This window comes from Demequina sp. NBRC 110057, from assembly GCF_002090175.1.
Classification (GTDB): Bacteria; Actinomycetota; Actinomycetes; order Actinomycetales; family Demequinaceae; genus Demequina.
This window is the reverse complement of sequence record NZ_BBRN01000005.1, coordinates 337,264-394,072: the sequence shown is the minus strand read 5'-3', so window position 1 is coordinate 394,072 and position 56,809 is coordinate 337,264. Positions and strand designations below refer to the sequence as shown.

Here is a 56,809-nt window from a genome sequence, read left to right as displayed (position 1 = left end):
ACCTGTGGAACGAGGTCAAGGACCGCCTTGACCGTCCCGGCTCGTCGCTCTCGGGTGGACAGCAGCAGCGTCTGTGCATCGCCCGCGCCATCGCGATCAAGCCGGACGTCCTGCTGATGGACGAGCCCTGCTCGGCCCTCGACCCCATCTCGACCCTCGCGATCGAGGACCTGATGGCGGAGCTGAAGGACCAGTACACGATCGTCATCGTGACCCACAACATGCAGCAGGCCGCGCGCGTGTCCGACCGCACCGCGTTCTTCAACATCGCGGGTACCGGCAAGCCGGGCAAGCTCATCGAGATGAACGACACGCCCACCATGTTCTCCACGCCGTCGGAGAAGGCCACCGAGGACTACATCTCGGGCCGCTTCGGTTGATTCACGGCTGACCCGTCACGGGGCGTCGGTGCTGCGGCATCGGCGCCCTGTGTCGTTCCGGGGCTCTCTACCCCCCGCACTGTGAACCAACCTGGCCCGCGACACGCCGTTCCCGGGCGGCCGATGGTCCCGTCGCCCGACGTGTCGGGCGCGGCACTGGTGCGTAATGCCGGGGTTCGGTGCGTGCCGCTCAACACACGGGAGTGACAGGAGTGAGCGCTGGGGCGCACGGGGAAGCGCACGAGTCGCACCCGTCACATGAGCCCCAGGTGTGTGTTGAGAGGTACGCGACCACGACACCCGAACGCGCATCGGCCCCGCGTCCCTGGTGGGAGGCGGGGCCGATGCGGTGGTTCAGCGGCGCGTGGCGCGTCAGCCGATCGCGGCGAGCGTCTCCGCGTACTCGGGAAGCGTGCCGTCGAGGACCGGGACCTCGACCGACTCGACGTCGGTGGTGTTGGCGACGAACGCGACATCCACGATGTGCCCGGGGGCCGCGGTCGCGGTGCCGGAGACCTCGGTGTCGTCGCCCTCGGGGCCCAGCTTCACCGTCGAGTCGGCCTCGAGGGTCACCGAGGTGGTGGTCTCGCCGTCGATCGAGATGTCGAGAGCGATGTCCTCGTCGGTGTCGTTGACGAGCGTGCCGATGAGCGTCGCGGGCGATCCGGAGTCCTCGGTGATGAGGATGAGGTTCAGCGCGGAGACATCGCCCACGACCAGCTGCGTGCCATCGGACGCGGAGTAGTTCTTGTGGGTCGTGATCGGGTTCACGTAGGAGCATCCGGCAAGCGCGACGGCGGCCAGCGACGCGGCGGCGAGGCGGGCGGGGACGGTGAGCTTCACTGCGGGTTCCTTCCGGGGGGACAACGACTCCGACCAGGATAGTGGCCCGCGCGGCGGCCGCGCACCGCGGACGTTACGCGCGCGCACCTGACGCGCATGCATCCGCGCGTTCTCGCGCGCGCGAGCGGCACCTGTCACCTACCAGCGAAATAACGCCCCTGTTATTCATAGGGGCGGAATGTTAGACTATGGATCTCTACGAAGGGGCACACAGCACCATGAACTTTGCCGTCGGCGAGACCGTCGTCTACCCGCACCACGGTGCGGCGCAGATCCAGGACATCAAGAAGCGCGTTATCCGGGGCGAGGAGAAGACGTACCTCAAGCTCAAGGTCGCGCAGGGAGACCTCACCATCGAGGTTCCCGCGGAGAACGTCGACCTCGTCGGCGTGAGGGATGTCGTCGACAAGGAAGGCCTCGAGAAGGTCTTCGATGTGCTGCGTGAGCCCTACATCGAGGAGCCCACCAACTGGTCGCGTCGCTACAAGGCCAACGTCGAGAAGCTCGCCTCCGGCGATGTGATCCGCGTGGCCGAGGTGGTCCGTGACCTGTCCCGCCGCGACACCGACAAGGGTCTGTCCGCCGGCGAGAAGCGCATGCTGCACAAGGCGCGCCAGATCCTCGTGAGCGAGCTCGCGCTGGCCGAGAAGTGCACCGAGGAAGCCGCCGAGACCCGCCTGGACGAGGTCCTCGCCTCGTGACCGTCGCGGCGGTCGTCACGGCCGCCGGTTCCGGTTCTCGACTCGGCGCCAGCCTCCCCAAGGCTCTCGTCCGCGTTCACGGGCGACCCCTGGTCGCCTGGGCGGTGGACGCCGTCTTGGGTGTGGCCGATGCCGTGGTCGTCACGGCCCCCTCGTCTCACCTTGACGACTTTCGCGCGGCGGTGCCGCGCGCGATCGTCGTCGAGGGCGGCGCCGAGCGCCAGCAGTCCGTGGCGCTGGGGCTCACGGCGCTTCCCGCCGAGGCCAGCATCGTCCTCATTCACGATGCCGCGCGCGCCTTCCAGCCCGTCGCCGTGATGCGCACCCTGGTGGACGCCATCGAGGCGGGCGCCGACGGCGCCGTGCCCGTCGTTCCCGTCGTCGACACCCTCGTCGCTGCAGCAACTGAGGGGGTGCTGGGCGCCACCGTCGATCGGGACGGGTTGCGCGCCGTCCAGACCCCCCAGGTCTTCACCGTGGCCGCCGCCCGCGCCGCCCACGCCATGGGGGCCCAGGCCTCCGCCACCGACGACGCCCAACTCGCCCGCGCCGCCGGCTTCCGCGTGCTCGAGCTGCCGGGAGACGAGCGCGGGTTCAAGGTGACCCGACCGCTCGACCTGGCCCTCGCATCGGCCGTCGCCGCGACCCTCAAGGAGAGCGCATGACCATCCCCCGCATCGGCCAGGGAGTCGACGTCCACGCGTTTGGCGAGCCGGGAGACGGCGACCTCGCGCTTGCGGGCCTCACGTGGCCCGGCGAGACGCCGCTGACCGGCCACTCGGACGGCGACTGCGCGTCGCACGCCGCGTGCGATGCCCTCCTGAGCGCCGCCGGACTCGGCGACCTGGGGTCGAACTACGGCACCGACCGTCCCGAGTGGGCGGGCGCCAGCGGCGTCGCGCTGCTCGAGGAGACGGCGCGACGCGTGCGCGCGGCCGGATACGAGATCGGCAACGTCGCGGTGCAGGTGCTGGGCAACCGTCCCAAGGTGTTGCCGCGGCGCACGGAGGCCGAGGGCGTCATGGCATCGGCCCTGGGAGCCGCCGTCAGCCTGTCGGCGACCACCACCGACGGCCTGGGACTCACGGGCCGCGGCGAGGGGATCGCCGCGATCGCGACGGCACTCGTCTTCCCCCAGTCCGACCGGTAGCCTGGCTCGCGTGACTCTGACGCTGTTCGACACCGCGACCCGTACCGAGCGTGCCTTCCAGCCGCTCGAGCCCGGGAAGGTGGGCATCTACCTGTGTGGACCCACCGTGCAGAGCTCGCCGCACGTGGGTCACCTGCGCAGCGCCGTCGCGTTCGACGTGCTGCAGCGCTGGCTCGAGCGCACGGGCCACGAGGTCACCATGGTGCGCAACGTCACCGACATCGACGACAAGACGCTGTCCAAGGCCGCCGAGGCTGGGGTTCCCTGGTGGCAGTGGGCGCTGACCTACGAGCGGGAGTTCCAGGCCGCGTATGACGCGGTCGGGGTCAAGCCTCCGGCCGCGGAGCCGCGCGCCACGGGACACATCCCGGAGATCATCGCGCTGGTCGCCCGCCTCATCGAGCGTGGCCACGCCTACGAGCTGTCCGGCTCGGTGTACTTCGACGTGCGTTCGTTCGCCGACTACGGGTCGCTCACGCGCCAGGCGCTCGACGACCTCACGCCGGCGCCCGATGCCCCCGCCGACGACAAGCACGACCCGCGCGACTTCGCGCTGTGGAAGGCCCGCAAGCCCTCCGAGCCAGAGACCGCCTCGTGGGACTCCCCCTGGGGACCCGGCCGGCCCGGCTGGCACATCGAGTGCTCGGCGATGGCGCGCCGCTTCTTGGGCGACGCCTTCGACATTCACGGCGGCGGCCTCGACCTGCGCTTCCCGCACCACGAGAACGAGCAGGCCCAGTCCCGCGGTGCCGGTTACGCGTTCGCTGGCCTGTGGATGCACTCCGCGTGGGTGACCCAGTCGGGCGCCAAGATGTCGAAGTCCCTGGGTAACGGCCTGCTGGTGTCCGAGGTGCTGTCCCGCTATCCCGCGGCCGCGCTGCGCCTCGCGCTTGCTGGAGTCCACTACCGGTCGATGCTCGAGTACTCGGACCAGACCATGGAGGACGCCACCGCGACGTGGAACCGCCTGGCCGGCTTCGTGCAGCGCGCCTCCGACCGGGTGGGGGAGTTGACCCTCGCCCAGGTGCGTGCAGCGGACCTTCCCGAGGCGTTCGTCGAGGCGATGGACGACGACCTGTCGGTGCCGCGCGCGCTCGCGCACGTGCATGAGACGGTGCGCTCGGGCAACGCCGCGCTGACGGGGGGCGACGAGGCGGCTGTCGCCGAGGCGCTGCTGTCGGTGCGCGCCATGCTCGACGCGCTGGGCCTCGACCCGGCGGGCGAGACCTGGGCCTCCTCCGAGTCCGGCGACGGCGCCGCCATGGGCGCGCTCGACTCGCTGGTCCAGGCGGACATCCAGGCGCGGGCCGATGCTCGCGCCGCCAAGGACTGGGGTACCGCCGATGCGATCCGCGACCGCCTTGCCGAGGCCGGCATCGTGATCGAGGACGCCGCCGACGGCGCCAGGTGGTCGCTGCAGGGTTAGCCCGCGCTCCCTCACTTTGAACCACTCCGGGCCGCGACACCCCGAGGCGACCCCGGCATCGGCCGTGTGCACCGGCGTGTCGAGGCCGATACTGGTTCAAACTGTCGGGGGAGTGGACCACGAATCGAGGGTCCCGGCCCGCGCCGACTACCCTTGTCCCCATGGCAGGTAACTCGAAGCGCCGCGGCGCGACTCGCAACGCTGGCTCGAAGAAGGGTGCCCAGGTCGGCACCGGTGGCCACGGGCGCAAGGCGCTCGAGGGCAAGGGGCCCACCCCGAGGGCCGAGGACCGGCCCTATCACAAGGCTTACAAGGCAAAGAAGCGTGCCGAGGCCGACGCCGCGAAGAAGCCCCAGGGCAAGGGCCGCGTGACCCCGCGCGACCGCACGTCGACGTCGGCGGAGCTCGCGATCGGCCGCAACAGCGTCCTCGAGGCGCTGCGCATGGGCGTGCCCTCGACGGGGCTGAGCATCTTCAACCGCATCGACGCCGACGACCGCATCACCGAGATCGTGTCGCTCGCCGTGGAGCACGGCGTCCACGTCCGCGAGGTGACGAAGGCGACGCTCGACGCGATGGCCGGCGGCTCTCCGCACCAGGGCGTCGCGCTCGAGGTTCCCGCATACGAGTACGCCGATGCCGAGGACCTGCTCGAGTCCGGCGCCCCCATCGCGGTGCTCGACGGCATCCAGGACCCGCGCAACCTTGGCGCGATCATGCGGTCCGCCGCGGCGTTCGGCGCCGCGGGGATCGTGGTGCCCGAGCGCCGCGCGGCGGGCGTGACGGTGGCCGCGTGGAAGGTGTCCGCCGGCGCTGCCGCCCGCATCCCCGTGGCCCGCGCCACCAACCTCACCCGCACCCTCGAGACCTACAAGAAGGCCGGACGCTTCGTCATCGGCCTCGATGCCGGGGGAGAGGTGGACCTTCACGAGTCCGCCCTGCTCAACGAGCCGCTCGTCATCGTGGTGGGCTCGGAGGGCGAGGGCATTTCGCGCCTGGTGCGCGAGACGTGCGACCAGATCGTGTCGATCCCGATCGGCGAGGTCGAGAGCCTCAACGCCTCGGTCGCTGCCTCGATCGCCCTGTACGAGGCCGGCAGGGCACAGAAGGCCTGACAGACGGCCGATGCCGGGGCTGCCTCCGGCATCGGCCCACCTCGCGTGTCAGTCCAGCTGACCCGTCCTGGGCAGGCTCTGCCACGCGTGGATCATGGTCGTGACCGTGGGTGCCTCCCGCGGCGTGCCCGACTCGTCGTCGCCCACCGAGATCTCCTGGCCCAGCACCGACTGCTCGTCGGGGCGGGCCGGCAGCACGTTCTTGACGTACGACGCGACCGCGGCTGGCATCGTCACGGCGGGGTCCTTCTCCGCGAGGAACCAACGGTGGTCGAGGATCTCGTGGAACACCTGGGCGGGCTCGAGCTTGCGCCGGAACTCGCGCGGCACGGCACGCACGGTGGGCTCGAAGACGTCGGCGAGCCACTCGTGCGCGGCGAGCACCTCGTCCTCCTCGTTGCCCATGAGCGCCCGGTACTCGTCCATGTCGTTGAGCAGGCGTCGCGCCTGGTTCTCCTGGACGTCGAGGCCGGTGAGGCGCAGCAGGCGGCGTGAGTGGTGGCCGGCGTCGACCACCTTGGGCCGGATGGTGAGCTCGGAGCCGTCGGAGGTCTGGGTCATGTCCAGCTCGGCGACGTCGAAGCCCAACTCGTTGAGGGCCTGGACGCGCTCGGCGACGTGCATGCGCACGTTCTCGCGGTACGTCTGCTTGGCGGTGAGGGTCTCCCACAGCTCCTTGTAGCGCTCCTCGATGCGGTCGCCCACGGCGAGGGGGTCCACGGTCTCGTCGAGCTCGGCGGCGGCCTGCAGGTCGAACATCTCGCCGATGATGTTGGTGCGCGCCAGGTCGATGTCGTAGTGGCGCTGGCCGGGGGTGAGGCCGTGGTGCAGGTCGCCGGTCTCGGCGTCCACGAGGTAGGCGGAGAACGCCTCGGCGTCGCGGCGGAACAGCGCGTTCGACAGCGACACATCACCCCAGTAGAAGCCCAGCAGGTGCAGGCGCACGAGGAGCACGGCGAGCGCGTCGATGAGCCTGCCGAGGGTGTCGTCGCGCAGCGCCTGGCTGAACAGCGCGCGGTAGGGAAGCGAAAACTGCAGGTGCTCGGTGACCAGCGCGGCGGGGAGCTCCTCGCCCTTCTTGTCCACGCGGCCGTCGACCACGGCGAACGGCACCACGCACGGGGCGCCCATGCGGCCCAACTCCTTGAGCATGTCGAACTCGCGCTGCGCGATGGGCGCGACCGTCTCCTTCACGGCGAGCACGCGCCCGCGGAAACGCACGAACCGCACCACGTGCCGGGAGATGCCGCGCGGCAGGGCCGCGAGGGTGTCCTTGGGCCACGTCTCGAGCGGGACCGACCACGGCAGGTCAAGAAGTTCGGGGTCGACGGCGCCGGTGATCTTCAAGGGCATGCCACCACTCTAGGGCTCGGCCATGTCGCCTGGCCGATGCCGTGGCGGGATCCGTACGTGGCCCGGCCGCCGCATCGGCCCCGCGTCCGCTCCTGGTGGCCCACTTTGCGGCACCAACCGGCCTGACGCGCCGCACATGCGGCCAATTGCGCCATGAGGGTGGGTGGGAGTGGACGGGCAAACGCCGAAGGGGCGGCCAGGGTTTCCCCCTGACCGCCCCTTCGGCGTGAAAAGCGGTGCGACTTAGACGGTCGCCGACTTGTCGGTGGTCACCGCGTCGGACAGACGGTCCGAGGTGGCCGACGAGAAGACGTGCTGCTCGCCCTGGCGGATCTTGACCCACACGTTCTCGCCCTTCTTGGGGACGTCGCGGGGGTCAACGCGGACGATGACCTGGCCGTCGTTCGAGACGGCGGCACCCTCGGCCGCGAGGACCTGGGGGAGCTGGCCGTAGACGAACGCGTCGGAGCCGAGCTCCTCCACGACGACGACCTCGACCGGGAACGCGCCCTCGGTGTTGGGGGCGACGCGGTCGAGCGACTCGGGGCGGAAGCCCAGGATGAGCTGGCCGTTGTCGGCGTCCGACATGCGGCCGATGACGTCGCGCTCGAGGGCAATCTTGTTGCCGCCGATGTTGGCGAAGCCACCCTCGATGTTGAACGTCGAGATGTTCATGGCGGGCGAGCCGATGAAGCCGGCGACGAACACGTTGGCGGGGGCGTCGTACATCTCGCGGGGCGTACCGACCTGCTGGAGGAGGCCGTCCTTGAGGACCGCGATGCGGTCACCCATGGTGAGGGCCTCGACCTGGTCGTGCGTCACGTAGACGGTGGTGGTGCCCAGGCGACGCTGGAGCGCGGCGATCTGGGTACGGGTCTGGACACGGAGCTTGGCGTCGAGGTTCGACAGCGGCTCGTCCATGAGGAACACCTGCGGCTGGCGGACGATGGCGCGGCCCATGGCGACACGCTGACGCTGACCACCCGAGAGGGCCTTGGGCTTGCGGTCCAGGTACTCGGTGAGGTCCAGGATCTTGGCGGCGGCCTCGACACGCTGGCGGATCTCCGCCTTGTCGACCTTGGCGATCTTGAGCGCGAAGCCCATGTTGTCGGCAACGGTCATGTGCGGGTACAGCGCGTAGGACTGGAACACCATCGCGATGTCGCGGTCCTTGGGCTGGACGTGGGTGACGTCGCGGTCTCCAACCCAGATGGAGCCCTTGTCAACGTCCTCGAGGCCGGCGAGCATGCGCAGCGACGTGGACTTTCCACAACCGGAGGGGCCGACGAGGACGAGGAACTCGCCGTCAGCGATGTCGAGCTCGAGCGAGTCGACGGCAGGACGCTCGGTGCCGGGGTAAATCCTCGACGCCTTGTCAAAGGTAACGGTGGCCATGGTGATGCTTCCCTTCACTGGCAGGTACGTGCCAGACGATCCGTGGTGAAGAGTGCCGTGTGTGGTGTCCACAGTGACACTGGCCGCCGCAACCATTGCGACGGTTGCGCATATCTTCGCATACCGCTTCGCCATGTCCAACTGCCCTGCATGTAGCGTTGTTCGCATGGCAGCAGCAGCGCGCGAGCCCGGCGACGAGATCGGGGGATACCGCATCGTCGACCAGCTCGGCAGGGGCGGCTCCGGCGCGGTGTACAAGGTCGTGGACGGTGGGGGCGCGGAGGCCGCGCTGAAGCTTGTCGATGCCCGCGCCGACGAGGTGGCGGCGCTGCGCCTCGAGCGTGAGGTGCACGCGCTGCAGTCGCTCAAGCATCCCGCGCTGCCGTCGATCCTTGACGCGGAGCTCGACGGCGACGAGACCTTCGTGGTGTTCGAGTACATCCCCGGCAAGAGCCTGTGGGATCACGTTCAGGATGAGGGGCCGATGCGCGGCGACGCGCTCGCGGACGTCGCCGACCGTACGGCGTCGGCCCTGGAGGCGGTGCACGCCTCCGGCGTGATCCACCGCGACGTGACGCCGTCCAACATCATGATGGGGCCCGACGGTCCCGTGCTCATCGACTTTGGCCTCTCCCACCGGGCGACTGACGACCGCCTCACCCGCGACGGCCTGGTGTCCGGCACCGCCGGCTACGTGGCCCCCGAAGTGATCGACGGCGAGGAGCCTGGCGCCGTCGCGGACCAGTGGTCGTGGGCCGCGACCATCGCGTACGCCGCGCTGGGACGGGCGCCGTTCGGCTCGGGCACCGGCGCCATCTCCAAGACCCTCGAGGCGAAGGTCGAGCTGCCAGCCTTTCCGGGCTCCGAGGCGCTGACGGCGGCGCTGGGCCGCGACATCGGCGCCCGCCCGGGCCCGAGGGACGTCGTCGCAGCCCTCAGGGGCGCCACCACGGTGCTGCCCCGCAGCGGAGACCTCGAGCCCACCATGGTGGCGGGCATGGCCCCGACAGCCGTGATGGGCGCCACCCGGGGAGACGATGCCGTCGACACCTTCATCACGGGCAGCGAGGCCGACCCCACGGAGCAGCTGTCGTGGACCGGGGACGACCTCGACGAGGCCGGCCATCACGGCGATGGGCAGGACGACGACGCCGCCTTCGACGACGTCCTGACCTCGGACGAGGTCGAGGTGGTCCTCCCCCCGGCCCCGCGCCGCAAGCTCGTGATCGCCACGCTCGCGGTGGCCACGGGATCGGCCGCCGCCTTCGCGCCGTTCATCGCGTTCCTGTTCATGGTGGTGTGCGCCGTGATCGTGCGCGGAGTGCAGCGCCGCGCCCTGGGCCTCGCGACAGCGCGCGCCCGTCGCGGACAGCGCAGGGGCGACGCCGCGCTGCAGACGATCGGCCTGCCGTGGCACATCCTGCGCGCGGCCGGGGAGGCGCTGCCGTCCATCCTGCTTGCAGCCGTGGTGGGCGTCGGCGTGGGCGCTCTCGGCTGGTGGCTCGTGAGCTCCGAGACGGTCGCGCCGGGCACCGTCGAGGGGCAGAGCTGGGGCCACGCCGTCGTGCTGGTGCTCGCCGCGCTCGCCGCGGAGGCGACGCTGTGGTGGGGGCCCTGGGCGGCCCTCACCCGCGAGGGCGCGCACCGCGTGACAGCGGCCGTCTCGCCCAGCCGCGGCCCGTCGACAGTGTGGGTGATCGTCGGCGTCGCCGCGATCGCCGTGATGACGCTCGTCATCCTGCTGCTTGTCGACCCCCTGTGGTGGCCGCTGCCCGACCTTCCAGCCTGACCCCCGCATCGGCCCTCCGTACGGGACCAGAGGTCCTGGGAACCGCTCCCCGCTGCGGTACGTTGAGCCGACAAGTTCCGTCCCCGGAGCCGCTGAAACCATGCCCTGAGGAGGCTGATCGATGACCGTCGCTCAACGATGGAGCGTCCTTCAGCCGTGGCTGTCCACCGTGGTGCGCCTCGCCATGGCCGGCATCCTCATCGCGGCAGCGGTCCCGAAGATGCTGGACATCCCGCAGTCGATCATCGCCGTGCGCGCGTACCGGCTGCTTCCCGAGGCCATCGTGCCGTTCGTGGGCACCATGCTGCCGTTCTTCGAGCTGGCGCTCGCGGTCATCCTCATCGTGGGCCTGTTCACCCGGTGGGCCGCCGTGGCGTGGCTCGTGATGATGGCCGGCTTCACCATCGGCGTGATCTGGGCGTGGAGCCAGGGCCTGTCCATCGACTGCGGCTGCTTCGGCGGCGGCGGCGACGTGGCCGAGGGCACCACCAACTATCCGCTTCACCTGCTCGAGCGCGCCGGCTTCATTGTGCTCGGCGTGTACCTGGCCATCTGGCCCGCATCCAAGTTCTCGCTGGACTCCTGGATGTCACCCAAGGCTCTCTAGACTCACTGCTCAACGACCCCTTCCCCGGAGGAAATCCGCCGACATGGCCAACAAGAAGCCGCAGAAGAACGACCGCGCCGCGCAGGCCCGCAAGGCCGCGCAGGCGCAGATGAAGGCGCAGGAGCGCCGGACGGCCGCGATCATCGGAGTGTCGGCGATCGCCGTGGTCCTGCTGTTCGCCGGCATCGTCTACTTCATCGTGCGCTCCGCCGACATCCCGACGCTCGACTCCGACGACGTCGTGGCCCCCGCGGCCGCCGACACGTCCGGCGGTATCCCTGTCGGCACCGGTGGAGTGGCCGGTGCCGACGTCCCCGAGGACGCCGCCCGCCTGGACATCTACCAGGACTTCATGTGCCCCATCTGCAACCAGTTCGAGCAGATCAACGCCGAGGACCTCAACACGCTGCGTGAGGCGGGAGAGGTCGCGATCTACTACCACCCGATCTCGATCCTCGACCGCTACTCCTCCGGCACCGAGTACTCGACCCGCTCGGCCAACGCCGCCGCGACCATCGCCGACCAGGCCCCCGAGTACTTCCTCGCCTTCCAGGCCGCGATGTACGAGAACCAGCCGGCGGAGAACACCGAGGGCCTCACCGACGCCCAGATCTCGGACATCGCCGTGAGCGTCGGTGTTCCGCAGGAGGTCGCCGACACCTTCGTCGACGGTACCTTCACCAAGTGGGTCATCGCCGCGACCGACCAGTCCAACCAGGACGGCATCTCCGGCACTCCGATGCTGCGTATGGCCGATGCCGGCGACAGTTTCTCCGAGGGCAAGGTGCTCGACCAGACCACCGACGTGTCCTACTTCGAGGAGGGCGCGCTGCTCGCCTACGGCCAGTCCGTGGGCGCCGGCGAGCTCGAGGTGACGTCCGCGACCTCGCCGTCGCCGGGCGCCTCCGAGTAAGCCACTCGATTCGACGAGGACCCCGTCGCCCCTGGGAGGGCGGCGGGGTCCTTGCGTTGGTGGCAGGCGGCCGATGCGGTGGCTCGCCCTCGGTATCCTGTTGCGACGGCGCGTGGTTTCCGCGCCGCTGCTGGCATGGCGCAATTGGTAGCGCACCGTACTTGTAATACGGGGGTTGCGGGTTCGAGTCCCGCTGTCAGCTCCGCTCGCCTTCCCGTGCCGTGCGCACGGTGAGGCTTCCCGTTCTCGCGTAGGCGGCATCGGCCCGCCGCGATCCCTCTCTATCGCTCGTTCGGTACCGCATCGTCCCGGCCGCCCCTTCCCTCGTCGTGTCCGGTTTGTCCCGTTGTGAACAGCGCCACACATCACAGTCGAGTATCGATCGGCGACGTTCCACGCTTGGCGTGTGAAAAATCTCACGAAACCTGCGTCATGATCCGATACACCACATGTCTCTATGTGAGGTAAGTCACCATCCGACCGCCGGTCGGTACCGGGGCCTACCAGAGACGGCCACGTCACCACTGAGGGATGGCGTGCGCCTCGACAAGACGAGGAAAAGTGATGGCTGAGAAGAACAACAAGAACAAGCGCAAGTTCGCGGCGGTCCTGCTGGGCATCGTGGGCGTCGCTGGGCTGTCGGTCGCGTCGGCGTCGACGCTGACGGTCAACCCGGAGAGTGAGGTGGCCGTGGGAACGTCTGCGACCGCCTTCGCCTCGTGCGATGCGGATGGGCAGGTCGGCGTGGGGTACAACTACGGCAAGAACGCGTCCGGGCAGTACGTCATCACGGACGTGTACGTCACCGATGTGTCGCCTGCGTGCGCCGGCAAGAAGGTCGTCGTCGAGCTCGAGGATGCTGCTGCGACCCCCGCGGTCATCGGCACCGCCTCGCAGAGCAACGTGACCGTCACGGGTGGCAAGGTCTCGGTCGGATCTCTCTCGAGCACGGTTCTCGTGTCCACCGATCTCGGCAAGGCTACGGTCGTCATCGGCTAACTCGGCCACGACGAGACCGGACTCGGCCGCATGCCGCACCGCCCCGATGCAGCCTTCTCAGGAAGGCTGCATCGGGGTGCCCGAGGGGCGGTCAACGTGTGCGGTTGGATGGTCCTGGCTCTCGTGGCCTGGCTTGCATGGCCAGCGAATCTCGGCGGCCTGACGTCGTATGTGCTCGTCTCTGGCGAGTCGATGCTCCCGACGTTCGAGCCGAAGGACATGGTCATCGCGCGTGATGTCCTGCCCCAGGTCGGCGACGTCATCGTGTACGCCCCGACCGACCTCGGCGGATCACAAATCGTCCACCGCATCACCGGCGGTAACGCCGATTCTGGTTGGGTGATGCAAGGCGACAACAACGACTTCATCGACCCCTTCGAGCCGTCGGGAGACGAGGTGAAAGGCGTCGTCGTCGCCCATCTTCCGTTCGTGGGGCACCTCACGGCCTGGGTGCTGAATCCGTTGATGTGGATCTTCGTCCTCATCATCGCGGCGGCGGTGGTGGTCTGGCCCTCGCGCGACGCGCCTGGAGACGATGGCCCGTCAGACGACGGCGGCGATGCTGCGACAGGTCGTGGAGACGGCGTCAATGCGGCCGGGGCCGGCAGATCCGCTCGCAGGTACGGCGCAGCGATGTCGACATTCGCCGCGGCTGCGGTGTTGGGTGTCCTCGCTGGCGTGAGCCCAGCCAGTGCCTCGCAGCTTTCCGTGCTGCCGAGCAGCGAGGCCTCCTCGACGCCCGTGTACCGCTGCGGTGTTCAGGGCACGAGCGCGACCACTCTCGCGTCGACCAGCACCGGCTCAGTGACGAGCGGCAATTACGGTGCCGTGAAGGTGAGCGGCCTGCCGAGCGCCTGTCGGGGAAAGCCCGCGGCTATCGCGCTGTACGACGGCAGCGGCGGGTTGCTGTGGAGCGCCTCGGGATCGACCTCGACCTCGGGGACGTCGTTCGACCTCTCGCATGCCTCTGCCACGTATCGACCCGCCTCCGTCAAGGTGGCGATCGTGACTATTGGTGGGTGGCTCTTCGTCTCCTCCTGGGACCCGGGGTCGACCGGTCCGTCTTCATGGTTCACGAGTTGTTCCGCGACGCTGTCCACTGGGGCAACGGTGCCGTGCGGCGTCAACCCGACCGACGTGACGGTGGGGCCGCGCACGGCATGGAGTTATGGGGCTCAGGCGAGCGGCGAGTATCAGCGGGTCGCTTTCACCGTGAGCCCCACGGCTGCCATGCCCAGCGGCGCTCGGGCCGTGAACTGGACGGCGACGATCGACGTGTCGCAGCTTCCGGGTTTGGTCATCGCTCCTGTACGCACCCAGCTGACGTGGCAGTCCGTCACGTTGATCTCGCCACCCGGCTGCGCGAACTACCCGGTGATGACAGTGCGCTCTGAGGACTCGCAGTTCTCGCAGACATGGTTCGTCGGCACTCCGTCCGCTACGGAGTCGGTGTATCTCTGCGGTGCGCGCTAGTCTCGCGATCCCCATCGCACAGGCGTTGCGCCCTGCTCGACCAGCAGGTGATTCACCTGTGAAAACGGGTGCGATCCAAAGAACCCGCGCCGTGCCGACAACGGGCTCGGGTGCGAGGAGGCGACGATGGGAACGTCTCCCAGCAGCGGCGCGAGCGTCTGCGCGGGCTTGCCCCACAGCACCGCCACGAGTGGCCCGCCGCGCGCGGCAAGGCCCTCGATCGCTCGCGACGTGACCTCCTCCCAGCCTCGCCGACGGTGCGAACCGGCCTCGCCCGGCCTCACCGTGAGCACACAGTTCAGGAGCATGACGCCCTGGTCGGCCCAGTGGCTCAGGTCGCCGGATCCAAGCGTCTCGCCCGTGTCATCGGCCAACTCCTGGGCGATGTTGCGTAGCGACCGCGGCATGGGATGACCGGGTGCGACCGAGAAGCTGAGCCCGACCGCGTCGCCGGGAGTCGGGTACGGGTCTTGGCCGACGATCAGCACCCTGACGTCGCACAGGGGTATGCGAAACGCGCGCAGCACCGCATCGGCCGCGGGCAGGTACCCGTGTCCCGCCGCGATCTCGTCGCGGAGGAAAGCTCCGACGGACTCGAATGCCGGAGCCGCCGGCGCAAGCGCATCGGCCCATCCCGGCCCCACCTGATCTCGCCACCCGCTCACCATGGCGGCCACCCTACCCACGGGACACCTGGCCGATGCTGGCGCCGCCTGCACTGTTGTGCCCGTTTTCGGCCTTAGGCTGACGCCAGTACGGGAGACCCAGGGGAGGTGGCGCATGACCGAAGCCGCGGTAGATGAGCCCATCTCCGGCGACCTGTCCGAGCGCGACGCAGCCATCCTGCGCTTCGAGCGCCAGTGGTGGAAGTACGCGGGCGCCAAGGAGGACGCGATCCGCGAGTTGTTCCACATGTCGAGCACGCAGTACTACCAAGTGCTTGGCTCGCTTATCGACAACCCCGCTGCCCTCGAGGCCGACCCCATGCTGGTGAAGCGACTGCGGCGCATGCGTGCGGCGCGCCAGCGCGGACGCTCCACGCGTGCGTGGGGTTCGGCGTCTGTTCGTTAGGCTGACCTCCGTGCCACATGATGACGAGCGCGACGAGTTCGACGACATTGCTGACCAGGGAGGCCCGGTCGGTGTCCACCGTCGCCCCATCCCGTGGTGGTCGCGAGTTCTTCCGCCGATCCTGGCGTTCATCGCCGCTGGCCTTGTGGCCTACCTCATCGCTGTGCTGGTGTGGAACTCTGGGCAGTCGGACGACGAGTCCGAGCCTGCGGTCACGGTGACGTCTTCGCCGGACCCGTCCGCGGAGACGACCACGTCTCCGTCGGCATCGGCTTCCCCCTCGGTGTCGGCCTCGCCTTCCGCGTCGCCCTCGGCGAGCCCGTCAGTGTCGGCGACGCCCGAGCCGGAGATCGAGTACGACGTCCAGATCCACGTCCGCAACGGCGCTGGTATCCAGGGCCTCGCCGGAGAGCAGCAGGTGGCCCTCGAGGACGCCGGCTTCACCAACATCGAGGCAAACAACATCGCTCCCGGGCTGATCCCGAACGGCGTCAACACCGTTGCTTATGGCGACGAGCGTCTCGCCGACACCGCGCAGGCCGTGGCCGACGCGCTGGGCATCGAGGCGATCGACGACTCCGGCACACCTGGCGGTGCGGAGATCGAGGTCCTTCTCGCCACCAACCCCGGCAACTAGCAGGTCTGCCCTGGCGGTGGGGTGCCCCCAGTACTCCCCATATGGATCGGACCGCACAAGGGATCCAGGCCTCCCCCTTTCCATGGGTGCGGGTGCGGCGCCATTGCGTGCGGGTCTCTGCGTCCCGTCACGCCCTGGGTGAACGACGCGTGAAGGGTTTGCACTCGGCAGGGGAGAGTGCCAGAATCGGCGTTAGCACTCACACCCTGAGAGTGCTAAAGAAGTTCGGCTAGCAGTCGAGGCGCCAGGCCCCGTCGTGACGTGAACGGCAGGAGCGGGCGTCGTCCGTCGCGGGCGACTCGCCAGCCACCGTCATCGAAAGAGGACTCACACCCATGGCAAAGCAGATTGCCTTCGATGAGGAGGCCCGTCGCGGCATGGAGCGGGGCATGAACGCCCTCGCCGACGCCGTCAAGGTCACCCTCGGCCCCAAGGGCCGCAACGTTGTGCTCGAGAAGAAGTGGGGCGCCCCCACGATCACCAACGATGGAGTCTCCATCGCCAAGGAGATCGAGCTTTCGGAGCCTTACGAGAAGATCGGCGCCGAGCTGGTCAAGGAGGTCGCCAAGAAGACGGACGACGTCGCTGGCGACGGCACCACCACCGCCACCGTGCTCGCCCAGGCGCTCGTGCGCGAGGGCCTGCGCAACGTCTCGGCTGGCGCCAACCCGATCGCCCTGAAGAAGGGTATCGAGAAGGCCGTCGCCGCCGTGACCGAGCAGCTCCTCGCCTCCGCCAAGGAGGTCGAGACCAAGGAGCAGATCGCCGCGACCGCCGCCATCTCCGCCGGTGAGCAGGAGATCGGCGACAAGATTGCCGAGGCGATGGACAAGGTCGGCAAGGAAGGTGTCATCACCGTCGAGGAGGCCTACCAGCTCGGTATCGAGCTGGAGCTGACCGAGGGTATGCGCTTCGACAAGGGCTACCTGAACCCCTACTTCGTCACCGACGGAGAGCGCCAGGAGGCCGTGCTCGAGGACGCCTACGTGCTCCTTCTCGAGTCGAAGATCTCGTCGCTCAAGGACCTGCTGCCCATCCTCGAGAAGATCATGCAGGCGGGTAAGCCCCTCGCGATCATCGCCGAGGACGTCGACGGCGAGGCCCTCGCGGCCCTGGTCGTTAACAAGCTGCGTGGCAACCTCAAGGTCGTCGCCGTCAAGGCGCCCGGCTTCGGTGACCGCCGTAAGGCGATGCTGCAGGACATGGCCATCCTCACCGGTGGTCAGGTCATCTCGGAGTCGGTGGGCCTCTCGCTCGAGAGCGCGACGCTCGACCTGCTGGGCCAGGCCCGCAAGGTCGTCGTCACCAAGGACGACACCACGATCGTCGACGGCGCCGGCTCGGACGAGCAGGTTGCCGGCCGCGTGAACCAGATCCGCGCCGAGATCGAGAACTCGGACTCGGACTACGACCGCGAGAAGCTCCAGGAGCGCCTCGCCAAGCTCGCTGGCGGCGTCGCCGTTATCAAGGCGGGCGCGGCGACCGAGGTCGAGCTCAAGGAGCGCAAGCACCGCATCGAGGACGCCGTCCGCAACGCGAAGGCTGCCGTCGAGGAGGGCATCGTCGCCGGTGGTGGCGTGGCCCTCATCCAGGCCGGCGCCGCCGCCCTGGGCTCGCTCGAGCTCGAGGGTGACGAGGCCACTGGTGCTCGCATCGTCGAGGCCGCCATCTCCGCGCCCCTGCGCCAGATCGCGATCAACGCCGGCCTTGAGGGTGGCGTCGTCGTCGAGAAGGTCAAGGGTCTCGAGACCGGCTTCGGCCTGAACGCTGCGACCGGCGTGTACGAGGACCTCCTCGCCGCCGGCGTCAACGACCCGGTGAAGGTCACCCGCTCGGCGCTGCAGAACGCTGCGTCGATCGCGGCCCTGTTCCTCACCACCGAGGCCGTCGTCGCGGACATCCCCGAGCCCGAGCCGGCCATGCCGGCCGGCGGTGGCGACATGGGCGGCATGGGCTTCTAAGCCCTCCCGCTCAGCGTCCGCGCTGCAACGCAACGAAGGCCCCAGGGTTCGCCCTGGGGCCTTCGTCGTGTCAGGAGCCGGTGCGACGCTCGGCGCCCGTGACGCGCAGCCCGGAGGCTCGCAGCCGGCGCACCAGTTCTCGGCTGTCGACGGCGACCGCTCCGAGCTCCACGAGACGCGGGTACAGCTCCACGGGGACGTCGTAGTGGTCGCGATCGAAGGCCCGCTCCGGAATCCCTGCCGCACGCGCCAGCGCGTGAAGCTCCTCGAGGGAGGCGTCGGAGACCATGTGGCCCCAGACGCGGCCGTGGCGGGGCCACAGCGGAGGGTCGATGAGGACGGTCACGCAGGCGACCCTACGCCGGCATCGGACCTACCCGAACATTCGCGTGGCCTGCTGCTCCGCGTCCTCGTAAGTTGTCGCGGCGTGGGCGAGCGCCGTCGAGAGGGCATCGAGCGCCTGCTCCACCTGGGCCTGCGCCGCATGCCACTGGTCGAGGACGCCGGCGAAGGCGGTCGCGGCGCCACCCTGCCACGAGCCCTCCAGGGCCGTGAGTTGGGACACCATCGTGGCGACCTCCGTCCGGATGGTCTCGCCTGAGGCTGCGGCGCGCGCGGAGGCATCGGCCACCTGGGCCGAGTCGACGTTGAAGCGGGTCATGAGAACTCCTGTCGTGAGGGGGTGATGACCCTCAGGACGTTAGGAGCGGCCGCGGCCCTGCGTCGTCACGGCGACGGCGAGCGGGGAGGAGCGGTGTTCGGCGCCGGTTCTGGGGACGACGCTCAGGAGGCCGAGGACGATGCCCGCAGCGGGCCGTCATGCGTCAGCGTCGACAGGGCGGCGGTGTCGAGGCGAAACTCCTGATCCTCGCGAGACAGCCATGCGAGCTCGGCCTGCAGGTTCTGCCGCGCCTGCGCCTCCCAGCCCTGACCCAGCGGCGTCGTGTAGATGCGCTCGCGGGAGAGGATCTTCGTCACGATCGCGCGGCGCGCGACAAGGAAACGGTCCGTGGGGATGTGGGCGTACTCCTGGCGCACCGACTTCACGTAGTGCTTGTAGCGCTGGGGGTCGCTCGCGAGGACGGCGAGGTCGGCATCGGACAGGACGGCGGCGTCGCCCAGCCCCGTCGCGTGACGCGCGAGCCCGGCGACGAGCCCCGCGACCTTGTCGATGGCCGGCTGCGGCAGGCCCAGGCTTGCGAGCTCGTCGCGCGCGTACTGAGCGCTGGCAACCTCGTCCTCGCCGCCGCGCTTCTCGTAGGCCGCGCGCTCGGCGGCGTCGAAGATCGCGCCGTGATACCAGGCGGCAAGCCGCACGATGTTGGGGTGCTGGGTCTCCTGCTGGAGCTCGTCCACGTACTGCAGGAGGTCGACGAGGTGGCCCACGCCGTGGAAGAAGCGTCCCGGCTCGGCCCACCGGTTGAGGAGCCTGTCGCCGGCCGCCTGTACCTCGCGCGGTTCAGCAGTCGCGCCCGCGCCACACGCGGCCCGCGCGTACGCCGGGACCAGCCATCCAGGGATGACGGTCGTGCCCATGTTTCACCTCAGAGATCGCGAGCGCCGGTTGTGCGCGGTTCCAGTGTGCGTCGTGGCGGCGTGCGGAGGCAAACCCGCGCGCCGCGCCCGGGCGACGCTAGCACCGGCGCGTCACCCGCGCGCCGCCCGCACGGTCGTGTCGGGGTGGGCGGCTAGACTGATGCGGGTGCCGAATCCGCGGCACCCTGATGAGACCAGCGAGGTAGATGTGCCTACCGGCCGTGTGAAGTTCTTCGACTCTGACAAGGGGTTCGGCTTCATCGCCAGCGACGATGGCGACGAGGTCTTCCTCCATGCCTCCGCGCTGCCCGCGGGCACGCCCTCGCCGAAGCCCGGCACGCGCGTGGACTTCTCTATCGTGGATGGCCGGCGCGGCCCGTCGGCGCTGTCGGTGACGCTGCTGGAGCCCGTCAAGACCGTGTCCCAGGGCCTTCGCAAGAAGCCCGAGGAGATGACGGTCATCGTCGAGGACCTCATCAAGATGCTCGATGGCGTGTCGAACTCCCTGCGTCGGGGCCGCTACCCCGACGGCGACCGCGGCCAGAAGGTCGCGTCCGTGCTCCGCGCCGTCGCTGACCAACTGGAGGCGTAGCCGCCGTCATGGATGCAGTGCTGGACAAGGCCGTCGACCTGGCCCGCGCGAGCGCGGTCGAACTCGCGGGCGAGGCTCAGTGGGTAGGTGAGCACCTCGGTGCCCACACCGAGGAAGACCGCCTCGTCACCCACCTCTTCGGCTGCTCCCTTCCCGGATACCGAGGTTGGGTGTGGTCGGTGACGCTGTCCCGCGCCCCGCGGCTGCGCAACGCGCTCGTGTGCGAGGCCAACCTCGTCGCAGCGGACGATGCCCTGCTGTCGCCCTCGTGGGTTCCGTGGGCCGAGCGGGTCGAGCCGGGCGACATCAAGCCCGGCATGGCTGTCCCGCGCTTCGACCCTGACCCGCGTCTGACGCCCGGGTACACCGTCACCGGCGACGACGAGGCCGATGAGGTCGCCATCTGGGAGTTCGGGCTGGGGCGCGAGCGTGTGCTCGGACCCGTGGGACGCGACGAGGCCGCCGAGCGCTGGATGGCTCGCACGCAGGAGGCGGGCGCCGCCGTCCACGGAGGACCTGGACCCGAGGGCGCCGTGGGTGAGTTCGTCATCCCGCTGTCGGGCTCGCTGCGCCTTCACTTCGGCGTGTGCGCCAACAAGTGGTGCCCCTTCGACGGCACCGTGGTGCCCGTCGATCACACGTGCGGCGGGCAGGCCCCGTCCGCCACAGAGCGCACGAGCTCCCTGTGGCCCGCCAACCACCCTGTTTTCGACACCGAGGCCTTCGTCGAGATGGAGCTCGCCCCCGAGCAGGTCGCGCCTGCCGAGCAGCCCGCGGATGCTGAGCAGCCTGCGGAGGCCGAGCAGCCTGCGGAGGCCGAGCCCGTCGCCGGCGCGACCGACGCATCAGGCGACGAGACTCCCGAGCCAGCCGCGGCATCGGTCGGCGACGCGGTTGCCTCCGCCGAGGTAGGCACCTCGGCTGAGGCTGGCGAGACTGCGAAGGCCGACTAGCGCCCAAAGGCGCGCACGGCCCTCGCCGCGTCAGCGGTAGTTAGCGGTGGTGTACCAGGTAGTGCCGTCTGACGTTTTGGCGGTTCCCGCGCCCATCTGCGTGTACGCGGGATTCATCAGGTTGAGGCAGTGACCGTTGGAGTACATCCAGCCGGAATGGGCTCGCGAGACCGCCGAGCCCTCGCCCATGCCGCCGCTCGCGTGGCTGACCGCGACGTTTTCGGCGCCGGGCCGGTTCGGATTGTGGGCGAGCGCGTCCATCGGAGCTGAGGTACCGCTGTCCTTCTGCGCCATCGATGTCGACCACGACGTCGCGGCCGAGGCAAGCGATCCGTTCCAACTGAGGGGAGCAATGCCCAGGCGGGCGCGTTCCTTGTTCGCGGCCGCCATCAGCCCCTTCGCACCACCCGAGGCGGCTGCAGGGCTCTGGGGCGAACTGCAGTACTGCTGAAATGTCTTGCCGCTCCCGGACGACGAAGTCTTCTGTGCCGCCTCTGTCGACTGCGACGACTTCTGCGGTGACGAGGGCTTCTTGGTGGTGGCCTTCTTGGTCGTCGCCTCGTTGCCCGCACGCGCCTTCTTGTCCGGCGTGGCCGTTGCGGCCTTCGTCGTCTGCTGGGCAGTAACGGTGACCGCCGGCTTCGTCTCGACGGGCTCGGGGACCGTGACCTTGATGGCCTGCACGGAAGCAGCGAGGTCCACATCCTTGAGACTGCCAGGGGCGACAAGCGCGCTGGTGATGTCGGGCGCCGGCGTGCCGTCGAGGTGGTCCGTCTTGGAGACCACGACCGGGCCGGGCTGCTCGCCCGGGAGCCACGTGGCTGCCGCGACACCGGCGGTGCCGGCCACGGCCAGGGGAATCATGCCGAGCAGGACGATCGCTGCTGCGCTGCGACGGGGTCGCGTCGGGGCGAGGACGTCCTGCGTTTCGGTCATGTCAGAGATCTCTCCAGAATCCAGTCGATCGAGGCGGTGAGCGCGGAGACGTCGTCGGGATCGACGGACGGGAACATCCCGACCCTGATCTGATTGCGTCCGAGCTTGCGGTAGGGGTCAATGTCGACGACTCCCGCACCACGAAGAATCGACCGCAACTGGGTCGAGTCCACCGGCGGGAGCAGGTCGACGGTAGCCACGACGTGTGAGCGGTATGAAGGGTCTGTGACAAAAGTCACGGTGTATGGAGACTCGTCCGCCCATGTGTAAAGGCGGCGTGATGACTCTGCTGTACGCGCCGTCACAAAGTCGAGACCGCCGTTCCCATTCATCCACGCGAGTTGTTCGCGCATCATGATGAGGGGCGTCAGGGCCGGCGTGTTGAGCGTCTGGTCGAGGCGGCTGTTGTCCAGGGCGTTCTTCAGCGCGAGTGTCTCCGGAATGTAGCGACCTGAGGCGGCGATGCGCTCGATTCGCTCGATCGCTGCGGGCGAGACGAGGGCAAACCACAAGCCGCCATCGGACCCAAAGCTCTTCTGCGGCGCGAAGTAATAGACGTCGGCCTGGGTGGGGTCGAGGCGGAGACCGCCGGCAGCGGAGGTGCCGTCGATCACCGTCAACGCGTCGCCGATGCCTTCGGGACGCGCGACCGGGGCCATCGCGCCGGTGGACGTCTCGTTGTGCGGCCACGCGTAGACGTCGATTCCGTCGCGCGCCACAGGTAGCGCGACGTCGCCGGGAGACGCCTCGACCACGTCAGAGGCCTCGAGGTGCGGTGCCGTCGTGGTGGCCTTGGCGAACTTGGATCCGAACTCGCCGAAAGAGCAGTGTTGTGCACGGCGCTCCACGAGGGAGAACGTGGCGGCATCCCAGAAGGACGTCGAGCCACCGTTGCCAAGGAGCACTTCGTAGCCGTCGGGAAGCGAGTAGAGCTGGGCGAGCCCCTCACGCACGTCGCGTACGAGCGCACGCACCGGGGCCTGGCGGTGAGACGTCCCGAGCAGGTCCGGCTGCGCCGCGACAATCGCCTGTACCTGGGCGTCACGCACCCGCGAGGGGCCCGAACCGAAGCGGCCATCGCGCGGGAGCAGATCGGCGGGGAGGGTGAGTTCGCTCGACATGGCGCCAGCGTAGTGTGCGCACGGGGTGGCAGACTGTCGCGCGTGCAGCGACTCAGCCCGACCCTCCGCCACTACGACTGGGGTACGACTGACGACATTCCGCGGTTGCTGGGGTTCGAGCCGGACGGTTCTCCGTATGCGGAGGCGTGGTGGGGTGCGCATGATTCGGCGCCGTCGTGGCTGTCGGACCCGTCGGGAAACGCCGCTCTCGATGAGCTCATCGCGCGCAGCCCGATCGATTTTTTGGGGCCGGATGCGGCCCGTCGGTGGGGCGCACGGCTCCCCTTCTTGCTGAAGATTCTCGCGATCGCCAAGCCGCTGTCGATCCAGGTGCACCCCACGCTGCGCCAGGCACAGGAAGGTTTCGCCCGTGAACAACGGGGCACGGGAGGCAACGTCCACGCATTCCTCGACCCCTTCCACAAGCCGGAAATGGTGGTCGCCATCTCGCCCATGCGCGTCCTCGTCGGTGTACGAGACCTTGCCAATACCGCGCAGGACCTGCATGCATTGGATACCCCACGGGCGCATGCGCTCGCCGACGACCTTGAACGCGCGGACGATGCCGCGAGCTTCCTCGCCGATGTCCTCTCGGCTGGCGTTGACGACGAGACCTTTTCTTCACTGCGCCGCATGGGCGCCGAGGCCGAGCCATCGAGTGCCTTGCGTGCGGCTGCCGACGCCCTCGCGGCGTTCCCGGGAGACCCGGGAGCGATCGTGGCACTTGCTCTCAACGTCGTCGAGTTGGAGCCGGGGGAGGCAGTCTTCACGGGGGCAGGCATCCTGCACTCCTATCAGTCCGGTGTGGGACTCGAGATCATGTCGAACTCGGACAATGTGGTGCGCGGCGGGTTGACCTCGAAGCACGTCGACGTCAGCTTGCTTCTGTCCCTCGCCGACACGCGACCCGCGCCGCCGGTGCGCCCGCTGGAGGTCATCGCGGGGCACGCCCGCCACCTCACTGTCCCCGCCGATGAGTTCGCCCTCACGTTGGTGAGGAAGGGGGAGGCCGTGGTGGAGAGCGGCCCGCGCATCGTCCTGTGCCACGAGGGAGAGGCGACGGTCACCGCGCATGGCACGACGAAGTCCCTGACTCGCGGGCAGGCCGTCTTCGTGCGCGCGTCGCTGGGAGAGGTGACGATCGGCACGAGCGGCCTGGTGGTGGTGGCGCGTGCTCCTTCGTTGCACGAGGGGGACGTCATCGCCGACCGCTAGTGTTCGGGTATGGCTGAGCGTGTTTCTGTCCTTGGCACCGGTTATCTGGGCGCGACGCATGCCGCGGGGATGGCCGAGCTCGGCCACGAGGTGATCGGCGTCGACATCGACCCCGACAAAGTCGCGCGTCTGTCAGCGGGCGAGGCTCCGTTCTTTGAGCCTGGGCTGCCGGAACTCCTGCGCAAGCATCTCGATTCGGGGCGGCTGCGGTTCACGACCGAGGTGGCCGAGGCCGCCGACTTTGCCGACGTGCACTTCATCGGTGTCGGGACCCCGCAGCGCAAGGGTGAATACGCGGCCGACTTGACCTTCGTCGACGGCGTGATCGAGACGCTCGCCCCACTGTTGACCCGTCCTGCCACGATCCTCGGCAAGTCGACGGTTCCGGTGGGCACCGCTGCTCGTTTGGCCGCGCGGGTGCGCGAACTCGCCCCGGTAGGTGACGAGGCGCAGCTGGGCTGGAATCCCGAGTTTCTGCGCGAGGGCTTCGCGGTCGAGGACACGCTGCGTCCCGACCGCATCGTGGTGGGTGTGGACACTGCCGGTCCCGGTGCAGTCGAGGACGTCGCGCGCCGCGTGTACGCCGACGCGATTGGTCGGGACACCCCGTTCCTCGTGACGGACCTGGCGACTTCGGAGCTGATCAAGGTGTCGGCCAACGCATTCCTCGCGACCAAGATTTCCTTCATCAACGCGATCGCGGAGGTGTGTGAGGCAACCGGTGCAGACGTGGTGGACTTGGCCGATGCGATCGGCCACGACGCCCGTATTGGTCGTAAGTTCTTGGGGGCGGGCCTGGGCTTCGGCGGCGGCTGCCTCCCGAAGGACATTCGCGCATTCATGGCTCGCGCGGGGGAGCTCGGTGTGGATCAGGCGCTGACCTTTCTGCGCGAGGTCGACAATGTCAACATGCGTCGCCGCGACCAAGCGGTGGGCATGGCAGAGGACATGGTGGGAGTTCTGCCCGGCGCTCGGATCGCGGTGCTGGGCGCGGCGTTTAAGCCCGATAGCGACGATATCCGTGACTCGCCCGCGCTCGATGTGGCCGGCAAGCTGCACCTGCACGGCGCACTCGTCACCGTGCACGATCCCGAGGCGAACGCCAACGCCTCCAAGGTGTGGCCCACGCTGACGTACGTCGACGACGCTATCTCCGCGTGCCAGGGCGCCGACCTCGTCGTCGTTGCGACGGAGTGGAAGCAATTCCGAGAACTCGACCCCGTGGCCCTCAAGGGCATCGTCGCGCACGCGCGCGTGATCGATGGGCGCAACTGCCTCCCTGTACAGGACTGGATCGACGCCGGCTGGCACTACCGCGGCGTGGGAAGGTACGCGTCATGAGCGATTTGATCGACACCACGGAGATGTACCTCCGTACCATCTGGGAACTCATCGAGGATGGCGTGGTGCCGATGCGCGCGCGGATCGCGGAGCAGCTGGAGCACTCCGGCCCCACGGTTTCGCAGACGATCGCCCGGATGGAGCGCGACGGGCTGGTCGTGGTCAACCCCGACCGCACTCTGCAGCTGACGGAGGCGGGTGAGCGGACAGCGATGCGAGTGATGCGCAAGCACCGCCTCGCCGAGCGTCTCCTGGTGGACGTCATCGGGCTCGACCTTCCCTACGTTCATGAGGAGGCGTGCCGCTGGGAACACGTCATGAGCGACCGCGTGGAGCGGCGCCTCGTGACGATGCTCGGCGAGCCACGCACATCGCCGTACGGCAACCCCATTCCCGGCCTCGACGAGCTAGGCCTTGGGACGGCCGAGGAGGCCGCCTCCGGCCCCCAGATGTCCCTCGATCAGGCTGTCGCGCAAGGAATTTCTCAGGTGGTCGTGACCCGCATCGGGGAGAACCCCCAGGCGGCCGTCGGTTTTCTCGAGGATGTGCTGACGGTCGGGGTCGTACCTGGGGAGACGGTCTGTATCAACGCTGCCGACGGCGGCGTCAGGGTGGTCGCGGAGTCCGGCGAGATCACCATCGTGCCGGAGGCCGCGAGGCACGTCTTCTGCATCCCGGACTTGGGTTTTCATCACGATTAGGTAACATGGTCGCTTATTGACGAGAGAGGACACGACCTCGTCGGGCACCTGAGATGGCTCCAGAGACCCCCCTCTGGGACAGGTGCGCCGGGAACATCGACGCGCAGATGGCTGCGCGGAAGGAACGCAAGGACTTTGAGGTACGGATACATGCGCGCCAGGACGCGTGCGGTGGCGGCTACGGCCGGTGCAGCGCTCGTCGTGGTGCCCCTCACGGGAGCCGCCGCGGCCGCTCTCGTCTCCCAGGACGTGACTGCGGACACCGGTACGAGCGAGCTGGCCCTTGAGGCCGACGCCGCATCGGCTGACCTCGGCTCCGTCTCCGCATCGGTGACCGCCTCCGACAAGCTCGACTACGACGTCGAGACGCCGGACATCGACGTCTCCGAGGACCCCGAGCCGGTCATCACCCCCGAGCCTGTGCAGACGCAGTCGTCGAACTCGTCGACCACGTCTGGGAACTCGGCGTCCGAGTCGAGCGACAGCGCGTCGTCCGGATCGTCGGCGACCGCTTCGCGACCTGTGTCGAACTCGGCGTCGGTGTCCGCTGCGATCTCTGGCTCCGCCGTGATTGCCGAGGCGTCGAAGTACGTCGGCACCCCGTACGTGAGCGGCGGCAAGTCGCCGGGCGGCTTCGACTGCTCGGGCTTCGTCTCGTACGTGTACGGCCAGCTCGGTATCTCGCTGCCGTCGTCCTCGGGCGCCTATTACGGCGTCGGCACCCGCGTGTCGACCCCGCAGCCCGGCGACATCATCGTGACCCCGGGCCACGTCGGCATCTACGCGGGTCCCAACCTGCAGATCGACGCGCCGCGCCCGGGCAAGACCATCCAGTTCCGCCCGATCTGGCAGTCGAACCCCACGTACGTCCGCGTCACCTGACCCGGAACACCACTGTCACGACGGCCGCCGCCCCCTCGGGGACGACGGCCGTCGTCGTCTGCCCGGGCGGGGCACCGTAGGCTGGGTGGATGCAGACGAACTGGGTGCCGCGGCTCGGCCGCGAGGTTTCCGTCATCGGCCAGGGCTGCTGGCAGCTGGGCGCGGACTGGGCGGACGTCGAGGACGACACCGCGCAGGACATCCTGAACGCGGCCGCCGACGCCGGTGTCACCTTCTTCGACACCGCCGACGTCTACGGCGACGGCCGCTCCGAGCGCGCGGTGGGTCGGTTCATCGCCGAGCGCGGTGACGCCGCCATCACCGTGGCGACCAAGATGGGCCGCCGCGCCAACCCCCACGTCGCGGGCGAGTACACGCTCGACAACTACCGTCACTGGACCGACCGCTCGCGCGAGAACCTCGGCGTCGACACCCTCGACCTGGTGCAGCTGCACTGCCCGCCCAGCGAGGTTCTCGACGATCCGCGCACGTACGACGACCTGCGCACCCTCCAGGAGGAGGGGCGGGTGGCGCGCTGGGGCGTGTCGGTCGAGACCTGTGATGAGGCACTTGCCGCGCTACGCGAGCCGGACCTCGCCTCGATCCAGATCATCCTCAATATCTTCCGCCGCAAGCCGCTCGAGCACGTCGTGACCGAGGCGCGCGAGGCAGGGGTGGGGATCATCGCCCGCGTGCCTCTCGCCTCCGGCCTACTGTCGGGCAAGTACGACGAGCACACCACGTTCGGCGAGGGTGACCACCGCAATTTCAACCGCGAGGGCAAGGCCTTCGACATTGGCGAGACCTTCTCCGGCGTGCCCTACGAGGTCGGCGTGAGGGCCGCGCGCGACGTTGCCGCGCTCACCCCCGAGGGTTGGACCACCGCGCAGCTCGCGCTCGCGTGGATCGCCCAGGCCGGCGTGGCGACCATCATCCCCGGCGCCTCCCGCCCCGATCAGGCACGGGCCAACGCCGCGGCCGGGAGCCTCGAGGGCCTCGACGAGGAAACCCTCGCCGCCCTCGCGCGGATCTATCACGACCAGATCCGCGAGCATGTCCACACGAAGTGGTGACCGGGGTGTGGGCCGTGGCCGCGGCTCACACCGGGTACCCTCATAGGTGCCCCACGCGCCTGTAGCTCAGGGGATAGAGCACCGCTCTCCTAAAGCGGGTGTCGGCAGTTCGAATCTGCCCAGGCGCACTGTTCAGGTGGTGCGCTATGCGCGCGCCAGCCCCGCGCGGTGACGCGCCGTTCCCTCGGACTGCCGCCCGAGTGTCCCTCCCGCCGCCACCGCTCCTTCGACGTAGGAACGTCAGTCCTCATGTCGTCGCGCCCGAGCCCCCTTGTAGGAACGCGAGTCCTCACCGTCGAGGGGTGCCGCGCGGCGATGAGTTCTCACGTTCCTACAACGGGCCCGATGCTGGCCGCATGAGTACTGGCGTTCCTACGCAGGGTCTGAGCCGGGCGCGTCGACGCCGGACTGGGACCGGTGACAGCCGGCCGCACGGCCGGTTTGACGAAAGGGTGCGCGAGGCTCACAATCTCTCCAACGGTGCACGTCGGCTGAACAAGCGGGCGTGCACTGTCTGGCGTTCGGGGGCCCGCCGCAAGCGGATGCAGGCCCGCTCGCGGCGTGGGAATCACAGGAGCCTGAGCCGCGAGCGGATACCGTAGGGGAGTGGTGGACTACATCGGCCGAGCACTCGTCGCGGACGCCCTTCAGGAGTGGCGAGAGCAGCTCCAGACGCAGGCGACCGTGTCGCCCCTGCGCGACCTCGTCTCGACCAGTGCGAACGTCATCGACCTGCGGCACTCGCACCCCTCGGGGCTTGCTCAGCTCTTCGCCGGACGCGCCACCGCGCTCACGTCGCTGCTGCGCGACGAGGCCACCCAGGACACCGTGTTGCACCGCGGCCGCGTCATCCTCGAGGAGGCCGAGCGGGTTAAGGCAGCCACCGGTGCCTGGACCGCCGCGATCGCGATCGGCACCCTCGCATGGCGCGAGGCGGAGCATGACGTCGAGATGCCGCTGCTGCTGCGCGCCGTCGAGCTCGAGCGGTACCGGGAGCGCGACCTTCACTTGACGCTGCGCGATGAGAACTGGGTCAACCCCATCGTGGTCGCGATGCTCCGCGAGCGCGCCGCCCGCAACGGCGACGAGCAGCCTCCTCACCTTCCCGCGGTCACCCCCGGCCGCGACTTCGATCCGCGCCCCCTGTGGGACGCCGTGCGCGAGCGCACCGACCTGCTGGGCGAGTCCGTGACGGTGCGCGACCGCCTCGTGCTGGGCGCCTACGACGACCCCGAGCAGCGTCTGCTGGACGACCTCGACGACCTCGACACGGTGCTGCCGGCCTCGTCGATCATCGCCGCCGCCGCGGGGGACCGCGACGCCGTCGCGGCGCTGTCGGAGCCGCTTCCCGCCTTCCCCAAGGGCGACCGCGACCCCTTCGCCGAGCGCGGCGCGGGCGACCTCGACGACATGCAGTTTGCCGCCCTCGACCTCATCGCGACGGGCCGCGACGTCTTCCTCCAGACCCCGCCGGGGGCCGATGCGGTGGGCACCGCGGCAGCGATCGGCGCCGATGGAGCGGCCTCGGGACGCACGGTCATGGTCGTGGGCGGCGAGGACGCCTCGCTGCGCGCCGTGGCGCGCCGCCTGGGTGCGATCGGCGCCGGCGACCTGGTGATCGACGGCACCGTCCAGACGTGGAACATTGGCGCGCGCACGCGCCTTCTCGAGGCCATCACCATGGGCACGCCGCATGTCGACGATGCCGCGATGCGCCGCGCGGGCGAGGACCTGCTGCGCGCCCGCGCCGGCCTGCACCGCCGCTTCGACGCCCTGCACCGCTCGCACCGACCGTGGGGAGTGAGCGCGTTCGAGGCCGTCCAGGCCATCGTCCGCGTGACCACGGCGACGCCGGCTCCGGAGACGACCGCACGCTTGGGGGCCGATGCCGCCGCCACTGTCGCCGAGCACGGCTTCGCGTCCGTGGCCGCCGCGCTCGCGCGCGCACTCGCCCCCGAGGACGCTTCCATGCAGGACGACATCGCGACGGCCGCCGCGACCTCGGGCGCCCTCGACCTGTCGGGCATCGACCCGTGGTGGACGGGCCATGCCGAGGCCGAGCAGGCGCCGCGGCTCGACGAGGCGCTGTCCGCGTTCCTTGGACGGTCGCTTCCCAAGATGCGCTCCGAGGCGGCCATCGCCGCCCACGAGACCGGGGTCGACGAGGCGGAGTCGTTCTCGCAGTGGACCCAGCAGGTCGACATGTTCGCCGACCTGCGCGAGATCCTCGAGATCTTCTCTCCCGCCGTGTTCCACCGCTCACTCAACGACCTGGTGGCGGCGACGGCCCCGCACGGCTCGTCGCGATATGTCGACCTTCCCCGCCGCGACCGCCGCGCCCTCGTGCGTCGCGCCGTCGAGCTGCTGCGCCCCGGGCGCGGCAAGGAGCGCCTGCACGAGGACCTGGTGCGCGCGCACGACCTCGCGGTGACGTGGCGCTCGCACTGCTCCGCCGGCGGCTGGCCCGTGGTCCCCGACGACTACGACGTGTTCGTGGAGCGCGTGGGTCGCGCCCGCGCCGAGTGGGACGTGATCGATGACACGGTCGCCTCCGTCACCGGGGTCGACGACCTTCCCGAGCAGCCGTGGGACGACATGATCGAGCGCCTCGACCGCCTTGCGCTCGGCGTGCCGGGTTCGCTCGAGTCCTCCGAGGTGGCGGACGTCGACATCGACGTGGAGACCGGCGGCTTCGAGGCGCTCGTCGCGGACCTGCGCGAGCGTGGCGCCGGCCCCGAGCAGATCCGGCGCGACCTCGAGTTCGCGTGGTGGGCAGCGGCCTTCGACGCGATCGTCACGGCCGACCCGAGCCTCACCGAGTTCGGCGCCCTGGGGGCCGCCATGGAGGAGTTCAGGACGCGGGACGATGCGTTCGCCGGCGCCCGCGTGGGACCCCTCATGCGCGCCGCGGCGGAGCGCCGCCGCAGCGCCATCGCGCGCCACCCCGACCTCGCGCGCGACCTGTTCTCTGCGCTGGTGGAGGGCGTCGACGCCTCGTTCAAGGAGCTGTGGCGCGACTTCGCCCCGCTCGTCACGAGCCTCAGGCCCGTCATCCTCGCCAAGGCCGAGCAGGTCTCGCGCCTGGCGCCCGCCTCGCGCTGCGTGGACCTCGCGGTCATCGTGGGAGGCGAGTCGCTCGCTCTCGCCGAGCTGGTGCCTGCCCTCGCGCGCGCCAAGCAGGTGGTCGTCGTGGGAGACGCCCATTCGGCGACCCGCTCCGCCGTCGCCGCGATGGCGGCCATGCTCCCGCGCGTCACCATGCACGCCGCACCGCAGCCGCGCGACCCGCGTGTGAGCGCGCTGCTCGCCGAGGTCGCCTACGGCAGGGCCCTCCCGACCCAGCCCGCCGCGCGCGGACAGGGGCGCCTCACGGTCTCCGTCCTCGACGCCACCGGCACCCCCGTCGCGGGCACCGCGACTGTCGAGTCCACTCCCGCCGAGGTGCAGGCCGTCGTGGACCACGTGGCCCGCGCCTTCGACTCCGTTCCTCGCACCGACCTCCTGGTGGCGGCCGGCAACGAGCTCCACGCCGCGCGCGTCCGAGACGCCCTCACCGAGCGCGACGAGCGCCTGGCCGAGGTCGACGTCGAGGTGCTCGGCGAGGGAGGCGGCCACCACGTTCACGAGGTGGTGCTGTCGCTCGGCTATGCGCCCGACGCCACCGGCAGCGTCCCTGACCACCTTGGCGCGCTGTCCCAGCCCTGGGGCCGCGAGGCCCTGGTCCAGGCGCTGACGTCTGCCAGCCACGATGTGACAGTGGTGAGCGCGCTCGGCTTCGGCGCCCTCGAGGGCATCGGCGGCGAGGACGCGGCGGGGGTCGAGGACCTCCGCGAGCTGCTGCGCGCCGCCCAGAACGCCCCCGTGGCCCCCGAGCGGCCCGAGCCCGCACCCTCCGACTGGCTGCTGGCCGACGTCGCGCAGCGCCTGCGCCGCGACGGCTACGCCGTCCACGTGCGCTACGGCACCGGCGCCGACGCCATCCCCATGGTGGTCGGCGGCCGTCACGACCGCGACTACACGGTCGCCGTGGTGACCGACGAGGCCACCGCCGCGGGTTCGGTGTCGCTGCGCGACCGCATCCGGCGTCAGCGCACCGGGCTCGAGCGCCTCGGCTGGCGCGTGGTGCCGCTGTGGACGCTCGACGTCTTCATGGACCCCGATGCCGCGGCCGCGCAGGTGCTCGCCGCGCTTCCCGAGAACGCGACCGAGCCCGAGTCGGTCCAGGAGTCGCTCGACCTCGGCCTTCCCGAGCCGGAGCAGGGCCTGCCCCTGCCCGACCTCACCGAGCCCGAGCCGGAGGCGCCGGCCGAGCCGGAGCCGCTGACGATAGGCCTGTCGACCCTCGCGGTGGCCGATGCGGTGGCCACGTCCGTGGCGCCGCCCGTCGCTGACGCGACGACCACCGAGGAGGACGACGTGGAAGACGATTCCCAGGTGGACGAGCCTCAGCACGAGGAGCCTCAGGACAAGACGCACCAGGATGAGGCGACTGCCGAGGACGAGCCGGCCGAGGCATCGGCCCTGCGCCCGGCGACGCCGGGCACCGCGACTCCCGCCTCACAGGGACGCGGCGCCGACCGGCCGCTGATCCCCACCAAGGCGTGGGAGGACTCCGACGAGGCGTGGGGCGGCCGCGAGGGTCGCACGCGCGACGAGGAGATCCTGAGGGAGAAGCCCCCGCACTGGTGAGCGGGGGCGGGGCGTCAGGCGGAGGCGCCCTTCTTGGAGCCCTCACGCGAGTCGTTGCGGTAGAAGCCCGAGCCCTTGAAGGTCACGCCGACGTTGCCGAACACGCGTCGCAGCGCACCGCCGCATTCGGGGCAGGTCTCGAGGGCGGCGTCGTGGATCGACTGCACCGTGTCGAAGCGGTGGGCGCACTCGCGGCAGGCATACGTGTACGTGGGCATGGTGCGTATTCTACGCGGGCACGGGCGTGACGCCCTCAGGGGTCACCACCATCGTCACGGGCAGGTCGTGATCCTCGCGCGGCAGGAGCGATTCGCCGGGCCCGTGGAACTCGGCGGTGAACGTCAGCGCGATCACGGGCGCCTCTGGCCGAGCGAGCTCGAGCGCCCTGTCGTACCAGCCGCCGCCCTGGCCCAGGCGGGTGCCCAGGGCATCGGCCGCGAGGGCCGGAACCACGACGACGTCCGCGTCGGCGAGCGCCTCGGAGGGGAGGAACTCTCCCGACGGCTCCGGCGGACGGCCGGGGGCGCGCTCGATGAGGTCGTCGGCCCCGTGATACGTGGACCAGCCGCGCTGCAGCCCGTCGCCGAGGCGGGGGATGAGGACTGTCACGCCGCGGACATGCAGCGCGGAGATCAGGGGGAGGGTGCCGGGCTCGTGGGGCCGGGACGCGTAGATCGAGACGCAGGAGGCCTGGGCCACGGCCGGGATGTCGAGCACGAGGTCTCGCAACTTCTCGGCGAGCTCCGCGTTGCGCCGCTCGGAGCGGTGCAGGCGGTCCTTGCGAATCGAGGCCCTCAGCTGGGCCTTGGCGTCTTCCGGGGCGGGCGCACGGGTGCCGTGGGCCGACTGCGGTGTCATGACCACCATCATGCCAGGCCCGTGTGACACCGACGTGTCGTGTCCCTCACATGGGCGCGATTGTTGCGAGCCGCGCGTGCGGGCCACGACAATGGCCCGCATGACGACGCGGAGCCTGGCCGACCATCACGCTGCAGTGGCCCAGGCCCTGGTCCCCAACCCGGCCATGGACGTGCTCATCGCCGATGCAGTGGGCGGCACCCTCGCCCAGGACATCGTCGCGCGCCACGACGTCCCCGTCCATCCTGTCGCCTCGTGCGACGGGTACGCGGTGGCGGCGGCCGATGTCGCCTCCGCGCGCGTGGGAGCGCCCGCCGTCGTCCCGGTCTCCCACGACATCGACTTCTCCGCGCGCTCGCCGCGCACCCACATCCCCGGCACTGCAGCACGCATCCCTTCGGGGGCCGCGATCCCGCGCGGGGCCGATGCTGTGGTCGCCCTCGCGGCCACGGACGGCGGCATGGCGAGGGTCGCGATCGAGGCGCCCGTGGCTCCCGGTGAGGGGGTCACGGCCGCGGGTTCCGAGGTGGCCGCGGGCACACTCCTGGCGTCCGCGGGGTCGCGGCTGGGACCGCGCCAGGTCGCGGCGGCCGCCGCCCTCGGGATGCCGCGCCTGCGGGTGCACCCCGTGCCGCGCGTGGTGGTGCTCGCGGTGGGCGACGAGATCATCGACCCCGGTGCTCGCCAGCGAGGCTCCGAGGTGCCCGACGCGAACAGCCACCTGCTGGCCGGCATGATCCGCCGCGCGGGCGCCCAGGCCTTCAGGGTGGGGCCGGTGCCGGACGAGCCGCGCGCGTTGCGGGCCGCCATCGAGGACCAGCTGGTGCGCGCCGACGTGCTCATCACCACGGGCGGCCTGTCCGACGGCCCGCGCGACACCGTCGCCGCGGTCCTCGCACAGCTGGGGTCCATCGAGGTTGTCGACCTCGACCTCGCACCGGGCGGCCGTCAGGGGCTCGGCTCCATCGAGTTCGGCGACCGCCTGCTGCCGGTGGTCGCTCTGCCGGGTCATCCCGGTGCCGCGGCCGTGGGCTTCGAGGCGTGCGTGCGCCCGGCGCTCAGGGCGATGTGCGGGTACACCACCAGGGAGCGAGACACCGTGGTCGCCCGTGCCGGCGCCTCGTGGTCCGTTCCGGCCGGCGTGGTGCGGCCCACCCCGGTCACGCTTGAGGACGTCGACGGCGTCCCGGTGGCGACCCCGCTGCCCTCGGGGAGGCTGGGCATCACGGATCTCGCGCACGCCGATGCCCTGGTGTGGTGCGGAACGCAGGGGCTCGACATCGCCGAGGGCGATCCCGTGCGCTGCTCCTACTGGGGCTGACGGTGGGCGGCGTCGAGCTCTCCGGTCACGGCGTCACGCTGCGCCCGCTGCGGCGCGCCGACGAGGCCGAGTGGCTCGCGGTGCGCGCCCGCAATCGCGACTGGCTGCGTCCGTGGGAGGCGACGCTTCCGCCCGGGCGGCGGGAGCCGTCGCTGACGTACGCAGGACTCGTGCGGCGCGAGCGTAAGCAGTGGCGGGAGGCATCGGCCCAGCCGTATGTCGTGACCGTCGAGGGGCGCATCGTGGGCAGGGTGGCGGTCGCCGGCATCCGCTGGGGTGCCGAGTGCGGTGCGTCGATCGGCTACTGGGTGGACAGGGAGTATGCGGGCCGGGGGATCACGCCGGCGGCGGTGGCGCTCGCGTCCGAGCACGCCTTCGCCTCCGGCCTTCACCGGCTCGAGATCGCCGTGCGGCCGGAGAACGCGTCGTCGGTGCGCGTGGCCCAGAAGCTGGGGTTCGTCGACGAGGGGCTGAGGCGCTCGTACCTCTTCATCGACGGGGCCTGGCGGGACCACCGGGTGTTCGCGCGCACTCAAGGCATGCCCCGCGTCGGCCGATATTGGTCGGTGGAGGACTGACACGCCGCGCGCCATGCGCGGCTGATGCGCGTTGGGGCCGTACGGTTCTGAGTCATGGTTCCGGTCGGACTTCTCGCCATCATCGCCCTCGGGCTCGTCGTGGCATACGTCCTTCCCCAGCGCATCAAGGAGCGCTCCGAGTACGCCCTGGTGCGCACCGAGGATCGTTACAGCGCCCAGATGCGTGTGGTGCGCTCGTCGGCCGAGCGCATCGAGCGTGCCGCGAGCCGTCCGTCGACCGATTCCGGTGAGGTGCCGCTGCTGTCCACCGGCGCAAGCCGTGCCGACAAGGCAGCCAGCCGTTCCGTCCGCGCCGAGTCGATGTCGCGCCCGTCGGGTCCGCTTGACCGCGCCGCGACCTTCGCCCAGCGCGAGTCGTTCCACCTGCGTCGTGACCGCCAGCGCATCCTCGCCGAGCGCGCCGCGCAGGCCCGTCGTCGCCTTGTTGTGACCGGCGCGGTGGGTGCCCTCACCGTCGTCGCGTGGGCCGTCGTGGCCGCCACCGCCGCCACCGCGATCCTTGGTGCGATCGCGACCGCCGTGCTGGTGGGCGTGGTCGCCCAGGGCGCCCGCGCCGCCGCCGCCCAGCGTCGCGCCGACGAGCGCGTGCTGCTCGTCGCCCGCGAGGTCGAGGCGGCCGCGACCGCGACGCAGGCGCTGCGTGTGGTCAGTCGTGAGCGTGCCGCCGGCCGTCAGGCCGAGCCCTCCGACGTGGCCACGCAGGCCATCCGCATCGTTACCGCCGAGGACCTGGCGCCGCTGTCGGCGCCCGCCCCGGTTCCCGCCCCCGAGGCGCGCGAGGAGATCGCCGAGCCCGCTCCCGAGGAGTCGGCGGCGTGGAGCCCGCGCGAGATGCCCGCCCCCTCGTACACGCTCAAGCAGACCGTGCGCCAGCGCGAGGCGCGCCCCATCTCGACCGAGGACTACGACGCCGCCCGCGCCCGTGCCGCCCGCTGGGGCGAGGCTCAGGACGACGCCGCCACGCCCGCCGAGGAGGCCGCGCCCGCGACCGGCGCGCTCGACGCGATCCTCGCCCGCCGCCGCCACTCGGCGTAAGCACTCCGGGGGGATGTCGGGTCCCCATTTCGGTCCTCCCGGCTCGCCCCACCGGGATGGGTAGATGTCGCCCACTTTTCGGGCCGGCGGCCTTTCTTTGGGGAGATCCTGGTCCTCCATCAGCGCGGTCCCGCCACTCTGTGACCGTGACCGATGGGCGTCCGTCTGCGTGACAGTGGGCCAGCAGGGGGCACGGGCCGACGGCGGGCGCATTCGCGTTCCTGTTGCGGGCCCCAGGTGACTTAGTTACTGTCCAGTCAGCAATGGACAAAACGCCCGTTGCGTCACCAAGGTCCTCAACGGCGAGGGCCGGAAGGAGTGTCAATGACGACACACAGGACACGGCCCGCGCGCGTGCGGACGGCAGCGCTCGTGACAGCGCTGGGCGTCGCCGCCGCGTCAGCGCTGGCAGCACCGGCCGCCGCGAAGGGCAAGCCGCACCAGGACGAGGCCTCCACGCTGGGAGCCAACGTCACGATCATCGACCCGTCGATGACGACCACCGAGATCGAGTCCATCATGGGCGACCTCGCCGACCAGCAGCGCGATGCGGAGATGACGGAGGCTCGCCACGCGGTCCTGTTCCTGCCGGGTGAGTACGGCTCCGTCGAGGATCCCCTCAACGTCGAGGTGGGCTATTACACCGAGGTCGCCGGTCTGGGGGCACAGCCGGGTGACGTCGACATCACCGGCACCATCGAGGTCTACAACAGGTGCCTGGGCGACGACAGCAACCCCAACTGCATCGCCCTCGTCAACTTCTGGCGCACCATCTCCAATCTCCACCTCACCGTCGAGACGGGCGACCGCGGCTGCCGCACCGGCACCAACTTCTGGGCCGTCTCCCAGGCCGTGTCCATGCGTCGGCTCGACGTGAACGGCCAGGTCAGCCTCATGGACTACTGCACCGCCGGCCCCCAGTACGCGAGCGGAGGCTACATCGCCGACTCCCGCTTCTCCGGCACCGTCATCAACGGCTCGCAGCAGCAGTGGCTGACACGCAACTCCGAGGTGGGCACGTGGTCCAACGCCGTCTGGAACCAGGTGTTCTCCGGCGTCGAGTTCACGGGCGAGGGCGCGGCGCCGGCCGACACCGACTTCCCGTCCACGCCCTACACCGTGCTCGAGGAGACGCCTCTGAGCCGCGAAAAGCCGTACCTGTATGTCGACGCCAAGGGCGGCTACCAGGTGCGGGTTCCCGATGCCGACCGCGACACCTCCGGCACCAGTTGGGGCGACGGCGTCACCGCCGGGCGCTCGATCGCCCTGTCGAAGTTCTACGTAGCGACCCCCGACAGCTCGGTGCGCGACATCAACCTGGCGCTCGCGCGCGGCAAGCACCTGCTGCTCACGCCGGGCGTGTACGACATCGACCGGTCGATCCTCGTGACGCGTCCGAACACCGTGGTGCTCGGCCTAGGCCACGCCACGCTGACCGCCGTCGACGGCGCCACGCCGCTGAAGGTGTCCGATGCTCACGGGATCGTCATCGCGGGCGTCACGATCGACGCGGGCGAGGAACTCTCCGAGACGCTCCTCCAGGTGGGAAGCAAGGTGAGTCTGCGCGACCTCCTGGCCAGCCACCTCCCGCAGCGGTGGGTCGACAAGATCGATCAGTGGCGCGCCAGGTTCGGCGACGACCCCATCACGCTGTCCGACGTGTATTTCCGCGTGGGTGGCCCCCACGTCGGCAAGACCGAGACGGCCCTGGAAATCAACGCGGACAACGTCCTCGTGGACCACACCTGGGTGTGGCGGGCCGATCACGGCGTCGAGGGCTTCACCGAGGGCGTGAACGGCGACACCGACCGATGGGAGACCAACACCGGCACCAACGGCGTGGTCGTCAACGGCGACGCGGTGACCGCGACCGGCCTGTTCGTCGAGCACTTCCAGGAGCACAACACCATCTGGAACGGCGAGGGAGGCACCGTGGTGCTCTACCAAAACGAGCTCCCCTACGACCCGCCCACCCAGGCGGACTGGACAGAGCCCGACGGCACGCTCGGCTGGGCCGGATACAAGGTGGCCGATGACGTGCGCAGCCACTCGCTCTACGGCGGCGGCGTGTACGTGTTCAACCAGAACAACCCGTCCATCGTCACCGAGAACGGCTTCGAGGTTCCCGAGACGCCTGGGGTCACGCTCCACCACATCATGACCGTGAACCTCTCGGCCGGCACCATCAACCACGTGGTGAACGGCGTCGGAGACGCGGTCCCGCCGGCGACCTCGGGCGCCCCCGAGTACCTCGCGGACTACCCCGCTCCGTAGCAACCTGAGGAGGGCCGATGCCGTGGTCGCCATGGCATCGGCCCTCCCTCATGCGTGAGGTGCTCCCCCTACCGCCAGGGAGGCGGGGCGGTTTACACCGCCGCAGTGACCCCCGCCATGAGGCGGTCGAAGACCCGCTCGCGGTCGAAGTGAAGGCCGTGCTCGCGGGCGCGCTCGCGGTGAGCATCGCGTTCGGAGTCAGTCATGCCGAGCACCGCGCGGTCCACGGCGGTCGCGATCGCCGCCGAGTCCTCGACCGGCACCAGGAGCGCGGTGTCGCCCACGGCCTCGGGGATGCCTCCCGTCGCGCAGGTGATGACGGGGCCGCCGCCGGCGAGCATCTCCTCGACCAGCGCGATGCCGAAGGTCTCGGTGAACTCCGGCCGCGGCTTCGACGGCAGCGCGTACGCGGCGCAGCCCGCCATGAGGTGCGGCTTCTCCTCGTCGCCCACGTCGTCGAGGAACACGATGCTCTCCGCGGCGTCGGAGGAGGCGGCGTAGTCGCGCAGCGCGGCGGCGTCGGGCCCGCGGCCCGCGATCACGAGCGTGCGCGAGTGGCGGGACATCGAGGCGGCGTAGCCGTCGATCAGGTCCTCGACGCCCTTCGCCAGGCCCAGTCGCGACAGGAACAGCACGTACGAGCCGCGCGACAGCCCGCGCGCCGCCAGGTGGGCATCGGTGACCGAGACGTCCAGCGCGGTGTAGGCGGACGTGTCGATCGCCGGGTACGAGATCGCGATGCGTGCGGCGCACTGCTCGGCGAACCTCGTCCCGTGTCGCTCGTCGATCTCGGTGGCCGCCTCGACGATGACCTCCTTGGTGTAGCGCGACACGGCCACACAGTGGTCCTGGCTGAGGTAGCTCGACAGCACGTGGGCGGCAGCGCCGAAACGGTCCTCCTCGACACACGCGCGGACGATGTCGGTGACGTCAGAGCCCACGGCCTCCGCGATCGTGGTGACGTTGACGGGAAGCCCGGTCGAGCGGGCGGCGCGCACGGCATCGGCCACCGCGACGGTGTGAGGGGACAGGTACAGCGACAGGCACACCGTGGGGACGCCGTCGGTGAACAGTTCGACGAGGCGGCCCGTGAGCCCGGCGAGGTAGCGGCCGTCGGGGATCTTGTAGCCGCCCACGGGCTCGGGGCGCTCCACGGTGATGCCGGGGGAGTACGGGAGCACCGTGTCCAACGGCTTCAGGGGCAGGCCGGTCTCCTCGAGGCGGTCCAGCGGCCACGTGAGGATGCGCACGTCGTCGAAGCCGCGCGTGAGCGCCACCTCGGCGAGATTCCTTGCCTCGCCCGAATGCCCGCAAATCACGGGATCGGCGCGCACGACGATGACGAGGCGGCGGTCGGGGTGAGCGTTCATGCGGGTACCTCCTGCTCGGGCCCCCACGACGGGGGACGGGCGTCGCGGGCCCAGGCCGACGGCTCGGGACCCAGCGACAGATGGAGACGGCCTCCCTCGTGAAGCACCGAGGCGTCGACCCACGACCCCTCGAGCGCCTCACCGTTGAGGCTGGCCGACTGGATGTACTGCACGGGACCGCCGGGCGTGGGCTCGACGAATCCGGACGTGTCGATGGTGAGGGTGCCCCGCGCCATCGTCACCGTCGAGTAGTGGAACGACGGGGGATGAAGCAGGAAGATCGACTGGCCCGCAACGGGGAAGATCCCGAGCGAGGCCCACACGTACCAGCTCGACAGGCCGCCCGAGTCGTCGTTGCCCGGCAGCCCGCCGCGGCCGGTACCGAACTGCTGGTTGACGACCGCGTGGACCACCTCGGCGGTCCGGTCGGGGCGCCCGGCGTAGTGGTACGCCCACGGCGCCTCCATGTCGGGTTCGTTGTTCAGCCCCTCGAAGCGGCCCAGGCCGTAGCCGGCCGTCATCTCCTCCAGGCCGGGCGCGACGCCCGGCTGGACCACGGCATCGGCCCCGTACCCGAAGAACTCGTCGAGCAGCGCGACGAACGCCTCGTCGCCGCCGGCGAGCGCGATGCGTGTCGCCATGTCGTGCACCAGCCGGAACGAGTAGTTGTGCTTGGTGCCCTCGTAGAACGTGGAGTCGCGCAGCAGGCCCGTGGACTCGTCGAAGGCGTTGAGCCAACGCCCGGACAGGCGCTCGAACTCGGCCGCGAGGGCATCGTCCCCGATCGCCCGGGCAATAAACGCCGTGCACCAGTAGCCGTGGGCGATGTCGAGCGTGTGGCTGATGGGGTGGGCGAGCCCGTGCTGGAGGAAGTCCTCGCCGTAGGTGCGGCGCAGGTCGGCGGCAAGGTGGACCAGCGCCCACTCCCAGTCGATGCCGGGAAGGCCCAGCTTGGCGAGGTCCGCGAGCAGGGTGTGGGCGAGCGCGCTGCCTTGCCGGCCGAACCTGTCCGAGCCGCGCGCCATGCGGTAGCCGATGGGGAGGTTGCCCTCCTGCTCGCAGATGGTGAGCAGGGCGTTGGCGAGCTCGACGGCCTTCTCCGGGGCGAGTGCCGTGAGCAGCGGCAACTGCGTGCGGTAGATGTCCCACATGGTTGAGACGTCGAACACCCAGGGGCCCTTGGTGGGCCAGAACGGGCTCTCGTCGGCGGCGAAGGACGGCTTGATGAGCGAGTGATACAGCGCCGTCGCGAACACCTCGCGCCGCGCCGGGTTGCGGGTGTCGACGTGGATCCGGCTGAGCGCCTCGTCCCACGCGGTGCGGGTGGCCTGGGCCCTGCGCGAGAAGGACGGGCCGCCGGAGGCGCCGTCGCGTTCGAGGTTCTTGCGTGCCTGCTCGACGCCGCGCAGGGAGAAGCCCATGCGGACCTCGACGCTCTGGCCGGCGGTCGTGGGCCCCGCCCACATGAAGCCGAAGGGGCGCAGCGTGGTGGGCCGGATGTGGTCGAACGCGAGCGTGGACCCGCCGGGCATGAGGCGGCGGTCGTACCAGAGCAGTTGACGCCAGCCGTCGACGTCGCACTCGATGTGCACGGACAGGGGAGCGCCCTCGACCACAATCTCGCCCTGCATGATGCCGGGCTCGACCGACTCCAGGTGGGCCCGCAGCGGGACCGTGGAGCCATACGGAATCGCGAGGCCGCCCATCGACATGTCGACCACTACGCGCGCGTCGGGGTGCTCAGGAAACGTGTAGCGGTGCAACGCCGACTTGGGGCCGACGGTGAGTTCCGCGGTGATGCCCGAGTCGAGCCGGGCCCGGTAGCGGCCGGGGGAGGCCTCCTCGTCCTCGAGGTCCCAAGTGCGGCCCAGGGCGTCGAGCGGCTCGAGCATCGGGGTGACGCGCATGTAGTTGTAGTACTTGCGGATGGCGCCGGTGCCGGACTGCTGGAAGTGGGTGAAGCCGCTCGCGACGAGGCGGTTGTGGAGGGGCGCGGGGACGCCCTCGGTGGACAGCTCGTAGAGCCCGTAGCCCGTGGGGTAGGCGCCCGAGTAGGCGCATGCCGACACCATGCCCAGCGGGTGCGCGGCGCCGGGGTGAGTGTTGCCCACCTGCGGCTTGGGCCACCACCAGGTCGCGGCGAGGCCGGACGGCTCCGGCAGGGCCGTCGCGTCCACCCCGATGAACGGGTCCACGTCGTCGAGCATGCGCACCTCGCCTTGGGTCGTGTGGCACCAGCATGGCGTGGCAGAGGCCGCGCCGCTACCGGTGACGGTAGGCGGGCACCATTCCGGCGTCATTGCCGAAGTGTGACGAACGCTTTAACTCTCGACGGGTGAGGTGGGGCCTTCCGTTGCGTGGCGCCTCCCTCCCGTTCCGGCGCAAATGGCCGCATGTGCGGCTCATCGGAGCGCGAGGCGCCGCGAATGGCCGCATTTGCGGCACGGGAGGTGCACGGGGTGGCGGTGGGGGCGGCGGGCGCAGACGACGAAGGCCCGCGCCCGGTCGCCCTCTCAGGCGGCCGATGCGCGGGCCGGGTGTCGTACGGAGGCTTAGCCGTCGATGGTGGTGTGCTGCTCACCCACGGGCGGCAGGTTCTTGCCCAGGGCGAAGGCCTGCACCAGGCCGATGACGCCGATGAGGATGAGCGTCACGCCGGTCATCACGACGAGTGCGAGGGCGGACCAGGTGGGCACCAGGATGACCACGAGTCCGGCGATCACGGCGATGCCGCCGCGGGCCCAGGCCATGCCTGAGCTCTTGCCGCGGCCGGCCTGCGCGAGGGTCGCGATGCCCTCGATGAGCCACCCCATGCCGATCAGCACCACGGTGATGACGGTGAGCGCCTCGGCGGCGGCCGTGAGGTTCTTCAGCGCGACGATGCCGCCGAACAGCAGGAACAGGCCAAGGATCAGGTTGATGAGGCGGAAGCCCGTGGACGAGTCGCGCGTGAAGATGCCGATGCTGATGCGCACCACGCCCGTGATGACGAAGAAGATGCCGGCGAAGGTCGCCGCGATCACGAGCGACTTACCGGGCCACACCAGGAGCGCCACACCGATGAGGACGCCAATGCCGCCCAGCACGCCGAGCATCGTGCGCGCCGCGTTGATCGCCGAACGCGCCATCTTCTCGGGGTCGATCTCCATGCCGTCGAACGGGGAGTGCGGGAAGGGCTGCTGAGACATCGTGCCTCCAGGTCAGGTGCGGGTACGCGCACATGCTATCGGCGGCGCCGGAGATGAACGCCGTGTTTCGTCTGGCGCGGCCGGTGTCACCGGGCCGACACCCGGGTGACGCGGAGGTAAACCGTGGCCCGAGTCTTCGCGGGGTCCCTGGCGCTTACCGCCACGAGCCCCCACCACGAGACTCGACATCACCACCACACGGCGACTACGAGGAGGGAGGCCACGATGGCGAAATACCTCATGAAGCGGCTCGGATCAGCTCTGCTCGTGTTGTTCGCCCTGTCCCTGTTGGCCTTCGCGATCGTTCGGCTCATCCCCGGCGATCCCGCGATGCAGTACCTGGACATCGACAACCCCGACCCGGCCCAACTCGAGGCCATTCGCGAGCAGCTGGGGCTGAACGACCCCTGGTACACCCAGTACGCGCAGTGGCTCGGCGGAGTACTCCACGGCGACTTCGGCACCTCGCTCACCAGCTCGCAGCCCATCGGCGACAAGCTCGCCGACCGCTTCCCCGTCTCGCTTCAGCTGGCGCTGATCGCGGTCATCGTCGGCCTCGCCTTCGGCATCCCCGGCGGCGTCATCGCGGCGGTGCGCCAGGGCGGCGCGCTCGACGCGTTCATCCGTGGCACGGCGTTCCTGGCACTGTCCATCCCCGCCTTCGCCATTGGCGCGGTGGTGATCCTTGTCAACTCCTTCACCCTGCGCCTGCCGCTCATCGGCTACACCCCATGGTCGGTGTCGCCGCTCGGCTCCATCACGTCGCTACTGCTGCCGGCGCTGATCCTGTCCCTCGCGATGAGCGCGGTCATCAGCCGGTACTCGCGCGGAACCGTGATCGACACGCTCACCCAGGACTTCGTGCGCACCGCCCGCTCCAAGGGAGTGCCGACCGGCACCATCGTCCGCAAGCACGCCCTGCGCAACGCGCTGATCCCGGTCATGACCGTGGTCGGCATCCAACTGGCCGCGCTCATCGGCGGCACGGTGGTGATCGAGAACGTCTTCGCCATTCCGGGCATGGGCTCGATGCTCATCGAGGGCATCAACACCTCCGACTACCCCACCATCCAGGCCTGCATCCTCGTGCTCGGAGCGTGCTTCGTGGTGATCAACCTGGTGGTCGACCTCCTCTACCCCGTCGTCGACCCGAGGGTGCGTGCCTCATGACCCGACTCCGCAACGGCGCCCTCATCGCCGGCGTCTCGCTCATCGTCTTCCTCCTGGCCTTCGCGTTCATCGGCCCGCTGCTGACCCCCTACGGAGTGAACGACGTGTCGGACGTGACCTTCGCGCCTCCCACGTCGGAGCACTGGCTCGGCACCGACAACCTGGGCCGCGACATGTTCGTGCGGCTGGCCATCGCCACCCGCTACGCCATCCTCATCTCCTTCGCCTCCACGGTGCTGGCGATGGTGGCGGGCACCGGCATCGGCCTCATCGCAGGCTACGCCGGAGGCCGGCTCGACAACCTGCTGATGCGCTCCACCGAGGTCGTCATGGCGATCCCCGCGATCCTGCTCGCGCTCGTCGTGAGGGTGATCTTCGGCCCCGGCTTCCTGCCGCTCATCCTCGCGATGGCGATCATCGGCGCCCCCGGCTTCGCACGCATCATGCGTTCCCCGATCCTGGTGCTGAAGGAGCGGGACTTCGTGGTCGCCGCCGAGATCGCGGGCGTCCGCCGGCCCCGGATCGCGCTCAGCCACCTCCTGCCGAACGCGACAACGCCGATGCTCGTGAACTTCGCCTCGACGGCGTCACTCGCGGTGCTCATCGAGTCGTCGCTCAGCTACCTGGGTCAGGGCGTGCAGCCGCCGGACCCCAGCGCGGGACGCATGATCAGCGAGTTCCAGCGCTTCATGTACGAGCACCCGACGCTCGTGGTGATGCCCGCCGTGGTCATCACCCTCCTCACGGTGGCGTGGAACCTCCTGGCCGACGGCGTCCAGGTGGCTCTCACGCCCAAGGCCGGCAACCTTGCCGTCCCCACGCGACGCCGCCGCCGCGGCCCGCGACCGGCCTCCCCGCGCGCCAACGCGGTCGAGGCAGCACCAGCGGAGCCGGAGGTCGACCCCCACGACACCCCGGACTCCACCCACGACGCGGTGCCCACCGGCGCCTCGTCGGCCCCGATGGCCCCGCAGGGCCGCGCCTAAGGAACACAGGAGACACCCCATGAGGACACCCATCCGCGGACTCGGCGCGACCGCCGTCGCCGCCGCCCTCGCCGTCACCCTCGCCGCCTGCTCGTCGGGCTCGGTCGCCGAGGAGTCGGCATCCGGGTCGGCAGAGCCGGCAGCAGGCGGCACCATCGTGTACGCCACCGACGTGCAGCCCGTCACCGGCGGCATCGACCCCTATCAGGGCACCGCGTTCGCCAACCTCAACATCACCGGCCTCATCTACGAGCCGCTCATCGCGAAGGACGATGACGGCACGCTGATCCCGTCGATCGCCGAGTCCTGGGAGCAGGTCGACGACACCACGTACACGTTCACCATCCGCGACGGCGTCACCTTCTCCGACGGCACCGAGCTCACCGTCGACGACGTGGTGTTCTCCCTCAACACCATGCGCGGCGCCGACTCGTTGCTCGCCACCAACCTCACCACCATCGCGGACGTCACCGCGCTCGACGACTCGACGGTTCAGGTCACGACGTCGATGCCCGATGCGACGCTCCTGAACACGCTGTCCTACCGCGGCTACGCGATCGTGTCGCAGGCGTTCTACGAGTCCACGACGCCCGAGGAGCGCACCACCTCCGCCCTCGGCACGGGCCCCTGGGCGCTCGCGGACTGGACGGACCAGGTGTCCATCACGCTCGACGCCAACGAGTACTACTGGGGCGACGAGGGCCCCTACGCGGACTCCATCGAGTTCGACATCATCGGCGACGAGACCTCCCGCGCATCGGCGCTGCGGCAGCGTTCGGGCACCGACCTCGCGTGGTTCCGCGACCCCACCCAGGTGAGCTCGCTCGAGGCCGAGGGCTTCACCGTGGGCCAGAACGCCGCGACGCGATCGCTCACCATGTACATCAACGCCTCGGACGGCCCGCTTGCCGACGTCAAGGTGCGCCAGGCGATCTCCAAGGCGATGGACCGCCAGGCCCTCATCGACCTCGCCATGGGCGGCGAGGCCGAGCAGTCGCTCGTGGTCCCCGTGGGTGACCCCGCAGGCATTGCGCCCGACGCCGACACCCCGAACTACACGCACGACGTCGAGGGAGCGAAGGCGCTGCTCGCCGAGGCCGGCGAGGAGAACCCGACCATCACCCTCACCTACGCATCGGACGCCGCCTTCGCTCTCGACGTGCCGATGGTGGAGGTGCTCAAGGAGCAGCTCGCAGAGGCGGGCATCACGCTCGAGCTCAAGGCCCAGCCGTGGGCCGATGTCCTGAACTCGTACATCTCCGGCACCTGGGAGGACCTGGTCCTCGTGCCCGGCGTCTACCAGCCGGACCCGGCCGCGTACTTCGGCACCGTGCTCACTCCCGGCCTGCCCATGGTGACCGCCGTCACCGAGGACTCGCCCGAGGTGGCGCTGTACATGCAGCTGCGCTCCACGTTTGACGAGGCGGAGCGTGCCGAGATCCTCGCCGAGCTCGAGGACATGGTCGCCGAGAACGTCGACGTCCTGGTCGCCTACACCGGCCCCCAGCGCTACGAGGTGTGGGGCGACACGGTGACCGGCTACGAGGTCGACCCGTACACCTACCGCGAGGGACTCACGTCCACCTCGAAGGTGTCCTGACGGACTCCCGGTGCGCGGCGGTGACCACCCCCGCCGCGCACCGGGCCCCCACCCCCGCCACCGCATCGGCCCTACAGAAGGAGCGACGATGACCACCACCGCACCCGCCGCGCTCGACGTCCAGCATCTGTCCATCCGCTACGGCACCGGCACCCCGGTCGTGTCCGACGTGACGCTGTCCGTCGCGCCCGGCGAGATCGTCGGCATCATCGGCGAATCGGGGTGCGGAAAGTCGTCGATCGGCTTCGCGCTCATGGGGCTCCTGCCCGGCACCGCCGTCGTCGAGGCCGACGCTCTCGGCGTGGGCGGCAGGGACATGGCCGATGCCGACGAGCGAGACTGGAATGGGGTGCGGGGCACCACCGCGTCGATGATCTTCCAGGAGCCGATGAGCGCGCTCAACCCGTGCATGAGGATCGGTGCCCAGATCGCCGAGGTGCTCACCGTGCACTCGCTTGCCTCCAAGAAGGAGGCGCTGGCCAAGGCGGTGGAGCTCCTCACGCTTGTGCAGGTGCCCGAGCCGGAGCTGCGCGCGCAGCAGTTTCCTCACCAGCTGTCGGGCGGCATGCGCCAGCGCGTGGTCATCGCGATGGCGATGGCGGCGGACCCGACCCTGCTGATCGCGGACGAGCCCACCACCGCGCTCGACGTCACCGTCCAGGCGCAGATCCTTGACCTGCTGGACAAGGCAAGGCGCGAGACCGGCGCCGGGGTGTTGCTCATCTCGCACGACCTCGGCGTGATCGCGCAGACGTGTGACCGGGTGGTCGTCATGTACGCCGGGCAGATCGTGGAGGAGGGGACGCCGTCCGAGGTGCTCGCCCGCCCCAGCCACCCCTACACGGCGGCCCTCGTCGACTCAATTCCCACGACACACACCGCCCCGCGCGTCGACCTGCCGATGATTCGCGGCGGCGTGACCGACGCCGACCGCGCGACGGCCGGGTGCCGGTTCGCCGCCCGCTGCGCCTTCGCCACCGATGGCTGCTCCGCCCCCCAGGAGTTGGAGGCGGTCGAGGAGGGCCACACCGCACGATGCTGGCGCACCCACGAGCTGCCGCTTTCCAGGAAGGAGGTGCTCGCATGAGCATCCAGGACACCGTCGACGAGATGGCCCCGCTGCGTCCCGAGAACCGTCACGGCACCGACCCGCTGATGGTGCTGAACGGCATCCGCCAGGAGTTTCCGTCCTCCCGGGGGCGCACCGTCCACGCCCTCGACGGCGTCACCCTGACCGTCGAGCGCGGCGAGACGCTGGGCATCGTCGGCGAGTCCGGCTGCGGCAAGTCCACGCTCGCCCGTGCCGCGCTGCTGCTGCGCCGCCCCACCTCCGGTGAGGTCTTCTTCGACGGCAAGGACGCGCTGTCGATGCGCGGCGGCGCGCTGCGCTCGCACCGCAAGCGCGCCCAGATGGTGTTCCAGGACCCCAACGACTCACTCGACCCGCGCTATCGGGTGCAGCGCTCGGTCGCCGAGCCGCTGCGTGCGGCAGGCGTGAGCAGGGCCGATGCTGCCGAGCGGGCCATGGCGGCGCTCGCCCAGGTGGGGGTGCCCGAGGACGCGGCATGGCGCCACCCGCACGAGTTCTCCGGTGGCCAGCGCCAGCGCATCGCGATCGCCCGCGCAATCGCGACGGAGCCCGAACTGGTGGTCCTCGACGAGCCCACCAGCGCGCTCGACGTCTCCATCCAGGCGCAGATCCTGAACCTGCTCCTCGAACTGCAGGAGCGCCAGCAGCTCACGTACATGTTCATCTCCCACAACCTCGCGGTGATTCGGCACCTGTCCCACCGCGTGGCGGTGATGTATCTGGGCCGCATCGTCGAGGTGGGGCCGGCCGCAGACGTGCTGGCGAACCCGCTGCACCCCTACACGACAGCGCTGATCTCGGCGGTGCCGGAGCCCGAGGCGACCAAGCGCGAGCGCATCGTCCTCACGGGCGACCTCCCCAGCCCCGCGAGCCGACCCACGGGCTGCGCCTTCGCCTCACGCTGCTGGCTCGCGACCGAGCAGTGCCGGACCGAGGCGCCGCCCCTGACCACCACCGCGATGTCCGAGCCGGGCAGCGGCCACCTTGTCGCGTGCCATCGGCCGGCCGAGGCCCAGGAGGCCCTTGCCTCCGGCCTCCAGCTCACCGCTTAATCACCACAGACGAACCCCACCGAACCGAAGGAGCCCGACATGTCCGATGTCACCATCCTCACCGCGAAGCTCGTGCGCACCCTGGACGACGCCGTCCCCACGGGCACCGCCGTCGCCCTGCGCGGCGGCACCATCCTCGCCGTCGGCAGCCCCGAGGGCCTCGCCGAGACGTACCCCGGCGCGACCGTCGACGACCGCTACTCCGACAAGGTCCTCACCCCTGGCTTCGTCGAGGCGCACTCCCACATGAGCGCCGGCATGTCGACGCCGTACTTCCTGGGCTACTTCCCGCGCACCGCGCCGGACGGGACGCCGCTGCCCGGCGCGCAGTCCTGGCAGGGCGTCCTCGACGCGCTCACCGCGTGGGACGCCGAGCTCGCGCCCGGCGAGATCCTTGTCGCCAACGGCCTCGACATGCTGTTCCACCAGGGCCACACGCTCGACCGCCACGCCCTTGACTCCATCAGCGCCACGCGCGGCATCCTCGTCCAGCACGCCTCCGGCCACGTCTCGACGGCCAACTCGGTGCTGCTGGACAAGGCGGGCTTCGACGCCTCGACCGACATCGAGGGAGTGGTCAAGGGCGCCGACGGGCTCCCCACGGGCGAGCTCCAGGAGATGGCCGCGATGATGCCGGTCATGGCGCTCACCGGGGTGGACTTCTCGAAGGGGATGACCACCGAGGAGGGCATGTACGCGTTCGCCGCCGACGCCCGCAACCACGGCTGCACCACCGCGACCGACCTCGCGAGCTTCGACCTGGTCCGTCCCGGTGGCTTCGAGCTGCTCGACTCCGTGACCAGGCGCGACGACTTCGCGCTGCGCATCGTGCCCGCCACCTTTGGCGGCATGACGCACTCCTACGAGGAGGCCAAGGCGATCGCCGATGCCGTGGTCGCCCTGCGTCCCGCCGCGTCGCCCAAGTTGGTGATCGGCACCATCAAGCTGATGCTCGACGGCTCCATCCAGCAGCACACCGCGAAGCTTCAGGACCCCGGCTACGTGTGCGGCCACGACGACGGCATCTGGAACTCGACCCCCGAGGTGTTCCGCGAGCAGGTCAAGGCCTTCCATGAGGCGGGCCTCAACATCCACGTGCACTGCAACGGCGACGAGGCCACCGAGGTGTTCGTCGACGCCGTCGAGGAGGAGCTCGCGCGCACGCCGCGCTGGAACCACCGGCACACCGTCACCCACTCGCAGTTGACCACCCGCGCCCAGTACAAGCGCATGGCCGAGCTGGGGATGTGCGCCAACATCTTCTCCAACCACATCTGGTACTGGGGTGACCAGCACATCGACCTCACCGTGGGCCCCGACCGCGTGCGCCGCATGAACGCCGCCCGCACCGCGATCGACGCCGGCGTCACCATCGCGCTGCATTGCGACACCCCCGTCACGCCGCTCGACCCGCTGGCCACCGCCTCGTATGCCGCCGAGCGCCGCACACCCACCGGTCGCTCGTGGGGCGACGAGGAGCGCATCTCCGTCAAGGAGGCCCTCGACGCCATCACCATCGGCGCCGCGTACATGCTGAAGCTTGACCACCTCATCGGGTCGATCGTCCCCGGCAAGCACGCCGACTTCGCCGTCCTCGACCGCGACCCGTACGAGGTCGCCGAGCCCAAGGAACTGCGCGACATCACCGTGCTCGGCACTGTCGTCGGCGGCCACCACTTCCCGTCCCCCGTGGCCGCGGCCACCGCATCGGCCCTCGCCTGAGCCGCCTCACCACCCAAGGAGACTGACATGCCCATCCCCACCGATCCGGCCGGCCGTGAGGCCTACGAGCTGGACCGCGCCCACGTCTTCCACTCGTGGTCCGCGCAGAAGAGCCTCGACCCCGTCGTGATGACCGGGGGCGAGGGCTCGTACCTGTGGGACGCCGACGGCACCCGCTACCTGGATTTCTCCTCGCAGCTGGTCTACACGAACGTGGGCCACCAGCACCCCGCGATCGTCAAGGCGATCCAGGACCAGGCCGCCACCCTGTGCACCATCGCCCCCGCCCACGCCAACGACAAGCGGGCGCTCGCGGCCAAGCTCATCACGGACGTCGCCCCGGAAGGCATGGACAAGGTCTTCTTCACCAGCGGCGGTGCCGACGCCATCGAGAACGCCATCCGCATGGCACGCCTGCACACCGGCCGCACCAAGGTCCTGTCGCAGTACCGCTCGTACCACGGAGCCACCGCGACGGCGATCCAGGTCACCGGTGACCCGCGTCGCTGGCCCAACGAGTTCGTGCCCGCGGGCACCGCGCACTTCTTCGGGCCCTTCCTGTACCGCTCGGTCTTCCACGCCGAGACGGAGGCGGAGGAGTGCGAGCGCGCGCTCGAGCACCTGGAGCAGGTCATCGCGTTCGAGGGGCCCGGCACCATCGCCGCCATCGTCCTGGAGACGGTTCCCGGCACGTCCGGCATCATGCCGCCGCCGCCCGGCTACCTCGCCGGTGTGCGTGAGCTGTGCGACAGGTTCGGCATCCTGCTCATCTGCGACGAGGTCATGGCGGGCTTTGGGCGCACGGGCGCGTGGTTCGCGATCGACCACTACGGGATCACCCCCGATCTCATCACCTTCGCCAAGGGCGTCAACTCGGGATACGTGCCGATGGGCGGCGTGATCATGCGCGACGAGGTTGCCGCCACCTGGGACGACACCGCCTATCCCGGTGGGCTCACCTACTCCGGTCACCCCCTGGCCGCTGCCGCCGCGGTCGCGACCATTACCGCGATGCATGAGGAGCAGGTGGTGGAGAACGCCGCCCGCGTAGGCGCGGAGGTGTTCGGGCCCGAGCTGCGCGCCATGGCCGAGCGGCACCCCTCGATCGGCGACGTGCGCGGGCTCGGCGTGTTCTGGGCACTCGACCTGGTGAAGGACCGCGACACCAAGGAGCCGCTCGCGCCCTACGGCGGCGCGTCGCCCGCCGTCGGGGGAGTGCTCGGGGCCGCGAGGAAGGCGGGCCTGCTGCTGTTCAACCAGTACCACCGCATCCACGTGGTGCCCGCGTGCAACATCTCCGACGAGGACGCCCGCAAGGGGCTCGCGATCCTCGACGAGGCGCTCGAGGTGGCCGACGCCGCCTACGAGGGCGAGCGGGTCTCTGTCGCAGCCTGATCTCGCTCGCACCCCGCGGCCCCGCCTCCGGCCCCTCCTTCCGGACGCGGGGCCGCGGCATGCGGGGAGCGGGGCCGTGAGCGGTCGTTAACGCCCCGAGGCGAGCTGTTCGCGGACGGCCTCGCCGAGAAGTTCCGTGCCGCGGGAGATCGCGGGAAGAGGGATCGCGTTGAAGCCGACCCGGAGGTGGTGGCGCTCGGGTGCGTCGAGGTAGAACCGCTCGCCCGCGTCGACGATGACTCCGCGGCGGCGCGCCAGGGTGGCCGTGCGGGTGCCGTCGAAGTCCTCCGGCCCCGTCACCCACACGGACAGGCCTCCCGCCGGCACCGGACCCAGCTCGAAGGGGAGGTGGGTCTCGAGGCCCTCCACGACGGCCTCCCACTTGCGCGCAAGGTGGCGGCGGTGCTGGCGCAGTGCACGGTGATACTCGCCGGTCTCGATGAACAGGCCCATGGCCCGTTGCAGGTGCCCCGAGGGGTGCTTGGTGAGGTAACGCCGCCTGGCGCGCAGCGCCTTGATGAGGGTCGCATCGGCCACGATGAACCCCAGCCGCAGCCCCGGTGCCACGAACTTGGAGAAGGTACCCACGTAGATCACGCGGCCCGTGCGGTCCAGCGACTTCAGGGAGGGGGTCGGGCGCCCGCGGTAGCGCACCTCGGAGTCGAAGTCGTCCTCGATGACGAGCGCGTCCTCCTCCTGCACCGCACGCAGGAGTGCTGCCCTGCGCGCGTAGGTCATGGTCGTCGCCGTCGGGTGATGGTGGCTGGGGGTGACGTAGACGAGGTCGAGCCCGCGCGCGGCCGCCTTGGTCACGCGCGCGCCGGCGCCGTCGACCTCGAGCGGGGCGAGCGTCGCCCCCGCCCCCTGGAAGATGTGCCACGCGTCGGCGTACCCCGGGTTCTCGACGCCGACGGTGGTGCCCGGCCCAGTGAGGAGGTCGGCAAGCAGGGACAGCGCCTGCTGAGCTCCATTGGTGATGAGCACCTCGGCAGGCGTGACGGACATGCCGCGCGGCGGGAGGATCTCGCGGCAGATGGCGTTCACGAGCGCCTCGTCGTCGCCGTCCACGCTGTCGCGCAGGCTCGCCGCGATGTGGGGGCCGGCGAGCGCGTCGTTTAGCGCGCGCAGCCAGGCGCGCGCGGGGAACATGCCGAGCTCCGGCTGGCCGGGAAGGAACGGGAACGGGTAGCGCGTCCAGTCGGGGTGCGTGGCGGCGTGAGTGAGGTCGCCGTCGCGCGGCTCGGGAAGGCGCGCTGCCCAGTCGATCTGGCCCGCCCGCGTGGCGGGGCGCGGCTCACGGAACACCGAGGTGGGGGCCGATGCCACGGCGGGCTTCTCCTGGGGCACCGGGTAGAGGCCGGAGCGGGGGCGAGACTCGACGAGGCCGAGGGCGGTGAGCTCCTGGTAAGCCGCCGACACGGTGTTGCGCGACACCCCGAGGACCGCGGCGAGGTGACGCGACGAGGGCAGCGGACGGTGCGCGCGAAAGCGCCCCTCGAGCAACGACTGTTCGAGGAAGCGGCGCACCTGCTGGAAGAGTGGCTCCTTGGAGTCGGGGTCGATGTACTGCCTGGCGCGGGCGCCGACCGCCGCGTCCGGCTCGTTCTCCATGATGGTCACGGTTCCTCCAGGGACTGCGGTCACGGGATCAGCGCCGTGACGACGAGGATGAGGCCCGAGGCGAGCGACAGCCACAGGGCGGAGCGCTGGACGAGCGTGGGGGACAGGCGGCGCACCAGGGGCGCGGACAGGACGATGCCGAGCGCGACGGCGGGCGCGAACGCGAGCCCCGTCGCGGCCTCGTGGGCCACCTGCGTGACCTCGCTCGAGCGCGCGAGGGCGAGCGTCACGATCGACGCGAGCGAGGTGGCCGCGAAGAAGGCCGACATCGTGGCCCGCATGCGATGCACGTCCGCGGGGCGGTAGGTCACGGCAAGCGGGGGGCCGGGGAGCGCGGCGACGGGGGTGAGGGCGCCGCCGCATGCGCCGGCGATGGCGAGGCTGGTGCGGGTCATCGCCACCCGCCACGCCAGCAGGGACGCGGCGGACGCGGCCACGACGACGGCGCCCACCATGACGTGGGTGGCACGCTCGGGCGTCGCCCGCGCGAGAAGCGTGCCGACGACGATGCCTGGCGCGGCCCCCGCGAGGAGCACGCCAAGGTCGGCGAGTGACAGGGCGTGGCGCTCGCGCCAGGTCACCAGCGCCATGACGCAGACCGTGGTGGCCAGGATCGACACAGTGCCGAGCGCGGGGGCGGTGAGGGCGAGGAAGGGGACGGCCACGATCGAGAAGCCCATGCCGGTCGCGGCCTGGACGATGGCGGCGATGGCCACCACCCCTCCGGCCAGCGCCCACTGCGCCACTGTCATGGGCGCCTCGCGGGCGCGAAAGTGGTCATGCAACCAGGCTTCCACCAGGGGTGTTGATCGAGCCAGGTCCACATGGCGGGGAGGTTAATGGACAGGTGTTACGCGGAAGCGCGCGCCCCGTTACGCGCCCGAAACAGGGTGGTACCCGGGCGTGGGCGCATACTGGCCCTGGCCCGCCCGGCCAGTGCCGGGCACCCTGGACCTGCATCCGATGCGCACGTGGCGCATCGGCCCCTCGCCCGGCGGGGAGACCCGCCGCACGCCCCAACCTCAAGGAGAGACGATGGCCAAGACCGCTGTGATCACGGGAGCCTCGAGCGGGATCGGTGCCGCCAGCGCGCGGGCGCTCGCCGCCGACGGCTGGAACGTCGTGATCGGCGCGCGCCGTGTGGACCGGCTCGAGGCGCTCGCGGCCGAGATCGGCGCCACCGCCATCCCCCTCGACGTCACCGACGAGGACTCGGTCGCCGCGTTCTGCGGGGCGATCGACGAGTGCGACCTGCTGCTCAACAACGCGGGTGGCGCCCTCGGCACGGCGTCGATGGCAGACGCGAACATCGACGAGTGGCAGTGGATGTGGGACGTCAACGTGCTCGGCACGGTGCGCGTCACGAAGGCGCTGCTGCCCAAGCTTGTCGCGTCAGGTGATGGCCAGGTCATCAACATCGGCTCCATCGCGGCTCGCGAGCCCTACAAGGGCGGTGGCGGGTACAACGCCGCGAAGCACGCCGTGGCGGCGCTCACGCGCGTGCTGCGCATCGAGCTCCTGGGCCAGCCCGTGCGCGTCAGCGAGATCGACCCCGGCATGGTGGAGACGGAGTTCTCGATCGTCCGCTTTGGCGGCGACGAGGACAAGGCCGCGAAGGTCTACGAGGGTGTGCAGCCCATGACCGCCGAGGACATCGCCGACGCCGTCCGCTGGGTCGCCTCGCGTCCCCAGCACGTCAACATCGACCAGATCCTCATGCTGGCGACCGCGCAGACCAGCGCGCAGGTGGTGCACCGGAACCTGTAGGCGAGGGGCGGGCGCGGTGGTGTCCACCACCCCCGCGAGGGTGATAACCTAGTTCCCGCCTTGGGGCTGTGGCGCAGTTGGTAGCGCGTCTCGTTCGCAATGAGAAGGTCAGGGGTTCGATTCCCCTCAGCTCCACCAAGGAAAAGGGCCGCACCGGAAGGTGCGGCCCTTTCGCGTTCCCGGCCGGGCGTGTCCGCCGCGGCCGGGTGTCGCCCTACGGGTACAGCCCGCGCAGCCGCTGGGCCTCCGCGACTCGCGCCACCGCGCGACACATCGCCGCCTCGCGCAGCGTGGTGCCGGTCCGGGCGGAGTATGCCCGCACGTCCTCCCACGCCTCCTCGAGCAGCCTGGTGAGCCGCTGCTCCACCTCGCCCTTTGACCACCACAGCGCCGTGTTTCCCTGCACCCACTCGAAGTACGACACGATGACCCCGCCGGCATTGGCAAGGATGTCCGGCACCACCAGGACATCGCGCGCGGCGAGGATCGCGTCGGCAGCGGTGGTGGTGGGGCCGTTGGCGCCCTCGACGATGACGCGCGCCCGGACGCTCGCGGCGTTGTCCGCCGTGATGACGCCCTCGATGGCGGCCGGCACCAGCAGGTCGACGTCGGCGAGGACCACCTCGGACGCGGGGATGGCCGATGCCTCGGCGAAGCCCGCGACGGTGCCCGTGCGGTCGACGTGGGCGGCGAGGCGGCCGATGTCGATGCCGGCCTCGTCGGCCACGGCCCCGTCGGCGTCGCTGACCGCCACCACACGCACCCCGGCCTCGGCGAGGAAGCGCGCAGCGTCGCGTCCCACCTTGCCGAAGCCCTGGACGGCGGCAGTCGCCGCATCGGCCCTGATCCCTCGGGACTCCAACGCCAACAGGGCGAGGTGCGCGACGCCTCGGGACGTGGCCTCGGCGCG

The 56,809-nt window shown here is 70.3% G+C and carries 51 protein-coding genes and 3 tRNA genes (2 of these 54 running past the window's edge); 37 read left to right on the top strand and 17 right to left on the bottom strand.

The features are described 5' to 3' along the window. Positions 1-380: the 3' portion of a phosphate ABC transporter ATP-binding protein PstB gene (pstB, locus tag B7K26_RS10285; RefSeq protein WP_084079089.1), read on the top strand. The gene continues 400 nt to the left of window position 1, outside the view; 380 of the gene's 780 nt are visible here — the last part of the coding sequence; its start codon lies beyond the left edge, outside the window; the stop codon is at positions 378-380. Positions 381-752: 372 nt separating this feature from the next. Here the strand turns inward: pstB and B7K26_RS10280 are convergent, their stop codons facing one another. Then, a complete protein-coding gene (locus B7K26_RS10280; RefSeq protein WP_084079088.1) occupies positions 753-1,223 on the bottom strand; it encodes a hypothetical protein in 471 nt (156 codons plus the stop codon). 218 nt (positions 1,224-1,441) lie between these two features. On the opposite strand from B7K26_RS10280, the gene B7K26_RS10275 reads away from it, so the two are divergent. The 5 genes from B7K26_RS10275 to rlmB all read left to right on the top strand — a co-directional run bounded on the left by B7K26_RS10275 (position 1,442) and on the right by rlmB (position 5,615). Further along, on the top strand, positions 1,442-1,924 hold the full coding sequence (locus B7K26_RS10275; protein WP_084079087.1) for a CarD family transcriptional regulator: 483 nt from the start codon (positions 1,442-1,444) through the stop codon (positions 1,922-1,924). Next, positions 1,921-2,589 carry a 2-C-methyl-D-erythritol 4-phosphate cytidylyltransferase gene (gene ispD / locus B7K26_RS10270; RefSeq protein ID WP_084079086.1) on the top strand — a complete coding sequence of 223 codons (669 nt, stop codon included), beginning with the start codon at positions 1,921-1,923 and terminating at the stop codon, positions 2,587-2,589. The genes B7K26_RS10275 and ispD overlap by 4 nt, the downstream gene beginning before the upstream one ends. Then, on the top strand, positions 2,586-3,074 hold the full coding sequence (gene ispF, locus B7K26_RS10265) for a 2-C-methyl-D-erythritol 2,4-cyclodiphosphate synthase (protein ID WP_084079085.1): 489 nt from the start codon (positions 2,586-2,588) through the stop codon (positions 3,072-3,074). Before ispD ends, ispF begins: the two co-directional genes overlap by 4 nt. Positions 3,075-3,084: 10 nt before the next feature. Continuing rightward, the gene (cysS, locus tag B7K26_RS10260; protein WP_084079084.1) at positions 3,085-4,500 is read left to right on the top strand and encodes a cysteine--tRNA ligase; all 1,416 of its coding nucleotides are present in this window, start codon (positions 3,085-3,087) and stop codon (positions 4,498-4,500) included. Between the two features lie 161 nt (positions 4,501-4,661). Next, positions 4,662-5,615: a 23S rRNA (guanosine(2251)-2'-O)-methyltransferase RlmB gene (rlmB, locus tag B7K26_RS10255; protein ID WP_084079083.1), complete on the top strand. Its 954-nt coding sequence runs from the start codon at positions 4,662-4,664 to the stop codon at positions 5,613-5,615. A 48-nt stretch (positions 5,616-5,663) separates the two neighbouring features. Here rlmB and B7K26_RS10250 read toward each other — a convergent pair whose 3' ends face one another. Together B7K26_RS10250 and B7K26_RS10245 are read right to left on the bottom strand one after the other, a co-directional pair. Continuing rightward, positions 5,664-6,968: a DUF4032 domain-containing protein gene (locus B7K26_RS10250; protein WP_084079082.1), complete on the bottom strand. Its 1,305-nt coding sequence runs from the start codon at positions 6,966-6,968 to the stop codon at positions 5,664-5,666. Between the two features lie 243 nt (positions 6,969-7,211). Beyond that, positions 7,212-8,363 carry an ABC transporter ATP-binding protein gene (locus B7K26_RS10245; protein ID WP_084079214.1) on the bottom strand — a complete coding sequence of 384 codons (1,152 nt, stop codon included), beginning with the start codon at positions 8,361-8,363 and terminating at the stop codon, positions 7,212-7,214. Between the two features lie 166 nt (positions 8,364-8,529). Here B7K26_RS10245 and B7K26_RS10240 point away from each other — a divergent pair, with 166 nt between their 5' ends. The 6 genes from B7K26_RS10240 (at position 8,530) to B7K26_RS10215 (ending at position 14,144) form a co-directional block, all read left to right on the top strand. Beyond that, positions 8,530-10,152, top strand: a complete 1,623-nt coding sequence (locus B7K26_RS10240; protein WP_159449668.1) for a serine/threonine-protein kinase — start codon at positions 8,530-8,532, stop codon at positions 10,150-10,152. Positions 10,153-10,273: 121 nt separating this feature from the next. Further along, complete coding sequence (locus B7K26_RS10235; protein ID WP_084079080.1) at positions 10,274-10,759, top strand: DoxX family protein; 486 nt, start codon at positions 10,274-10,276, stop codon at positions 10,757-10,759. A 43-nt stretch (positions 10,760-10,802) separates the two neighbouring features. Then, complete coding sequence (locus B7K26_RS10230) at positions 10,803-11,672, top strand: thioredoxin domain-containing protein (protein ID WP_084079079.1); 870 nt, start codon at positions 10,803-10,805, stop codon at positions 11,670-11,672. 129 nt (positions 11,673-11,801) lie between these two features. Continuing rightward, positions 11,802-11,874, top strand: a tRNA-Thr gene (locus B7K26_RS10225). A gap of 362 nt (positions 11,875-12,236) precedes the next feature. Continuing rightward, a complete protein-coding gene (locus tag B7K26_RS10220) occupies positions 12,237-12,671 on the top strand; it encodes a hypothetical protein (protein ID WP_084079078.1) in 435 nt (144 codons plus the stop codon). Between the two features lie 30 nt (positions 12,672-12,701). Further along, positions 12,702-14,144 carry a S24/S26 family peptidase gene (locus B7K26_RS10215; protein ID WP_084079077.1) on the top strand — a complete coding sequence of 481 codons (1,443 nt, stop codon included), beginning with the start codon at positions 12,702-12,704 and terminating at the stop codon, positions 14,142-14,144. Here B7K26_RS10215 and B7K26_RS10210 read toward each other — a convergent pair. Then, positions 14,141-14,812 (bottom strand): uracil-DNA glycosylase, encoded by a 672-nt coding sequence (locus B7K26_RS10210; protein WP_084079076.1) that lies wholly within the window; start codon positions 14,810-14,812, stop codon positions 14,141-14,143. The genes B7K26_RS10215 and B7K26_RS10210 overlap by 4 nt on opposite strands. 112 nt (positions 14,813-14,924) lie before the next feature. On the opposite strand from B7K26_RS10210, the gene B7K26_RS10205 reads away from it, so the two are divergent. The 3 genes from B7K26_RS10205 (at position 14,925) to groL (ending at position 17,813) form a co-directional block, all read left to right on the top strand. Then, entirely contained in the window at positions 14,925-15,215 is a 291-nt protein-coding gene (locus tag B7K26_RS10205) for a DUF3263 domain-containing protein (protein ID WP_084079075.1), read from the top strand. Between the two features lie 10 nt (positions 15,216-15,225). Next, positions 15,226-15,852, top strand: a complete 627-nt coding sequence (locus tag B7K26_RS10200; RefSeq protein WP_159449667.1) for a LytR C-terminal domain-containing protein — start codon at positions 15,226-15,228, stop codon at positions 15,850-15,852. A gap of 335 nt (positions 15,853-16,187) precedes the next feature. Beyond that, positions 16,188-17,813 carry a chaperonin GroEL gene (groL, locus tag B7K26_RS10195; RefSeq protein WP_084079073.1) on the top strand — a complete coding sequence of 542 codons (1,626 nt, stop codon included), beginning with the start codon at positions 16,188-16,190 and terminating at the stop codon, positions 17,811-17,813. 70 nt (positions 17,814-17,883) lie between these two features. Here groL and B7K26_RS10190 read toward each other — a convergent pair whose 3' ends face one another. From B7K26_RS10190 to B7K26_RS10180, 3 genes are all read right to left on the bottom strand, one after another. Further along, a complete protein-coding gene (locus B7K26_RS10190; RefSeq protein ID WP_084079072.1) occupies positions 17,884-18,159 on the bottom strand; it encodes a DUF4031 domain-containing protein in 276 nt (91 codons plus the stop codon). Between the two features lie 27 nt (positions 18,160-18,186). Beyond that, the gene (locus tag B7K26_RS10185; RefSeq protein ID WP_084079071.1) at positions 18,187-18,474 is read right to left on the bottom strand and encodes a WXG100 family type VII secretion target; all 288 of its coding nucleotides are present in this window, start codon (positions 18,472-18,474) and stop codon (positions 18,187-18,189) included. A gap of 122 nt (positions 18,475-18,596) precedes the next feature. Next, on the bottom strand, positions 18,597-19,349 hold the full coding sequence (locus B7K26_RS10180; protein WP_084079070.1) for a hypothetical protein: 753 nt from the start codon (positions 19,347-19,349) through the stop codon (positions 18,597-18,599). 208 nt (positions 19,350-19,557) lie between these two features. Here B7K26_RS10180 and B7K26_RS10175 point away from each other — a divergent pair, with 208 nt between their 5' ends. Then, positions 19,558-19,941, top strand: a complete 384-nt coding sequence (locus tag B7K26_RS10175; protein ID WP_084079069.1) for a cold-shock protein — start codon at positions 19,558-19,560, stop codon at positions 19,939-19,941. 8 nt (positions 19,942-19,949) lie between these two features. Next, a complete protein-coding gene (locus B7K26_RS10170; RefSeq protein ID WP_084079068.1) occupies positions 19,950-20,894 on the top strand; it encodes a DUF3027 domain-containing protein in 945 nt (314 codons plus the stop codon). Positions 20,895-20,924: 30 nt separating this feature from the next. Here the strand turns inward: B7K26_RS10170 and B7K26_RS10165 are convergent, their stop codons facing one another. Further along, positions 20,925-21,830, bottom strand: coding sequence for a CAP domain-containing protein (locus tag B7K26_RS10165; protein ID WP_084079067.1), 906 nt, complete (start codon positions 21,828-21,830; stop codon positions 20,925-20,927). Next, on the bottom strand, positions 21,827-22,951 hold the full coding sequence (serC, locus tag B7K26_RS10160; protein WP_084079066.1) for a phosphoserine transaminase: 1,125 nt from the start codon (positions 22,949-22,951) through the stop codon (positions 21,827-21,829). The genes B7K26_RS10165 and serC overlap by 4 nt, the downstream gene beginning before the upstream one ends. Before the next feature lie 42 nt (positions 22,952-22,993). Here serC and manA point away from each other — a divergent pair, with 42 nt between their 5' ends. The 7 genes from manA to B7K26_RS10125 all read left to right on the top strand — a co-directional run bounded on the left by manA (position 22,994) and on the right by B7K26_RS10125 (position 32,852). Further along, a complete protein-coding gene (manA, locus tag B7K26_RS10155; protein WP_159449666.1) occupies positions 22,994-24,166 on the top strand; it encodes a mannose-6-phosphate isomerase, class I in 1,173 nt (390 codons plus the stop codon). Between the two features lie 9 nt (positions 24,167-24,175). Beyond that, a complete protein-coding gene (locus B7K26_RS10150; RefSeq protein ID WP_084079065.1) occupies positions 24,176-25,507 on the top strand; it encodes a UDP-glucose/GDP-mannose dehydrogenase family protein in 1,332 nt (443 codons plus the stop codon). Further along, positions 25,504-26,208, top strand: coding sequence for a metal-dependent transcriptional regulator (locus B7K26_RS10145; RefSeq protein ID WP_084079064.1), 705 nt, complete (start codon positions 25,504-25,506; stop codon positions 26,206-26,208). The genes B7K26_RS10150 and B7K26_RS10145 overlap by 4 nt, the downstream gene beginning before the upstream one ends. A 150-nt stretch (positions 26,209-26,358) precedes the next feature. After that, complete coding sequence (locus B7K26_RS10140) at positions 26,359-27,090, top strand: C40 family peptidase (RefSeq protein ID WP_143340637.1); 732 nt, start codon at positions 26,359-26,361, stop codon at positions 27,088-27,090. Between the two features lie 89 nt (positions 27,091-27,179). Then, positions 27,180-28,163, top strand: coding sequence for an aldo/keto reductase (locus B7K26_RS10135; RefSeq protein ID WP_084079063.1), 984 nt, complete (start codon positions 27,180-27,182; stop codon positions 28,161-28,163). A 55-nt stretch (positions 28,164-28,218) separates the two neighbouring features. Then, positions 28,219-28,291: transfer RNA gene (locus B7K26_RS10130), tRNA-Arg, on the top strand. Positions 28,292-28,769: 478 nt separating this feature from the next. Then, a complete protein-coding gene (locus tag B7K26_RS10125; protein WP_084079062.1) occupies positions 28,770-32,852 on the top strand; it encodes a DUF4011 domain-containing protein in 4,083 nt (1,360 codons plus the stop codon). A 14-nt stretch (positions 32,853-32,866) separates the two neighbouring features. Here B7K26_RS10125 and B7K26_RS10120 read toward each other — a convergent pair whose 3' ends face one another. Further along, positions 32,867-33,070 (bottom strand): FmdB family zinc ribbon protein, encoded by a 204-nt coding sequence (locus B7K26_RS10120; RefSeq protein WP_084079061.1) that lies wholly within the window; start codon positions 33,068-33,070, stop codon positions 32,867-32,869. Positions 33,071-33,080: 10 nt separating this feature from the next. Then, positions 33,081-33,710, bottom strand: a complete 630-nt coding sequence (locus B7K26_RS10115; protein ID WP_084079211.1) for a 5-formyltetrahydrofolate cyclo-ligase — start codon at positions 33,708-33,710, stop codon at positions 33,081-33,083. A gap of 100 nt (positions 33,711-33,810) precedes the next feature. Here B7K26_RS10115 and glp point away from each other — a divergent pair, with 100 nt between their 5' ends. The 4 genes from glp to B7K26_RS10095 all read left to right on the top strand — a co-directional run bounded on the left by glp (position 33,811) and on the right by B7K26_RS10095 (position 38,939). Then, positions 33,811-35,031, top strand: coding sequence for a gephyrin-like molybdotransferase Glp (glp, locus tag B7K26_RS10110; protein WP_159449665.1), 1,221 nt, complete (start codon positions 33,811-33,813; stop codon positions 35,029-35,031). Between the two features lie 2 nt (positions 35,032-35,033). Then, positions 35,034-35,609 carry a GNAT family N-acetyltransferase gene (locus B7K26_RS10105; RefSeq protein WP_143340635.1) on the top strand — a complete coding sequence of 192 codons (576 nt, stop codon included), beginning with the start codon at positions 35,034-35,036 and terminating at the stop codon, positions 35,607-35,609. A gap of 54 nt (positions 35,610-35,663) precedes the next feature. Next, positions 35,664-36,665, top strand: a complete 1,002-nt coding sequence (locus tag B7K26_RS10100) for a hypothetical protein (protein WP_084079059.1) — start codon at positions 35,664-35,666, stop codon at positions 36,663-36,665. 324 nt (positions 36,666-36,989) lie between these two features. After that, on the top strand, positions 36,990-38,939 hold the full coding sequence (locus B7K26_RS10095) for a glycosyl hydrolase family 28-related protein (RefSeq protein ID WP_084079058.1): 1,950 nt from the start codon (positions 36,990-36,992) through the stop codon (positions 38,937-38,939). 92 nt (positions 38,940-39,031) lie between these two features. On the opposite strand, the gene B7K26_RS10090 is transcribed toward B7K26_RS10095, so the two are convergent. The 3 genes from B7K26_RS10090 to B7K26_RS10080 all read right to left on the bottom strand — a co-directional run bounded on the left by B7K26_RS10090 (position 39,032) and on the right by B7K26_RS10080 (position 43,497). Beyond that, a complete protein-coding gene (locus B7K26_RS10090) occupies positions 39,032-40,309 on the bottom strand; it encodes a glycosyltransferase family 4 protein (protein ID WP_084079057.1) in 1,278 nt (425 codons plus the stop codon). After that, a complete protein-coding gene (locus tag B7K26_RS10085; RefSeq protein ID WP_084079056.1) occupies positions 40,306-42,516 on the bottom strand; it encodes a glycoside hydrolase domain-containing protein in 2,211 nt (736 codons plus the stop codon). Before B7K26_RS10085 ends, B7K26_RS10090 begins: the two co-directional genes overlap by 4 nt. 345 nt (positions 42,517-42,861) lie before the next feature. Further along, positions 42,862-43,497 (bottom strand): HdeD family acid-resistance protein, encoded by a 636-nt coding sequence (locus B7K26_RS10080; RefSeq protein ID WP_084079055.1) that lies wholly within the window; start codon positions 43,495-43,497, stop codon positions 42,862-42,864. Between the two features lie 225 nt (positions 43,498-43,722). Here B7K26_RS10080 and B7K26_RS10075 point away from each other — a divergent pair, with 225 nt between their 5' ends. The 7 genes from B7K26_RS10075 to B7K26_RS10045 all read left to right on the top strand — a co-directional run bounded on the left by B7K26_RS10075 (position 43,723) and on the right by B7K26_RS10045 (position 52,512). Next, positions 43,723-44,667, top strand: coding sequence for an ABC transporter permease (locus B7K26_RS10075; protein WP_084079054.1), 945 nt, complete (start codon positions 43,723-43,725; stop codon positions 44,665-44,667). Further along, positions 44,664-45,653 (top strand): ABC transporter permease, encoded by a 990-nt coding sequence (locus B7K26_RS10070; protein WP_084079053.1) that lies wholly within the window; start codon positions 44,664-44,666, stop codon positions 45,651-45,653. The genes B7K26_RS10075 and B7K26_RS10070 overlap by 4 nt, the downstream gene beginning before the upstream one ends. A gap of 19 nt (positions 45,654-45,672) precedes the next feature. Beyond that, positions 45,673-47,253, top strand: coding sequence for an ABC transporter substrate-binding protein (locus B7K26_RS10065; protein WP_084079052.1), 1,581 nt, complete (start codon positions 45,673-45,675; stop codon positions 47,251-47,253). Positions 47,254-47,341: 88 nt separating this feature from the next. After that, positions 47,342-48,340 (top strand): ABC transporter ATP-binding protein, encoded by a 999-nt coding sequence (locus B7K26_RS10060; RefSeq protein WP_084079051.1) that lies wholly within the window; start codon positions 47,342-47,344, stop codon positions 48,338-48,340. Continuing rightward, the gene (locus tag B7K26_RS10055) at positions 48,337-49,395 is read left to right on the top strand and encodes an ABC transporter ATP-binding protein (RefSeq protein WP_200811086.1); all 1,059 of its coding nucleotides are present in this window, start codon (positions 48,337-48,339) and stop codon (positions 49,393-49,395) included. The genes B7K26_RS10060 and B7K26_RS10055 overlap by 4 nt, the downstream gene beginning before the upstream one ends. Positions 49,396-49,434: 39 nt before the next feature. Beyond that, on the top strand, positions 49,435-51,117 hold the full coding sequence (locus tag B7K26_RS10050) for an amidohydrolase (protein ID WP_084079050.1): 1,683 nt from the start codon (positions 49,435-49,437) through the stop codon (positions 51,115-51,117). 27 nt (positions 51,118-51,144) lie between these two features. After that, positions 51,145-52,512 carry an aspartate aminotransferase family protein gene (locus tag B7K26_RS10045; protein WP_084079049.1) on the top strand — a complete coding sequence of 456 codons (1,368 nt, stop codon included), beginning with the start codon at positions 51,145-51,147 and terminating at the stop codon, positions 52,510-52,512. 87 nt (positions 52,513-52,599) lie between these two features. Here B7K26_RS10045 and B7K26_RS10040 read toward each other — a convergent pair whose 3' ends face one another. After that, positions 52,600-54,123, bottom strand: coding sequence for a PLP-dependent aminotransferase family protein (locus B7K26_RS10040; protein ID WP_084079209.1), 1,524 nt, complete (start codon positions 54,121-54,123; stop codon positions 52,600-52,602). A 29-nt stretch (positions 54,124-54,152) separates the two neighbouring features. Beyond that, positions 54,153-54,884: a sulfite exporter TauE/SafE family protein gene (locus B7K26_RS10035; protein WP_084079048.1), complete on the bottom strand. Its 732-nt coding sequence runs from the start codon at positions 54,882-54,884 to the stop codon at positions 54,153-54,155. Positions 54,885-55,167: 283 nt separating this feature from the next. Between B7K26_RS10035 and B7K26_RS10030 the strand changes: the two genes are divergently transcribed. Then, positions 55,168-55,899 (top strand): SDR family NAD(P)-dependent oxidoreductase, encoded by a 732-nt coding sequence (locus tag B7K26_RS10030; RefSeq protein ID WP_084079047.1) that lies wholly within the window; start codon positions 55,168-55,170, stop codon positions 55,897-55,899. 62 nt (positions 55,900-55,961) lie between these two features. Continuing rightward, positions 55,962-56,037, top strand: a tRNA-Ala gene (locus tag B7K26_RS10025). 76 nt (positions 56,038-56,113) lie between these two features. On the opposite strand, the gene B7K26_RS10020 is transcribed toward B7K26_RS10025, so the two are convergent. Beyond that, positions 56,114-56,809, bottom strand: partial view of a Glu/Leu/Phe/Val dehydrogenase gene (locus B7K26_RS10020; RefSeq protein ID WP_084079046.1) — the 3' portion only. It continues 582 nt past the right edge of the window; the window shows 696 of its 1,278 coding nt (coding positions 583-1,278); its start codon lies off the right edge, out of view; the stop codon is at positions 56,114-56,116.

Excerpts from the sequence above, each read along its gene's own strand:
- B7K26_RS10275 (WP_084079087.1), top strand. The coding sequence starts at position 1,442 with ATGAACTTTGCCGTCGGCGAGACCGTCGTCTACCCGCACCACGGTGCG.
- ispF (WP_084079085.1), top strand. The coding sequence starts at position 2,586 with ATGACCATCCCCCGCATCGGCCAGGGAGTCGACGTCCACGCGTTTGGC.
- rlmB (WP_084079083.1), top strand. The coding sequence starts at position 4,662 with ATGGCAGGTAACTCGAAGCGCCGCGGCGCGACTCGCAACGCTGGCTCG.
- B7K26_RS10250 (WP_084079082.1), bottom strand. The coding sequence starts at position 6,968 with ATGCCCTTGAAGATCACCGGCGCCGTCGACCCCGAACTTCTTGACCTG.
- B7K26_RS10245 (WP_084079214.1), bottom strand. The coding sequence starts at position 8,363 with ATGGCCACCGTTACCTTTGACAAGGCGTCGAGGATTTACCCCGGCACC.
- B7K26_RS10240 (WP_159449668.1), top strand. The coding sequence starts at position 8,530 with ATGGCAGCAGCAGCGCGCGAGCCCGGCGACGAGATCGGGGGATACCGC.
- B7K26_RS10235 (WP_084079080.1), top strand. The coding sequence starts at position 10,274 with ATGACCGTCGCTCAACGATGGAGCGTCCTTCAGCCGTGGCTGTCCACC.
- B7K26_RS10230 (WP_084079079.1), top strand. The coding sequence starts at position 10,803 with ATGGCCAACAAGAAGCCGCAGAAGAACGACCGCGCCGCGCAGGCCCGC.
- B7K26_RS10220 (WP_084079078.1), top strand. The coding sequence starts at position 12,237 with ATGGCTGAGAAGAACAACAAGAACAAGCGCAAGTTCGCGGCGGTCCTG.
- B7K26_RS10215 (WP_084079077.1), top strand. The coding sequence starts at position 12,702 with ATGCCGCACCGCCCCGATGCAGCCTTCTCAGGAAGGCTGCATCGGGGT.
- B7K26_RS10210 (WP_084079076.1), bottom strand. The coding sequence starts at position 14,812 with ATGGTGAGCGGGTGGCGAGATCAGGTGGGGCCGGGATGGGCCGATGCG.
- B7K26_RS10205 (WP_084079075.1), top strand. The coding sequence starts at position 14,925 with ATGACCGAAGCCGCGGTAGATGAGCCCATCTCCGGCGACCTGTCCGAG.
- groL (WP_084079073.1), top strand. The coding sequence starts at position 16,188 with ATGGCAAAGCAGATTGCCTTCGATGAGGAGGCCCGTCGCGGCATGGAG.
- B7K26_RS10185 (WP_084079071.1), bottom strand. The coding sequence starts at position 18,474 with ATGACCCGCTTCAACGTCGACTCGGCCCAGGTGGCCGATGCCTCCGCG.
- B7K26_RS10180 (WP_084079070.1), bottom strand. The coding sequence starts at position 19,349 with ATGGGCACGACCGTCATCCCTGGATGGCTGGTCCCGGCGTACGCGCGG.
- B7K26_RS10170 (WP_084079068.1), top strand. The coding sequence starts at position 19,950 with ATGGATGCAGTGCTGGACAAGGCCGTCGACCTGGCCCGCGCGAGCGCG.
- B7K26_RS10165 (WP_084079067.1), bottom strand. The coding sequence starts at position 21,830 with ATGACCGAAACGCAGGACGTCCTCGCCCCGACGCGACCCCGTCGCAGC.
- serC (WP_084079066.1), bottom strand. The coding sequence starts at position 22,951 with ATGTCGAGCGAACTCACCCTCCCCGCCGATCTGCTCCCGCGCGATGGC.
- B7K26_RS10150 (WP_084079065.1), top strand. The coding sequence starts at position 24,176 with ATGGCTGAGCGTGTTTCTGTCCTTGGCACCGGTTATCTGGGCGCGACG.
- B7K26_RS10145 (WP_084079064.1), top strand. The coding sequence starts at position 25,504 with ATGAGCGATTTGATCGACACCACGGAGATGTACCTCCGTACCATCTGG.
- B7K26_RS10140 (WP_143340637.1), top strand. The coding sequence starts at position 26,359 with ATGCGCGCCAGGACGCGTGCGGTGGCGGCTACGGCCGGTGCAGCGCTC.
- B7K26_RS10135 (WP_084079063.1), top strand. The coding sequence starts at position 27,180 with ATGCAGACGAACTGGGTGCCGCGGCTCGGCCGCGAGGTTTCCGTCATC.
- B7K26_RS10120 (WP_084079061.1), bottom strand. The coding sequence starts at position 33,070 with ATGCCCACGTACACGTATGCCTGCCGCGAGTGCGCCCACCGCTTCGAC.
- B7K26_RS10115 (WP_084079211.1), bottom strand. The coding sequence starts at position 33,710 with ATGACACCGCAGTCGGCCCACGGCACCCGTGCGCCCGCCCCGGAAGAC.
- glp (WP_159449665.1), top strand. The coding sequence starts at position 33,811 with ATGACGACGCGGAGCCTGGCCGACCATCACGCTGCAGTGGCCCAGGCC.
- B7K26_RS10100 (WP_084079059.1), top strand. The coding sequence starts at position 35,664 with ATGGTTCCGGTCGGACTTCTCGCCATCATCGCCCTCGGGCTCGTCGTG.
- B7K26_RS10095 (WP_084079058.1), top strand. The coding sequence starts at position 36,990 with ATGACGACACACAGGACACGGCCCGCGCGCGTGCGGACGGCAGCGCTC.
- B7K26_RS10090 (WP_084079057.1), bottom strand. The coding sequence starts at position 40,309 with ATGAACGCTCACCCCGACCGCCGCCTCGTCATCGTCGTGCGCGCCGAT.
- B7K26_RS10085 (WP_084079056.1), bottom strand. The coding sequence starts at position 42,516 with ATGCTCGACGACGTGGACCCGTTCATCGGGGTGGACGCGACGGCCCTG.
- B7K26_RS10080 (WP_084079055.1), bottom strand. The coding sequence starts at position 43,497 with ATGTCTCAGCAGCCCTTCCCGCACTCCCCGTTCGACGGCATGGAGATC.
- B7K26_RS10075 (WP_084079054.1), top strand. The coding sequence starts at position 43,723 with ATGGCGAAATACCTCATGAAGCGGCTCGGATCAGCTCTGCTCGTGTTG.
- B7K26_RS10070 (WP_084079053.1), top strand. The coding sequence starts at position 44,664 with ATGACCCGACTCCGCAACGGCGCCCTCATCGCCGGCGTCTCGCTCATC.
- B7K26_RS10065 (WP_084079052.1), top strand. The coding sequence starts at position 45,673 with ATGAGGACACCCATCCGCGGACTCGGCGCGACCGCCGTCGCCGCCGCC.
- B7K26_RS10060 (WP_084079051.1), top strand. The coding sequence starts at position 47,342 with ATGACCACCACCGCACCCGCCGCGCTCGACGTCCAGCATCTGTCCATC.
- B7K26_RS10055 (WP_200811086.1), top strand. The coding sequence starts at position 48,337 with ATGAGCATCCAGGACACCGTCGACGAGATGGCCCCGCTGCGTCCCGAG.
- B7K26_RS10050 (WP_084079050.1), top strand. The coding sequence starts at position 49,435 with ATGTCCGATGTCACCATCCTCACCGCGAAGCTCGTGCGCACCCTGGAC.
- B7K26_RS10045 (WP_084079049.1), top strand. The coding sequence starts at position 51,145 with ATGCCCATCCCCACCGATCCGGCCGGCCGTGAGGCCTACGAGCTGGAC.
- B7K26_RS10040 (WP_084079209.1), bottom strand. The coding sequence starts at position 54,123 with ATGGAGAACGAGCCGGACGCGGCGGTCGGCGCCCGCGCCAGGCAGTAC.
- B7K26_RS10035 (WP_084079048.1), bottom strand. The coding sequence starts at position 54,884 with ATGACAGTGGCGCAGTGGGCGCTGGCCGGAGGGGTGGTGGCCATCGCC.
- B7K26_RS10030 (WP_084079047.1), top strand. The coding sequence starts at position 55,168 with ATGGCCAAGACCGCTGTGATCACGGGAGCCTCGAGCGGGATCGGTGCC.